This is a genomic window from Cryobacterium adonitolivorans, assembly GCF_004402695.1.
Classification (GTDB): domain Bacteria; phylum Actinomycetota; class Actinomycetes; order Actinomycetales; family Microbacteriaceae; genus Cryobacterium; species Cryobacterium adonitolivorans.
Map to the genome: position 1 here is coordinate 57,038 of NZ_SOFL01000040.1, position 41,730 is coordinate 98,767.

Consider the following 41,730-nt stretch of genomic DNA (forward strand, 5'->3'; position numbering starts at 1 on the left):
TCCCGCCGAGCGCCGCGGGGTCCCGCACCATCTGTTGGACGTGCTCGACGTGGCCGACGAGGCCACCGTCGCCCGCTACCAGGTGGAGGCCCGCGCCGCCATCGCCGGCATCATCGAGCGCGGCGCCGTACCCATCCTCGTCGGCGGGTCCGGCCTCTACGTGTCCTCCGTCGTCTACGACTTCCAGTTTCCCGGCACCGACCCGGTGCTCCGCGCCCGTCTCGAGGCCGAGCTCGTGGAGCAGGGCCCCGGCCTGATGTATGACCGGCTGAAGGCCCTCGACCCCGGCGCAGCGGCCCGCATCGGCGCCAGCAACGGCCGTCGGCTCGTGCGAGCCCTCGAGGTCGTCGAGCTCACCGGGGCTCCGCACGCCGCGGTGCTGCCCGGCGACCCGGTCTACTGGATGCCCGCCGTCACGCTCGGGCTGCGCCTGCCACGCGAGGTCCTCACCCCGCGTCTGGATGCCCGGGTAGACCGCATGTGGACGGCCGGACTCGTCGAGGAGGTGCGCGGCCTCATCCCCGCGGGACTGGAAGGCGGCGTCACGGCCAGCCGGGCCATCGGCTACGCCCAGGCCCTCGGCCAGGTGCGCGGCACCGTGTCGCAGGCGGATGCCGTCGAGGCGACCCAGCAACTCACCCGGCGGTATGCCCGTCGTCAGGTGAGCTGGTTCAAACGTGACCCGCACACCCACTGGATCGACGCCGACGACGCGGACCGCGTCGACCAGGCCGCCAGCCACCTGCCCTGACGCAAGAGCCTGTAGGCCCGAGTCCCTAAACTGGGACCATGGGCATCGATCTCACGTTCACCAAGGGCCACGGCACCGGCAACGACTTCGTGCTGTTCGCCGACCCCGACGGCTTGCTGACGCTCACCCCGGAGCAGATCCAGGGCATCTGCGACCGCCAGTTCGGCGTCGGCGCCGACGGCATCATCCGCGCCGTACGCTCGGCCAACCTCAACGCGGGCGCCGCTGCCCTCGCCGAAGACGACGGCGCCGAATGGTTCATGGACTACTGGAACGCCGACGGCACGGTCTCGGAGATGTGCGGCAACGGCATCCGCGTGTACACCCGGTTCCTGCTCGAACAGGGACTCGTCGACCTCGGCCCCGGCGACACCCTTCCGATCGGCACCCGCAGCGGCGTGCGCGACGTGCAGCGCAACGCCACCGGCTACCAGGTGGACCTCGGCCGCTGGCGGCTGGAGCCGGGGGAGACCCTGGTGCGTGCCAAGAACCTCGCCGTGGCCCGCCCCGGCCTCGGCATCAACGTGGGCAACCCGCACGTTGTGGTGGCCCTCGCCGACGAAGACGAGCTCGAGAGCGCCGACCTGACCTTCATCCCGCAGCTGGACCCCGAGCCCGCCGACGGCGCCAACGTGGAGTTCGTGCTGCCGCACGACCCGCTGGTCGTCGACGGCGTCGGCCGCATCCGGATGCGCGTGCACGAACGCGGCAGCGGCGAGACCCTCTCCTGCGGCACCGGCGCCGTCGCCGCGGCCCTGGCCACCCGGCACTGGGCCGGCCAGGGAGCGCCGAACCAGTGGCGCGTCGAGGTTCCCGGCGGTGTGCTGGGCGTGCGGATGTTCCCCACCGAAGACGGCGAGCACGTCTCGCTCTCCGGCCCCGCGACCTTAGTCTTCGACGGCACCCTCAAGCTCGCGTAACACTCTCGCGAACCGTGAGTTAAGCACCGAAAACCCTCGGGTTTAGGGGCTTAGCTCACAGTTCGCGGGGGGTCAGGCGGGTTTGTGGGCCTGGAGGATGCGGAAGCCCTTGTCCGTGGCGTAACGGGAGACCTCGAGTGCGCCGGGGAGCTGGGCGCCGGGGAACTCCTCGGCGAGCCAGCGCTGCAGCGAATCGGAGCCGAGGTTGCGCTGCACGACGAGCCAGGCATCCGTGCCGGACTTCAGGCGCGGCAGCCAGTGCTCGAGCATCGTGTGCAACTCTGCCTTGCCCACCCGGATCGGCGGATTCGACCAGATGCCGGCGAACACCACGGAATCGGGAACATCCGCCGGCAGGACGGCGTTGATGTTCGTGAGCCCCAGGTCGGCGGCGTTCATCCGCACCAGTTCGAGAGCTCGCTCGTTGACGTCGACGGCCCAGACCGTGGCTGTCGGATCGGCCAGTGCCAGGTGCAGGCTGATCGGGCCCCAGCCACAACCTAGGTCCAGCACATCTCCGCCGCCGGAGGGCAGCGGAGCCTCGCGCATCAGCACCTTGGTGCCGGTATCGATGTGCTCGGGGGAGAAAATCGCGTTCGCGGTGGTGACCTCGCGGATTGCTCCGGCGATCTTCACGGTGATCTTCCGCAATTTCAGGTCGCTGCCCGGAGTCGACGAGAAATAGTGTTCGGAAGCCATACAGCGAACTTATCGAAAAAAGAGGAACTAGAGTTAAAGCAATGACTGATATAAACGCTCCACACGATGGCGATGACGATGTAGTTGCGCGCGTGTTGGCCAGCGCCGAGAGCCGGTCCTCCGGCTACTCGCTATTCGCGAGCGGATCGGCGCAGGCCCTCTCGGCACGCCCGGCCAGCGGCGGTTTCGACGGCGGCGACCACGACGGCGAACAGACCGAGCGTGAAGACCGCAATGCCCTGCGCCGCGTCGGCGGGCTCTCCACCGAACTGCAGGACGTCACCGAGGTTGAATACCGCCAGCTGCGCCTGGAAAACGTCGTTCTGATCGGCGTCTACTCCGCCCGCAGCCTGCTCGACGCCGAGAACTCCATGCGCGAGCTCGCCGCCCTGGCCGAAACCGCCGGGGCCACGGTGCTCGACGGCCTGCTGCAGCGCCGCGCCACCCCCGACCCCAGCACCTACCTCGGCAAGGGCAAGGCCCTCGAACTCGCCTCCATCGTGGCGGCGCTCGGCGCCGACACCGTGATCGCCGACACCGAGCTCGCGCCCAGCCAGCGGCGCGCGCTGGAGGATGTGGTCAAGGTGAAGGTCATCGACCGCACAGCCGTGATCCTGGACATCTTCAGCCAGCACGCCAAGAGCCGGGAGGGCAAGGCCCAGGTCGAACTCGCCCAGCTCGCCTACCTGCTTCCCCGCCTCCGCGGCTGGGGCGACTCGATGTCGCGCCAGGCCGGTGGCCAGGTCGGTGGCGCCGGCGCCGGCATGGGCTCGCGTGGACCCGGTGAGACGAAGATCGAACTCGACCGTCGTCGCATCCACACCCGGATGTCACGGCTGCGTAAGCAGATGGTGGAGATGAAGCCCGCCCGCGAGGCCAAGCGCGCCAACCGCAAGCGCAACGCGGTGCCCTCTGTCGCGATCGTCGGGTACACCAACGCCGGCAAGTCCAGCCTGCTCAACCGCATCACCAAGGCCGGCGTGCTCGTGGAGAACTCCCTCTTCGCCACCCTCGACGCCACAGTGCGGAAGTCCACCACGGCCGACGGCCGGTTGTACACCTTCACCGACACCGTCGGTTTTGTGCGCAACCTGCCGCACCAGTTGGTGGAGGCGTTCCGCTCCACCCTCGAGGAGGTCGCAGACTCCGACGTCATCATCCACGTCGTCGACGCGTCACATCCCGACCCGGCCAGCCAGCTGGCAACGGTCCGCGAGGTCGTCGGCGAGGTTGGCGCCAGCGACATCCCCGAACTGGTCGTGTTCAACAAGAGCGACCTGGTCAGCGAGGATGACCGCCTCGTGTTGCGTGGCCTCGCGCCCAAGGCGATCTTCGTGTCCGCCCGCACCGGCGAGGGCATCGAAGCCGTGCTCGAGGCCATCGAAACCTTGCTCCCGCGCCCGGAGATCCGCCTGGACCTGCTGATCCCCTACGACCGCGGCGACCTCATCCCGATCCTGCACGAGCAGGGCAAGGTGCTGGCGCTCGACTACGCCGAGACCGGCACCCTCGTCACCGCCCTGGTATCACCCGGTATCGAGGCCCAGTTCACCCCGTTCGTGGTGACACCGGCCATCGCCGGCTGACCCGTTCACGCCCGCTGGGCGGCACCCGCATCCGTCACCGGAGCGAGTGCCGCCCGCTGTCGTTAACGGGCGGTTTGTGCCGCCGAACGTAACATTCGGCCATGCGACTGTGCCGCACGAATGCCCGTTGTTAGAGTCATCTCAATCGTTGCCGGGCCTCTCACCCGCCCGGCATGGAGCGACAGCCGAGCCCGGCACCCGCCCGCGAGGAGCTGCCTGGTTTGCCTGGCGGTCCGCGGCCGCCAGGCCCTTCCTGTTGCACCGACCATGCCGAATGAGGAACCATGACAGCGACCCCAACGTCCCCACCCGCGGACCCCGCCTGTCGGTCGAGCATCCCGTTCTCGTTCGAGCTGTACCCGCCCAAGACGGCTGCCGCGACGACGGCCCTTCACGCCACCATCGACGCCCTGGCGTCCGCCCGCCCGAAGTTCATCTCGGTGACCTACGGTGCCAGCGGCTCCTCCCGTACCTCGTCCCTGGACGTGCTGCGCTACATCCGCCGGGCCACAACGGTGGAGCCGATGGCGCACCTCACCTGCGTGGGTTCCTCGCACGCCGAGGCGAGCAGCCTGATCCGTGAATTCCTCGATGCCGGCGTGCGCAGCTTCCTCGCGCTCCGCGGCGACCCGCCGGAGGGCCTGACCGAGAACGACGCCTTCCTCGGCGACCTGCACAGCGCCGGCGAGCTGGTGCAGCTGATCCACCGGGTGCAGGCCGAACGGGTGCCGTACCAGGAGACCCCGATCCCCGGCCTGCCGCGGGCCCGCGCGGTGAAGACCGAACGTGATCACGTACGCATCGCCGTGGCCGCCTTCCCCAACGGCCATCCGCGCTCGCGCTCCACTGCACAGGACATCGACACCCTGCTGGCCAAACAGGCGGCGGGCGCCAACCTGGCCATCACCCAACTCTTCTTCCACGCCGACCACTACCTCAGCTTCATCCAGCGAGCCCGGGAGGCCGGGGTCCAGTTCCCGATCCTGCCCGGCATCATGCCCGTCACCAGCCCCGGCCGGCTGCGGCGCATTCTCGAGCTCTCCGGCGAGGAACTGCCCGCCGAGCTCTCGATCCAGCTCGAGGTGGAGCCCACCCTCGAGGGCCAGCGCGAGATCGGCATCAGTCACGCCGCCGCCCTGGCCGAGAAGCTCATCGCCGGCGGGGCTCCCGGCCTGCACCTCTACGCCTTCAATCAGCACGAGACCGTGCTCGCCGTGCTCGACCGCGCCGGCGCGCTCGCACCGGCACAACCGGTCGTCTCCGCGCACATCCCGTCCCCGACCCATCCCTCGACCAGCCCCGTCGGCACCCGTGCCGGAATCCACTCCACGAAGGACTACCACTGATGACCACCACCGTCCCCGCTTTCCCCACCGGAACGATCCTCGGCTACCCGCGGATCGGCCGCCGCCGCGAACTGAAGAAGGCCGTTGAAGCCTTCTGGGCCGGCCGGATCGGCGCCGCCGAGCTCGAAGCCACCGCCGCAGCGCTTCGTAACACCACCCGTGAGCGCCTCGTGGGCCTGGGCCTCGGCCGCACCGACTCGTCCATTCCGGAGAGCTTCTCCTTCTACGACCAGGTGCTGGATGCCGCCGTCACCGTCGGCGCCATCCCCACCCGTTTCGCCGGTCTCGTCGATGCCGACGGCCACCTCGACCTCGCCGGCTACTTCACCCTGGCCCGCGGCGCCGGTGAGAACCTGCCGCTTGAAATGACCAAGTGGTTCGACTCCAACTACCACTACCTGGTGCCGGAAATCGGCCCGGAGACCGACTTCCACCTCGCCAGCGACCGCATCGTGCGGGAATTCGAAGAGGCCGTCGCCGCCGGCTTCCTCACCCGACCCGTCATTGTCGGCCCGGTCACCTTCTTGCTCTTGGCCAAGCCGAGCGAAGCGGCCCCGGCCGGCTTCCACCCGCTCGATCGCCTGGACGACCTGCTGCCGGTCTACGCCACCCTGATCGAGCGCCTGGCCGCCGCGGGCGCGCAGTGGGTACAGCTGGACGAACCTGGGCTCGTCAGCGAGAGCATCGACATCCCGCGGGCCCGTGCCCTCGCCGCCCTCGCCCAGGCCTACGACACCCTCGGAGGGCTCGACAACCGGCCGGGACTGTTCGTGGCCGCGCCGTACGGGAGCCTCGACGACGCCCTGCCCGTGTTAGCCAACGCCCCGGTCGAGGCCATCGGACTGGACCTCGTGCGCGGCACCGTGCCGGTCGACGTGCCCGGCCTGGCCGGCACCACCCTCGTGGCCGGTGTGATCGACGGTCACAACATCTGGCGGGGCGACCTGGCGGCGGCGTTCGACAAGGTCACCCAGCTGGGCGCCCTGAGCGACCGGATTGCGGTCTCCAGCTCCACCTCGCTGCTGCACCTGCCGCACGACGTCACCGACGAGAGCAAGCTCGGCGCCGAACTCACCAGCTGGCTGGCCTTCGCCGACCAGAAGATCGGTCAGGTCGCCACCCTCGCCCGCGGCCTTTCCCAGGGCCAGGTCGCCGTTCAGGCCGACCTCGACGCGGCCACCGCGTCGCTGGACGCGCGCCGGGTATCGCCCGGTGTGCGTGACGGCGCCGTGCGCGCGCGCCTCGCCACCCTCACCCCGGCCGACTTCAGCCGGGGCGACTACGAGACCCGCCTCGCCGCCCAGGAAGCCGTGCTGGACCTGCCCCCGCTGCCGACCACGACAATCGGCTCGTTCCCGCAAACCGGTGACATCCGGCGCGCCCGCGCCCGCCTGGTCTCGGGCGAACTCGCGCCCGCCGACTACCAGGAGCTCATGCGCGCCGAGATCGGCCGGGTCGTGCAGCTGCAGGAAGACCTCGGCCTCGACGTGCTCGTGCACGGCGAACCCGAGCGCAACGACATGGTGCAGTACTTCGCCGAGAACCTCGACGGCTTCACCGTCACCGAGAACGGCTGGGTGCAGTCCTACGGCAGCCGCTGCACCCGCCCGTCGATCCTCTGGGGCGACGTCTCCCGGCCGGCGCCCATCACAGTGGAGTGGTCCAGCTACACGCAGACCCTCACCGAGAAGCCTGTGAAGGGCATGCTCACCGGACCGGTCACCATCCTGGCCTGGTCGTTCGTGCGCGACGACCAGCCGCTGGGGGAGACCGCCCGCCAGGTCGCGCTTGCGCTGCGCGACGAGATCGGCGACCTCGAGGCGGCGGGCATCCAGGTGGTGCAGGTCGACGAGCCGGCGCTGCGCGAGCTGCTGCCGCTGAAGAAGAAGGACCACGCCGACTACCTCGATTGGTCGGTCGGGTCGTTCAGGCTCGCCACCGCAGGGGTCGCCGACCAGACCCAGATCCACACCCACCTCTGCTACTCCGAGTTCGGTGTGGTGATCGACGCGATCCGCAACCTCGACGCCGACGTCACCAGCATCGAGGCCGCCAGGTCGAAGATGGAGGTCGTCGCGGACCTGCAGACCAGCGGCTTCGACCACGGGATCGGCCCGGGCGTCTACGACATCCACTCGCCGCGCGTGCCCGGAGTGACCGAGATCACCGAGCTGCTCGAACGGGCGCTGGAATCGATCCCGGCCCGCCAGGTCTGGGTGAACCCGGACTGCGGACTGAAGACCCGCGGCTACGCGGAGACCGTGGAGTCACTGCGCAACATCGTCGACGCCACCCGTGCGGTGCGGGCGACGCTGGTCTGACCCGCATTTCAACTACGACAGGCCCGACCCCTCAGCGGGGTCGGGCCTGTCTGTTGGTGCGCTGCGAAATCTAGACCGAACGCAGCACAGCGACGACCTTGCCGAGGACCTCGGCGAAGTCACCGAGGATCGGCTCGAAGTTGGTGTTGCGGGGGAGCAGCCACGTGTGGCCGTCGCGCTGCCGCAGCACCTTCACGGTGGCTTCGCCGTCGAGCATGGCGGCGACGATCTCACCGTTCTCCGCGGTCTTCTGCTGACGGATGACCACCCAGTCGCCATCGCAGATGGCGGCGTCGATCATCGATTCACCGACGACCTTGAGCATGAACAGCTCGCCCTTGCCGACCAGCTGGCGGGGGAGCGGGAAGATCTCGTCGATCTGCTGGTCGGCCATGATCGGGATACCGGCGGCGATACGGCCGACGAGCGGCACCATCGCCGCATCACCCACCTGGATGCCGGACTGGTAGTCGTCGGCGGCGCCGGGCGTGACCTCGTCGGAGGACTGGGGCAGCTCGATGAGCACCTCGAGCGCGCGAGGACGGTGCGGGTCGCGACGCAGGTAACCGCTCAGCTCGAGCTGGTGTAGCTGGTGGGTCACGCTCGACAACGAGGACAGGCCGACGGCATCGCCGATCTCGCGCATGCTCGGCGGGTAACCGCGGTCGCGTACCGAACGCTGGATGACGTCCATCACGGCGCGCTGTTTGTCGCTCAGGCTCTTGCGGCGTCGCGTGCCGCCCTTGTCCCGAGGTGTGCTCTGTTGTGCCACGTTGTCGCTCCTCTGGTTAGACGGTTCGGGGCTGGTGCTGGTCGGGCTGGTGCTGGTCGGGCTGGTGGTGCTGGTGCTGATCCGGCTGCAACCGCGCTGGAAGGTGGTGCAACGGGAAGGCTCCGGATAGCGGTCGGGAAGCGATGTCGGTGGTGTCTGTTTGAGTACAGCTACCCGATCGAAACTGTAGCCAATTAGCAGCGGTTCTTAGACATGCATTCGAGTGTGTTGCGGAAACTCTCACCATAATATCCGGAAACAGGGTTGATTGTTCGAACACTCGAAGATATATTCGGAACATAGATTCGCATCTGGCCCTCCCGGCCGAGGGCCAGATGCGTTACCAGGAGGTTTGACATGAGCGCAGCATATGCAGCACCGGACAACCACAGCCCGGCCACCCCGCCCACCAGCCACCTGCGGCTGACTCGCCGCGGACGGGCCGTCTTCACGACCCTCGCGGCAGTGCCTCTGGTGCTGGGCGCCATCGTCATCACCGTCAACGGCGGCATGGCCGCCGCCGAGGGCACCGCCGGGATCGGCGCGGCCGCGTTCGACTACGTCACCATCGAGGCGGGCCAGTCGCTGTGGCAACTGGCCGAGTCGGTCGCCCCCTCGCAAGACCCGCGAGACGTGATCGCCGACATCGTCAACCTCAACCAGCTGTCCTCCGAGGCCGTACAGCCCGGCCAGCGCCTCGCCCTTCCCGCCGACTACTGATCCGGTCGCCCGGCACCGCCTCGCTTAAGACCGCCTCGGTTAAGAGGGGCCAGCCGCGGCGCAACTAAGCTTGTTCGGGTGACCAGCCTCGACGACCTGCCCCTGCGTGCCAACCTCCGCGGACAAATCCCCTACGGAGCCCCCCAACTGCACGTACCGGTGGCGTTGAACGTCAACGAGAACACCCACTCGATTCCGCCCGCGGTCGCCACCGACATCGCTGCGGCGCTGGCCGAGGCCATCCTCACCGTCAACCGGTACCCCGACCGGGAGTTCACCCAGCTGCGGGAGGACCTCGCCGGCTACCTCGGCCACGGTCTCACCCGAGACAACATCTGGGCCGCCAACGGTTCCAACGAGGTGCTGCAGCAAGTTCTGCAGGCCTTCGGCGGCCCGGGCCGGTCGCTGCTGGGCTACGCCCCGACCTACTCGATGTACTCGATCCTCGCTTCCGGTACCGATACCCGCTGGATCGCCGGCGGCCGGGACGCCGACTACGAACTCTCGCCGGAGACCGCCGCCCGCTGGGTGCGCGAGACCTCGCCCGACATCGTCTTCCTGTGCTCGCCGAACAACCCGACCGGCACGCCCCTGTCGTTGGCGACCATCGCGGCTGTCTACGACGCCACACCGGGCATCGTCGTCGTGGACGAGGCCTACGCCGAGTTCGCACCGGATGGCACCGACAGCGCCATCACCCTGCTGCCCGGCCGGGAGCGTCTGCTCGTGTCGCGCACCATGAGCAAGGCCTTCGCGTTCGCCGGCGTGCGGCTCGGCTACCTCGCCGCCGACCCGGCGGTGACGGATGCGCTGCGCCTGGTCCGGCTGCCGTACCACCTGTCCGCGCTCACCCAGGCGGCCGCTGTCGCCGCGCTGGCCCACACCGGCGAGATGCTCGCCATGGTCGACGACATCCGGGTGCAACGCGACCGCCTGGTGACAGAGCTCACCGCGCAAGGTTTCAGCCCGCTGCGCAGCGGGAGCAACTTCGTGCTCTTTGGTGGGGTCCCCGACCCGGCCGCGACGTTCGAGGCGCTCCTGGCCGAGGGAATCCTGATCCGCGACGTCGGAATTCCGGGCCACCTGCGGGTCTCGGCCGGCACCGAGGCCGAGACAAGCGCCTTCCTGAGCGCCCTCGCACGGCTGCGGCCGTTAGCCGAATAAACTATCGCCATGAGCAATGTCACGCCCTCGCCTCGCCGTGCCCACCTGCAGCGCGAAACGAGCGAATCGAGCATCGACCTGTCGATCAACCTCGACGGCACCGGGGTGAGCGACATCCACACCAGCGTGCCGTTCTACGACCACCTGCTCACGGCGTTCGCGAAGCACTCGCTGACCGACCTCACCGTGCACGCCAAGGGCGACACCGAGATCGATGTGCACCACACGGTCGAGGACATCGGCATCGTTCTGGGCCAGGCCATCAAGCAGGCCCTCGGCGACAAGGCGGGCATCTCCCGCTACGGCGACGCCCTGGTGCCGCTGGACGAAGCGCTCGTGCAGGCCGTGGTGGACATCTCCGGCCGACCGTACCTCGTGCACACCGGTGAGCCTGCCGGATTCGAATTCCACCTCATCGGCGGCCACTTCACCGGGTCGATGGTGCGACACGTCTTCGAGGCCATCGCTTTCAACGCCTCGTTGACCGTTCACGTCACCGTCGTCGGCGGCCGCGATCCCCACCACATCGCCGAGGCCGAGTTCAAGGCCTTCGCGCGCGCCTTCCGTCAGGCCAAGGCCTATGACCCGCTGGTTTCCGGCATCCCGTCCACCAAGGGCGCACTGTGACCTCGGTCGTCGTCCTGGACTACGGCACGGGCAATGTGCACTCGGCCGTCAAGGCGCTCGAGCTTGCCGGCGCCGACGTCACCCTCACCGGCGACCGCAAGCTCGCGCTGGAAGCCGACGGGCTCCTGGTACCGGGCGTCGGCGCGTTCAGCGCCGTGATGGCGGCGCTGAACGACGCCCACGGTGGAGACATCATCGACAAACGCCTCTCCGGCGGGCGACCGGTGATGGGCATCTGCGTGGGCATGCAGGTCATGTTCGAACACGGCGTCGAACGCGGTATCGACACCGACGGCCTCGGCGAGTGGCCGGGCACCGTCACCGCCCTGCCGGCGCAGGTGCTGCCGCACATGGGCTGGAACACCGTCACCCCCGACCCCGACACGGTGCTGTTTCGCGGGCTGGAGGAGGAACGGTTCTACTTCGTGCACTCCTACGCCGCCCAGAAATGGACCCTCGACGTCATGCCGCCCTTCCCGGTTCCCCGCCTCACCTGGGCCGAGCACGGCGCTCCGTTCCTCGCCGCCGTCGAGAACGGGCCGTTGTCGGCCACCCAGTTTCACCCCGAGAAGAGCGGCGACGCGGGCATCCGGCTGCTGAAGAATTGGCTCGGCACGCTCCGCGACTAGACATTCCCCCGTCGGTCGCTCAGGCGCGGCCGCACCAACACGAAAAGGTCACCACAGCACATCATGAGCGAGTTCAACAAGACCCCGAAGCTGGTCCTCCTGCCCGCCGTCGACGTCGCCGACGGCAAGGCCGTCCGCCTCACCCAGGGTGAGGCCGGTACCGAGACCAACTACGGCGACCCGATGGATGCCGCCCTCGACTGGGCGAACCAGGGCGCGGAGTGGATCCACCTCGTCGACCTCGATGCGGCATTCGGGCGCGGCAACAACACCAGCATGCTCAAGAAGGTCATCAAGCAGCTCCGCGGCGTGAACGTGGAGCTCTCCGGCGGCATCCGCGACGACGCGTCGCTCGAGGCGGCGCTGAACACCGGTGTCAAGCGCATCAACCTGGGCACCGCCGCGCTGGAAAACCCCGAATGGGCGGCCAGCGTCATCGCGCAGTACGGCGATGCCATCGCGGTGGGACTGGATGTGCGCGGCACCACCCTCGCCGCCCGCGGCTGGACCAAGGACGGCGGCGACCTGTGGCAGGTGCTCGAGCGCCTCGAAGAGGCCGGCTGCACCCGCTACGTCGTCACCGACGTCACCAAGGACGGCACCCTCAAGGGACCGAACATCGAGCTGCTGCGTGAGGTGATGGAGCGCACCCACCGCCCCGTGATCGCCTCCGGCGGCGTCTCCAGCCTCGACGACATCGCCGCGCTGCGCGAACTCGTACCCCTCGGCCTGGAAGGCGCGATCGTGGGCAAGGCCCTTTACGCCGGCGCCTTCACCCTCGCCGAGGCGCTGGATGTCTCCGGCGCGTAACCTCGGCTCCACCGGCCGGCCTGAGCCCACCGGCGACTCGGCCGGTGGGTCCATCGGCGGGTCTGCCGGCGACCCGGCCGCCGACTCCGCAGGCCAGCCCTGGGCGAACCGGTCGCTGGACGACACCGCGTTCGCCGACGACGACGGCCTCGCTCCGCCCGCCTTGCTGCAGACGCTCCGGCGCTTCCAGGCCCGCGAGACCGGGGAAGAGGACGTCGTCGACGCGTTCCGGTCGGCGCGCCTGCTGATACCCCTGGTCATCGCGCTCGGCGCGGATGAGACCGGCGCGGCTGCGGACGGCGCCACTGCGGACGGCGCTGCAGCCGCCGGCCCGCACGGGCTGCGGGTGGACAAGACCCAGGAGCTCTCGATCATCACCGTCGCCGGGCCGGACGGCCGCGCAGTGCTCCCGGTGTTCTCCTCGGTCGCGGCCATGCGCCAGTGGAACGCCCAGGCCCGCCCGGTGCCGGCCGACGCCGTGCGGGTGGCGCTGGCGGCGGCGCAGGAGGACACCGACCTCGTGGTGCTCGACCCCACCGCCGACACCGAGTTCGCGGTGCGCCGGCCGGCGCTCTGGGCCATCGCCCAATCGGCGCCCTGGACCCCGAGCTATGCCAGCCGCTCCGTCGCCCTGGCGTTCGAGGAGTCCATCGCGACCGAGCTGTCCGTGCTGTCTGTGAGCCTCACCGCGGGGGACCCGCACGCCAGGCTGGCCGGTCCCGAGCTGATCGTGCGTCTCGAACTCGTCGACGGCCTCAATCGTGCCACCCTGGACGCCACCCTGGCCCGCCTCGCGACGCGCTGGTCGGCCAACGACGTGATCGCCACCGGGGTGGACTCCTTGCGGGTGCAACTCGTCGGCTCGGCCTGACCGGCCCTCGGGCGTGACCGGGCCCTGCGCCCGCCCGCCGCATCCGCCCCCGTGGGCGGCAACTGTTGCCGAAGCGGACTTGTGCGCCCGGCGCACCGGCCGCAGATGTCCGCATCGGCACCAGATAGGAGTGGCATCCGGGCCGATGTCGGGGGTATCGGCAAGGATGGGGAGATGACGGAGATCCTCCAGCGCCTCTCGCCGGCCACGCGCACGTGGTTCTCCGGCGCGTTCGATGCGCCCACCGCGGCGCAGCTCGGCGCCTGGGACGCCATCTCCCGGGGATCGCACACCCTCGTCGTCGCCCCCACCGGGTCGGGCAAGACCCTCGCCGCGTTCCTCTGGTCCCTCGACAGGCTGTACTCCGCGTCCACGACCGACCTGGCCCCCAACGATGCCGAGGCCACGGATGCCGCCGCGCCCGCCGCGGTGCCCTCAGCCGCGCCCAGCGGCACCCGGGTGTTGTACATCTCGCCGCTGAAGGCGCTCGGCGTGGACGTGGAACGCAACCTGCGCGCCCCGCTGGTGGGCATCGGCCAGGCCGCCGAACGGCTGGGCCTGCCGCCGGTGCGCGTGACCGTCGGCGTGCGCAGCGGCGACACCCCCGCCGCTGACCGGCGGGCGCTGGTGAAGACGCCGCCCGAGATCCTCATCACCACCCCCGAATCGCTCTTCCTGATGCTCACCTCCGCCGCCCGCGAGTCGCTGCGCGGCGTCGACACCGTGATCATCGACGAGATCCACGCCGTCGCGGCCAGCAAACGCGGCGCCCACCTGGCAGTGTCCCTCGAACGCCTCGACGCCCTGCTGGCCACGCCCGCGCAGCGCATCGGCCTGTCCGCCACGGTGCGACCGGCGTCTGAGGTGGCTCGGTTCCTCGGTGGCCAGGCGCCCGTGGAGATCGTGGCGCCCAAGAACGAGAAACGGTTCGACCTGCGCGTCGTGGTGCCCGTCGACGACATGACCCAGCTCGGTGCCGTTCCCGTGCCGGAGGGTGCCACCTCCGCCGCCGCCCCGCAGACCGGGTCGATCTGGCCGCACGTCGAAGAGGCCATCGTGGACGCCGTGCTCGCGCACTCCTCCTCGATCGTCTTCGCCAACTCCCGCCGCCTCGCCGAACGGCTCACCGCCCGGTTCAACGAGATCTACGGCGAGCGGCTCGCCGCGGCCGAGGAGGCCCAGCTGGTGCTCGCGGGCGGCCCGGCCGTCGGCAGTCCGGCTGTCGGTGGCCCAGAAGGCGGCGCCGGATCCGCTGCCCGACCGGCCGCGCCGCCACCGCCGCGGCCGCCCGCCGAGCTGATGGGCGGCAGCGGCCAGAGCGAAGGCGCCGAGCCGCTGCTCGCCCGCGCCCACCACGGCTCGGTGAGCAAGGAACAGCGGGCCATGATCGAGGACGACCTCAAGTCCGGCAGGCTGCGTTGTGTGGTGGCCACCTCGAGCCTGGAACTCGGCATCGACATGGGCGAGGTGGACCTGGTGGTGCAGGTTGAATCACCGCCGTCGGTGGCCAGCGGGCTGCAGCGAGTCGGCCGGGCCGGCCACCAGGTCGGCGAGGTGTCCAGGGGCATCATCTTCCCCAAGCACCGGGCCGACCTCATCCACGCCACCGTCGCCGCCGAGCGTATGGTGTCCGGCATGATCGAGTCGCTGCAGGTGCCCGCGAACCCCCTCGACATCCTCGCCCAGCAGACCATTGCCGCCGTGGCCCTCGAACCCATCGACGCCGAGGAGTGGTTCGACGCCGTGCGGCGGAGCGCCCCGTTCGCCACCCTGCCGCGCTCGGCCTATGAGGCCACCCTCGACCTGCTCGCCGGCCGCTACCCGTCCGACCAGTTCGCCGAGTTGCGCCCGCGGATCATCTGGGACCGCGACACCGGCCTGCTCACCGGCCGGCCCGGCGCCCAGCGCCTGGCCGTCACCAGCGGCGGCACCATCCCCGACCGCGGCCTGTTCGGCGTCTTCATGGTCGGCGGCGACCAGCCCACCGGACGCCGGGTGGGCGAGCTCGACGAGGAGATGGTCTACGAGTCCCGCGTCGGTGACGTTTTCGCGCTCGGCGCCACCAGCTGGCGCATCCAGGAGATCACCCACGACAGGGTCCTCGTGCTGCCCGCGTTCGGCGAGCCGGGTCGGCTGCCGTTCTGGAAGGGCGACGGCCTGGGTCGGCCGGCCGAGCTCGGCGCTGCCATCGGCGCGTTCCTCCGCGAGGTGTCCGCGCTCACGCCCGCGAAGGCCAGGGCGCGCTGCCTGGCCGTCGGCCTCGACGAGCGGGCGGTGACCAACCTGTTGGTCTTCCTCGACGAGCAGCGCGCCGCCACCCGCTACCTGCCCACCGACCAGACCCTGGTCGTCGAGAGGTTCCGCGACGAGCTCGGCGACTGGCGGGTCATCCTGCACTCTCCGTTCGGCCTGACCGTGCATGCCCCCTGGGCCCTGGCCGTGGGAGCCCGGGTGCGCGAGCGCTTCGGCATCGACGGCGCCTGCGTCGCCAGCGACGACGGCATCGTCGTGCGCATCCCCGACACCGAGGCCGAACCGCCCGGCGCCGACCTTTTCGTCTTCGACCCCGACGAACTCGAGCAGCTGGTGACCGACGAGGTCGGCGGCTCCGCCCTGTTCGCCTCCCGGTTCCGGGAATGCGCCGCCCGCGCGCTGCTGCTGCCCCGGTACCGGCCGGGCAGCCGCTCGCCGCTCTGGCAGCAACGCCAGAAGGCCGCCCAGCTGCTCGACGTGGCGCGCGAGTACCCGTCGTTCCCTATCATCCTCGAGACCATCCGCGAGTGTCTGCAGGACGTCTACGACCTGCCCGCCCTCGTTACCCTGGCCAAGCAGGTGGCCAGCCGCGCGATCCGGCTGGTGGAGACCAGCACCGACTCGGCCAGCCCGTTCGCGAACGCCCTGCTCTTCGGCTACGTCGCCGCGTTCATGTACGAGGGTGACTCGCCGCTGGCCGAACGCCGGGCCACCGCCCTTTCGATCGACTCCGGCCTGCTGGCCGAGCTGCTCGGCCGGGTGGAACTGCGGGAGCTCCTCGACCCCGTCGTGATCGACCGGACCGACGCCGAACTGCAGCGCCTGGCCTCCGACCGCCGGGCCAAGGGCCTGGAGGGCGTCGCCGACCTGCTCCGCGGCCTCGGCCCGCTCACCGTGGCAGAGGTGGCAGCCCGGCTGCACCCTGCCGCAGGCAACCCCGAAAACGCCGAAGCGACCGAGACGGAGACCGACGGCGACGAGATTGCCGCTCTGCCCGCCGCTGACGAGGCCGAGGCGCGCGCTCACCTCGACGCGCTCACTTCCGCGCGCCGTGCCCTCAGGGTGGGCATCGCCGGCGAGGAGCGCTGGGCGGTGATCGAGGATGCCGGCCGGCTGCGCGACGCTCTCGGCGTGCCGCTGGCACCGGGCATCCCCGAGGCCTTCACCGAAAGCGTGAAAGACCCGCTCGGCGACCTCGTCAGCCGGTACGCACGCACCCACGGCCCGTTCACCACGGCCGATGTCGCGGCCAGGTTCGGTTTCGGCACCGCGATCGCCCTGGGCGCCCTGCGCCGGTTGGCGGATGCCCGCCGAATCGTCGAGGGCGAATTCCGCCCGCATGGCAGCGGCAGTGAATGGTGCGACGCCGAGGTGCTGCGGCGCCTGCGGCGGCGGTCACTGGCGGCGTTGCGGCACGAGGTGGAGCCCGTCGACCAGGCGACCCTCGGTCGCTTCCTGCCGGCCTGGCAACACGTGGGCGGCAAGCTGCGCGGCGTGGACGGTGTCGTGTCCGTGATCGAGCAGCTCGAGGGCGCCCGCATCCCGGCCTCCGCCTGGGAGACCCTGATCCTGCCCGCCCGGGTGGCCGACTACAACCCGGGCATGCTCGACGAACTCACCAACGCCGGCGAGGTGCTCTGGGCCGGCGCCGGCACGCTGGCCGGCAACGACGGTTGGGTGAGCCTGCACCTGGCCGACACCGCGCCGCTGACCCTGCCCGTGCCCATCGAACTGGACTCCACGCCGCTGCAGCGGGAGATCCTCGCGACGCTGGGCAGCGGCGGCGGATACTTCTTCAGGCAGCTGGCCGATTCGGTCGGCAGCCAGGACGACGGCGCCCTCGTCGAGGCCCTGTGGGACCTGGTCTGGTCCGGCCTGGTGAGCAACGACACCTTCGCCCCGGTGCGGTCGCTGGTGTCCGGCGGCAGCTCGGCGCACTCCACCCGCCGCGCCACGCCCCGGGCCCGGTTGCACCGCGGTCGCGCCCTGCCCCGCCCCAGCCTGCCCAGCCGGCAGGGTCCGCCGACGGTCTCCGGCCGTTGGTCGATCGTGCCCGTCGCCGACACCTCGGCCACCCGCCGCGCACACGCCCTGGGCGAGACCATGCTCGAACGCTACGGCGTTGTCACCCGGGGCGCCGTGATGGGTGAGAACGTGCTCGGCGGCTTCGCCCTGGTCTACAAGACCCTCAGCGGCTTCGAGGAGATGGGCCGTTGCCGCCGGGGCTACTTCGTGGAGGGCCTCGGGGCCTCCCAGTTCGCCACCGCCGGCACCATCGACCGGATGCGCGGCTACGTCGACCAGCGCGAGCGCACCGAGCGCGGCGACAGGTCGGTGTCCACCGCGGTGACCCTGGCCGCCACCGACCCGGCCAACCCCTATGGCGCGGTGCTGCCCTGGCCGGCCCTGCCGGAGGGCACCGGCCACCGGCCCGGCCGCAAGGCCGGCGGCCTCGTGGTGCTCGTCGACGGGCACCTGGTGCTCTACGTGGAACGCGGCGGCAAGTCGATGCTGGTGTTCGACCCGGCCGCCGGCGGTTCCGCCGGCGGCGAGAGTGACGGGAACTCCACAGAAGAGGCGCCCGTGGCCGCCGCATCGTCCCGCCCGGCGCCGGTGAAAGCGGGCACGCCGCGGGCCGCGCCGTCCGAGACCGTGCTGGCGGCCACCCGGTCGCTGGCCGCGACGGTCACCGCCGGACGGGTGCCCAAGCTTGCCGTGGAAACCGTGAACGCCGAATTCGTGCTCGGCACCACGGTGGGCGATGCCCTGCGCACCGCCGGTTTCACCGAAACCCCGCGGGGGCTGAGGCTCAGTGCCTGAGGGCGACACCGTCTACCGCAGCGCCCGCAGCCTCGACGAGGCCCTGCACGGGGCCGCGCTCATCCGCTGCGACATCCGGGTGCCCGCCTTCGCCACCGTCGACCTGACCGGCCAGAGAGTGCACGAGGTGGTCAGCCGCGGCAAACACCTGGTGGCGCACGTGGGGGAGACCACCATCCACTCGCACCTGAAGATGGAGGGCAGCTGGCACCTCTACCGGCACGGCACCAGGTGGCGTCGGCCGGCGTTCCAGGCCCGCATCGTGCTGGAGACCGCGGACTGGGTGGGGGTGGGATTCGAGCTGGGCACGCTCGAGTTGTTCCCCACCGCGGAGGACGAACAGCGTCTCGGCTACCTGGGCCCGGATCTGCTCGGCCCGGACTGGGACCCCGAGGAGGCCGTGACCCGTTTGACCGCCGCGGGGGAGCGGCCGGTGGCGGTCGCCCTGGGCGACCAGCGCAACCTCGCCGGGCTCGGCAACGTCTACGTGAACGAGCTCTGCTTCCTGCGCGGCCTGCTGCCCACCCGGCCGATGAGCGAGGTCACCGATCCGGCCGGACTCGTGGCGCTCGGCCACCGGCTGATGCTGGCTAACCGAGACCGCGCAGAGCGCACCACCACCGGCAATCTGCGCCGGGGGATGGGCACCTTCGTCTACGGGCGCGAACGCCAGCCGTGCCGGCGTTGCGGCACGCGCATCCGAAGCGGCCAACTCGGCCGCAACGAGCTCGAGCAGCGGGTCACCTACTGGTGCCCGGTCTGTCAGACCTGAGGTACCGCTGATCGAGCTCGTCGAGATCGACTCGCGGGGTCTCGACAGGCTCGACCAATGAGTCGGTGCGTCGGGAGGAGAGAGCCGTCTAGTTGACCGGGCCGGTGAACTTCTCGCCGGGGCCCTGGCCGATCGGGTCGGGGATGCTCGACGCCTCGCGGAAGGCCAGCTGCAACGACCGCAGGCCGTCGCGGAGGCTGCGCGCGTGCATGTCCGAGATATCGGGGGCGGATGCCGTGATCAGGCCGGCGAGGGCCGTGATCAGCTTGCGCGCCTCATCCAGGTCGATTTGGGTGTCGGGGTCGTCGGCGAGCCCCACCTTGACCGCCGAGGCGCTCATCAGGTGTACCGCTGCGGTGGTGATGATCTCCACCGCAGCCACATCCGCGATGTCCCTCGTGGCCTGGCCGGACTGGTCCTGATCGTAATTGTCGCTCACTGGTTTCCTCTGCTATGCTTACCCGGGCTCCGAGATGAAAGTCTCGGTACGAAAGTGGATAATCTCCCACCCGCGCTTGACCGCTTCATAAAGGTTACCGGGTAGTTTGCACTCCGCCGTCGCTCGCTGGTTTCCAGCTTGCACGGTAGATAGGGTGCCGTACGTGGTTGATGAGTAACGGAACAAGGAAACGTTCCAGAACTCAGGAATTGCGCGCGCGATTGTCTCCTCCTCGTCTCCGGACGACATCCGTTGTCAGGCTGTAGCCACGATGCTTGAGTAGAGGAGAGACGCATCAGCGATCCCCGTACAAATGACCGTATCCGCGTCCCCGAAGTCCGTCTCGTTGGTCCCAACGGCGAACAGGTTGGGGTCGTGGCGATTGATGTCGCCCTGCGCCTGGCACAGGAGGCTGACCTCGATCTGGTCGAAGTAGCCCCCACGTCCAAGCCGCCGGTCGCGAAGATCATGGATTACGGCAAGTTCAAGTACGAAGCTGCGCAGAAGGCGAAAGAAGCCAGGCGCAACCAGGCGAACACGATCCTCAAAGAGGTTCGTTTCCGTCTCAAGATTGATAAGCACGACTACGAGACCAAGCGCAAGCGCGCCGAAGGCTTCCTGAAGGCCGGCGACAAGGTCAAGGCCATGATTCTGTTCCGTGGCCGTGAACAGTCCCGTCCCGACCAGGGTGTACGTCTGCTACAGAGATTTGCCGAGGATGTCGCGGAGTTCGGTTCTGTGGAATCGAGCCCGACCATCGACGGTCGAAACATGGTCATGGTGATTGGCCCGCTGAAGAACAAATCAGAGGCCAAGGCAGAGGCCAATGCACATAGAGCTGCAGATAAAGCAGCCAAACAGGAGGAAAAGAATGCCTAAGCAGAAGACCCACTCTGGGACAAAGAAGCGTTTCAAGGTCACTGGCTCCGGCAAGATCATGAAGCAGCAGGCCGGACTTCGCCACAACCTCGAGGTCAAGAGCACGCAGCGCAAGTCCCGCCTGAACCAGGACCAGGTTCTCGCCAAGGCCGACGTCAAGGCCATCAAGAAGCTTCTCGGCCACTAGGCCCCGTACCCCTAAAGGAATTAGAAAATGGCAAGAGTAAAGAGGGCCGTCAACGCCCACAAGAAGCGTCGCGTAATCCTTGAGCGCGCCCAGGGTTACCGCGGTCAGCGTTCACGCCTGTACCGCAAGGCCAAGGAGCAGGTCACTCACTCCCTCGTCTACAGCTACCGTGACCGTCGTGCACGCAAGGGTGACTTCCGTCGCCTGTGGATCCAGCGCATCAACGCTGCGTCCCGCGCGAACGGCCTGACCTACAACCGCCTCATCCAGGGCCTCGCCCTGGCCGGCATCCAGGTTGACCGTCGCATCCTCGCCGACCTCGCCGTCACCGAGCCCGCCACCTTCGCGGCCATCGTCGAGAGCGCCAAGGCAGCACTGCCCGCTGACACCTCCGCAGCCAAGGTTGCCAAGTAGTCACACCTGCTTGTTCACGGGAGCGATCATCACTGATGATCGCTCCCGTTTTGCATGCCCGGCGGGGCATTAGATGGCCGGGGTGCGCGGCACCTAAACTGGGTGCATGCTAGATAACCCCCGATCTCCTCGCGTGCGTGCCGTCGCGAAACTTGCGAACCGAGCCGCCCGCTCCGAGACGGGACTGTTCCTCCTCGAGGGTCCGCAGGCCGTCTCCGAAGCCCTGACCTTCCGCCCCGAACTCGTCGTCGAGCTGTATGCCACCCCCACGGCCCTCGAGCGCTACACCGAAATCGGCGATGCCGCCGTCGCCGCCGGCGTCGACGTGGAGTTCGTCACCGAGCAGGTGCTCGAGACGATGGCCGACACCGTCACCCCGCAGGGCTTCATCGCGGTGTGCCACCAGTTCCCCACCTCGATCAAGAAGATCTTTGCCAACGAGCCCAAGCTCATCGCGATCCTCGAAGAGGTGCGCGACCCCGGTAACGCCGGCACCATCATCCGGGCAGCGGATGCGGCGGGCGCCGACGCCGTGATCTTCACCGGCCGCAGCGTGGACCTGTACAACCCCAAGGTGGTGCGCTCGTCGACCGGGTCGATCTTCCACCTGCCGGTCGCCGTTGGTGTCACCCTCGCCGATGTGCGTGAGCGCGCGAAGTTCGCCGACATGCAGATCCTCGCCGCCGACATCAAGGGCGACGACCTGCTCGAGGTCCGTAACAGCGGCCTGCTCGCCGCTCCCACCGCCTGGCTGTTCGGCAACGAGGCCCGCGGTCTCACCGAGGAAGACCTCGCCATGGCGGACCGATCGGTCAGCGTTCCCATCTACGGCCACGCCGAATCGATGAACCTGGCGACGGCCGCCTCCGTGTGCCTGTACGAGAGCGCGTTCTCACAACGGGCATAGCATCTTTCCCGGTCGGGCGTCTATTACGTTTGGGTTACCGACCGGGTTAAAGCCGGGCCAAAGGTGGTCTGTATGACACCCCCGGGCCTAAGTTGGGGGGTATGGAGCCAACAGACGCATCACCGGCGACGTCCAACATCACCGTCCGCCGGGGGGAACCCTTGGTCGTGATCACAGACGTCAACAAGAACTTCGGGGAACTGCACGTTCTGAAGAACATCAACGCCACAGTCAACCGCGGCGAGGTGGTCGTGGTCATCGGCCCGAGCGGGTCGGGCAAGTCCACCCTCTGCCGGGCGATCAACCGCCTCGAGACCATCGACAACGGCACGATCACCATCGACGGCAAGGAACTGCCGAACGAAGGCAAGGCGCTTGCGCAGCTGCGCGCCGACGTGGGCATGGTGTTCCAGGCGTTCAACCTGTTCGCGCACAAGACCGTGCTTCAGAACGTCACGCTCGGCCCGATCAAGGTGCGCGGCATGAGCAAGGCCGATGCTGAGAAGAAGGCCATGGCGCTTCTGGAACGTGTCGGTGTGGCCAACCAGGCCAAGAAGATGCCGTCCCAGCTGTCCGGCGGCCAGCAGCAGCGTGTGGCCATCGCCCGCGCATTGGCGATGGACCCCAAGCTGATCCTGCTCGATGAGCCCACCAGCGCGCTCGACCCCGAGATGATCAACGAGGTTCTCGAGGTGATGGTCGACCTCGCCAACGAGGGTATGACCATGATCGTGGTCACGCACGAGATGGGTTTCGCCCGCAAGGCGGCCGACCGGGTCATCTTCATGGCCGAGGGCGACATCGTCGAGGAGACCACCCCCGAGAAGTTCTTCACGAACCCCCAGAGCTCGAGAGCGAAAGACTTCCTCTCCAAAATACTTGCCCACTAACCGGTCGGCGAGACACACAGCACACAGGAGGAAACCATGAGACGCAACAAGGGTCTAATGATCTCTGCCATCGCCTTGGTCGGAGCGTTCGCGCTGAGCGGCTGCACCGACTCCGGAGCGAGCACGCCGTCGGCGGCACCAGTTGAGGAAGACGTCACGTTCGAGGAGGGCACCACCATGGCCGCCCTGAACGAGGCCGGTGAAATCACCATCGGCACCAAGTTCGACCAGCCGCTGTTCGGCCTCAAGGGCCCGGATGGCAATCCGGTCGGCTTCGACGTCGAAATCGGCAAGCTCATTGCGTCCAAGCTCGGCATTGAGGCGTCGGGCATCACCTGGACTGAGACTGTCTCCGCCAACCGCGAGCCGTTCATCCAGAACGGCCAGGTCGACCTGGTCGTGGCCACGTACACGATCAACGATGCGCGCAAGGAAGTCGTCTCCTTCGCCGGCCCGTACTACGAAGCCGGCCAGGACCTGCTCGTGCTGGAGGGCAACAAGGCGAAGATCACCGGACCCGAGGACCTGGCCGACAAGAAGGTCTGCACCGTGAGCGGCTCCACGTCGGAGAAGAACATCGCCGCGTACACGACCAACATCATCGCCACGGATACCTACTCGAACTGCCTCGGCCCGCTGCGCAGCGGCGAAGTCGACGCTGTGACCACCGACAACGTGATCCTGGCCGGCCTCGCCGACCAGAACGCCGGTGAGTTCGAGGTCATCGGTAACCCGTTCACCGCAGAGCCCTACGGCATCGGCCTGGCCAAGGACGACACCGAGTTCCGCAACTTCATCAACGACGTCCTCGAAGAGGCCTACGAGGACGGCTCCTGGGCAGCAGCCTGGGACGCCACCGCGGGCTCCGTTCTCGAGACGCCGGAACCGCCGGCGGTCGACCGCTACTAGCAGTACTGCTCGATCCGATCGGGGTGGCCGCACCGGCCGCCCCGATCGGCAGTTTTCCCACACACGCTCGATAAACACACAAGAGGAGGTGAGTCTTGGACGCAGTCATCGAAAACCTGCCGGTCTTTTTGGAAGGCTTCAAGAACACGCTCGGGTTACTGATTCTCTCCGGCACCGGCGCGCTCGTGCTTGGAGTATTCGTAGCCGCCCTGCGGATTTCGCCCATCGCATCCTTTCGCGCCTTCGCGACGGTGTACACCGAGCTGGTTCGCAACACCCCACTCACCCTCGTGCTGTTCTTCTGCGCGTACATCCTGCCGTACCTGCAGTTCTCACCCGGGTACTTCGTGCTGGCCCTGATCGGCCTCACCGTCTACACCTCGCCGTTCGTCGCCGAGGCACTGCGCTCGGGCATCAACGGCGTTCCCGTCGGCCAGGCCGAGGCCGCCCGCAGCGTGGGCCTCACCTTCGGCCAGTCGCTGAGCTACGTGATAATGCCCCAGGCCGTGCGGATGGTGATTCCCCCGCTGATCAACGTCTTCATCGCGCTCACCAAGAACACCTCTGTCGCCGGCGCGTTCTTCGTCTTCGAACTCTTCGGCGCCGGCCGCCAGGTCGTCAACGATCGCGGTGACGCCGTGATCGCGATTCTGCTGGCCGTCGCGACCTTCTACCTGATCGTCACGATCACTCTCGGGCAGGTCGCCGGCCGGGTGGAAAAGAAAGTGGCGGTACTCCGATGAGCTCAGTTCTTTACGATGCGCCGGGCCCCAAGGCGCGCGCCCGATCCCGGGTCATCTCCGTCGTCGGTGTGATCATTATCATCGCAGGCCTCACCGCGCTGATCCTGGCGCTCGGTGCCCCGAAGCCCAGCGCCAACGGCGCCATCCAGCCCGGCATGTGGGACCCGACCCGCTGGGATGCCCTGCTCGACGTCGAGGTCTGGCGCACACTCGGGCGTGGCGCACTGGCGACCCTCACCATGGCCGGAGTCGCCGCGTTCTTCGCGTTGATCCTGGGTGTGCTGTTCTCCTTCCTGCGCTCGGCTGACCATGCCGCCATCCGGGTGCCCACGACGATCGTCCTGGAATTCGTGCGCGGCATGCCCGTGCTGCTCATGATGCTCTTCATCCTGCTGGTGTTCTCCACCGGGTCGTTCTGGGCCGGTGTCGCGGCGCTCTCCGTCTACAACGGTGCGATCATCGGTGAGGCTCTGCGGGCCGGCATTAATTCGCTGCCACGAGGCCAACGGGAGGCCGGTCTCGCGATCGGCCTGACGCCCATCTCCACCCGGTTCCGCATCGAATTCCCGCAGGCGTTCCGGCAGATGCTGCCGATCATCATCGCCCAGCTCGTGGTGCTGCTCAAGGACACCTCGCTGGCGTTCATCGTCGGCTACGAGGAGCTACTGCGCAGCGGCCTGTACACGATGACCAACTTCTTCGGTCAGCGGTACCAGTTCTCCTTCTTCCTCATCGTGTTGGCCATCTACCTGGCGATGAACTTGTCGCTGTCCTGGCTGGCGCGGGTTATCGCCCGACGCTCCGGCCCGAAGGCCGGCAAGCTCGTCGAAGCCGTCCCAGAACCCATGCCGAACGCCGCTGGTGCCGGCGGCGGCTTCTAAAGACAAACGCGTACCGGTGCCGCAGCCGGTGCCGGGGGCGGGCACTAAACTTGGGTCTCGTGTCTGCCCCCACTGAAATAACCGAACCCGTCGTCACCGCGGCCGTCGACGCCGCCCTCGCGGCCATCGCCGGCGCGGATGACTCCGCCGCCCTCAAGGCCGTGCGCTCCGCGCACGTCGGCGAGGCCTCGCCGCTGGCCGCGCTGAACGCCCTCATGCGCAGTGTGCCCGGCGACCAGAAGGCCGCCGCCGGCAAGCTCGTCGGCCAGGCCCGCGCCCGGGTGAACCAGGCGCTGGGCGCCCGCGAAGCCGCCATCGTCGACGCCGAGGCCACCGCCCAGCTCGCCGCCGAGACCGTAGACGTCACTGCCGCCGCCTCCACCTGGCGGGCCGGGGCGCGGCATCCGCTCACCCTGCTGCAGGAGCGCGTCTCTGACGTGTTCGTGGGCATGGGCTGGGAGGTCGCCGAGGGTCCCGAGCTGGAGAGCGAGTGGTTCAACTTCGACGCGCTGAACTTCGACGAGGACCACCCGGCCCGCGCCATGCAGGACACCTTCTTCATCGACCCGCCAGAGGCGCACCTGGTTCTGCGCACCCACACCTCGCCGGTGCAGCTGCGTGCGCTGCTCGCCGCGGAGCCGCCCGTGTACCGCATCGCGCCCGGCCGGGTGTACCGCACCGACGAGCTCGACGCGACCCACACCCCGGTGTTCCACCAGATCGAGGGCATCGCCGTGGACAAGGGCCTCACCATGGCTCACCTGCGCGGAACCCTCGACCACTTCGTCAAGGCCCTGTTCGGCGACGAGGCCAAGGTGCGCCTGCGCCCCAATTATTTCCCGTTCACCGAGCCGAGCGCCGAGCTCGACCTCTGGCACCCCACCTTCAAGGACGGCGCCCGCTGGATCGAGTGGGGCGGCTGCGGCATGGTCAACGCCAATGTGCTGCGCTCCGCCGGGATCGACCCCGAGGTGTACTCCGGATTCGCGTTCGGCGTCGGCGTCGAACGAGCACTGATGTTCCGCAACGATGTGAAGGATATGCACGACATGGTCGAAGGCGACATTCGGTTCAGCCAGCAGTACGGGATGACCGTCTGATGCGCGTTCCCCTGAGCTGGCTCGGCGAATTCGTCGACCTCGAACCCGGCACCACCCCCGAAGCCGTGCACGCCGCCCTGGTGAGCGTGGGCCTGGAGGAAGAAGAGATCCACCGCTTCGAGCTGACCGGACCCATCGTCGTGGGCCAGGTTCTCGAGTTCGTCGGTGAAGTACAGACCAACGGCAAGACCATCAACTGGTGCCAGGTGCGCGTTGCCGCGGACGGCGAACTCGCCGCCGACGGTGGCCCCGCCATCCACGGCATCGTCTGCGGCGCGCACAACTTCGTCGTCGGCGACAAGGTCGTCGTGACTCTGCCCGGCGCCGTGTTGCCAGGCCCCTTCCCGATCGCGCCGCGCAAGACCTACGGTCACGTCTCCGACGGCATGATCGCGTCGGCCCGCGAACTCGGCCTCGGTGACGAGCACGCCGGCATCCTGGTGCTCGGCGACCTCGGGCTCGACCCACAAATCGGCGCGGATGCGATCAGCCTGCTCGGCCTGGACGACTCCGCCGTGGAGATCAACGTCACCCCCGACCGCGGCTACGCGTTCTCGATCCGCGGCGTGGCCCGCGAGTACTCGCACGCCACCGGCGCGACCTTCCGCGACCCGGCCCTGGCCGTCACGGCGACCGCGTCCACCGAGGTCTTCCCGGTCTCGATCGAGGATGCCGCACCGATCCGCGACCGCATCGGCGCGGGCGTCTTCGTCACCCGTGTCGTGCGCGGCGTCGACCCCTCCAGGCCGTCGCCGGCCTGGCTGATCGCCCGGCTCAAGCTGGCCGGCATCCGCTCGATCTCGCTGATCGTCGACATCACTAATTACGTGATGATCGAACTCGGCCAGCCCATCCACGGCTACGACCTCGACCTTCTTACCGGCGGCCTCGTCGTGCGTCGTGCGCAGCCCGGCGAGAAGCTCGTCACCCTCGACGACGTCACCCGCACCCTCAACCGCGAAGACCTGCTGATCGCTGATGGTTCGGGCCCCATAGGCCTGGCCGGCGTGATGGGCGGAGCGACCACCGAGATCGGCAACGGAACCACCAATGTGCTGATCGAAGCCGCGAACTTCGACCCGGTGTCGATCGCACGTACCGCCCGCCGGCACAAGCTGCCCAGCGAAGCCTCCCGCCGGTTCGAACGCGGCGTGGACCCCGAGGTCGCCGCCGTGGCTGCCGCCCGGGTGGTGCAGCTGCTCGTCGAGCTCGCCGGGGGAGTGGCCGACGGTCTGGGCTCCCTGCACGACGCCACCCCGGAGCGCGCCCCGATCGACCTGCCCACCGGCTTCGTCTCCGGCCTGATCGGCCTGGAGTACACCCGCGACGAGGTGCGCACCTCGCTCGCCGAGATCGGCGCCTCGATGACCGAGACCGCCACCGGCCTCGCGGTGATCGCGCCGAGCTGGCGCCCGGACCTCACCGACAAGTGGACCCTCGCCGAGGAGGTCGCCCGCATCGTCGGGTACGACCGCATCCCGTCGGTGCTGCCCGTCGCCCCGCCCGGCCGCGGCCTCACCCGCACCCAGCAGCTCAAGCGCTCGGTCGCCACGGTGCTCGCCGCCACCGGCCACACCGAGGTGCTGGCCTACCCATTCGTCGCCGAAAAAGCCAACACCCTGTTCGGCCACCCCACGAGCAGCACGGTTCCGCAGATCAAGGTCGCCAACCCGCTCGACGGCGAGGCACCGTTCATGCGCACCTCAATGCTGCCCGGCCTGCTGCAGATCGCACACCGCAACCTGTCCCGCGGCTCGACCGACCTGGCGATCTTCGAGCTCGGTTCGGTCTTCCGCCCGGTTGCCGGCGTCAGCTACGGCAGCACTGTGGTGCCGCAGGCCGCCGTGCGGCCCAGCGCCGAACTCGAGGCGAAACTGAACGCCGGCATCCCGCCGCAGCCGTTTACCGCCGGCGTCGTGCTGCTAGGCAACACGCTGCGCCACCAGCCCGGCCAGGCGCCCATCGCGGCATCCTGGCAGGACGCCGTCACCGCCGTCCGGCAGATCGGCCTCGCGGTCGGCCTGCCGATCCTCGTGCGTCAGGGCGCGCACCAGGCCATGCACCCCGGCCGCACCGCCGAGCTGTTCGTGGCGACGGATGCCGGCGAGCTGTCGGTGGGCTTCGCGGGCGAACTGCTGCCCGCCGTGGCTCGCGGCGCCGACCTGCCCGCCGTGGTCGCTGTCGTCGAGCTGAACCTGTCCGCCGTCTTCGCCCAGGTCACCGGGGAGCTGCAGGCCACCGTGATCGGCACCAAGCCCGCCGCCACGCAGGACCTCTCGCTCGTCGTTGACGTGACGGTGCCGGCCAGCGGCGTGCTTCAGGCCGTCCGCGAGGGTAGCGGTGCGCTGCTGGAGAGCATCGAGCTGGTCGACGACTACCGCGGAACGGGCATCGAGACCGGCCGCAAGTCGCTCACCTTCGCCCTGCGGTTCCGGGCGCCGGACCGTACCCTCACCGCCGCCGAGGCCAGCGACGCGAAGCTGGCCGGCGTGCAACTCGCCGCAGCCCGATTCGGAGCCGCGCTGCGCGAGTAACCCGCCCCGCCCGCCAGCACCGAGTTGCCCCGTTCCGGTCGAATTGCCCCCGCACAGCGGGGCAACTCGACCGCAGCGGGGCAATTCGCGATTCTTGGCTCGCGGGAGGTCCGGGTAAGTTTGAACCATGGTCTTTTCGGTAGCGGTTGCGGGCGCCAGCGGGTACGCGGGCGGTGAGTTGCTGCGACTGCTGGCCGCTCACCCCGATTTCGAGGTGCGCACGGTCACCGCGCACAGCAACTCCGGCCAGCGCCTGGTCGACGTGCAACCGCACCTGCGCTCGCTCTCCCACCTCGTGCTGGCCGACACGGATGCGACCACCCTGGCCGGCCATGACGTCGTCTTCCTGGCCCTCCCGCACGGCGCCTCCGGAGCACTGACCGCCCAGCTGAGTGCCGACACCCTCGTGGTGGACTGCGGTGCGGACCACCGCCTCGATAGCGAGGCCGACTGGGCCGCGTTCTACGGCGGCGACTACTTCGGCGCCTGGGCCTACGGCGTGCCCGAACTCCCGGTCGCCGGCGGCCGCCAGCGCGACCGCCTGGTCGGCGCCCGCCGCATCGCCGCTCCAGGCTGCAACGCCAGCACCGTCGCGCTCGCCCTGGCCCCCGGTATCCTGGCCGGCGTGATCGAACCGGCCGACATCGTCGCCGTGCTCGCCGTCGGACCATCCGGCGCCGGCAAGAGCCTCAAAGTGCCCAACCTCGCCGCCGAGATCCTCGGCTCCGCCAACCCCTACGCGGTCGGCGGCAGCCACCGGCACATCCCCGAGATTCAGCAGAGCCTGCGCTGGGCCGGAGCGACCGGACCCACGGTGTCGTTCACCCCGGTGATCGTCCCCATGTCGCGCGGCATCCTCGCCACCGCGTCGGCACGGCTTGTGCCGGGCACCAGCGCCGCCGCCGTGCGCCACGCCTGGGAATCGCTCTACGCCGACGAACCGTTCGTGCACGTGCTGCCGACCGGCCAGTTCCCGCGCACCGCCGACGTGCTCGGCGCCAACACCGCCCTCATCGGCCTGGCGGTCGACCAAGCCGCCGGCCGGGTGGTCACGGTCACCGCCGTCGACAACCTGGTCAAGGGCACCGCCGGCGCCGCCATCCAGTCCGCCAACATTGCCCTGGGGCTGCCCGAGACACGGGGCCTCAGCACGAATGGAGTTGCCCCGTGAGCGTCACCGCCCCCGCCGGATTCGCCGCCGCCGGTGTCACTGCCGGCCTCAAGAAGTCCGGTGGTCTCGACCTGGCCATCGTCGCCAACCTCGGCCCGCTCGCCAACGCCGCGACGGTGTTCACCAGCAACCGGTGCAAGGCCAACCCGATCCTCTGGAGCCAGCAGGTGATGAGCGACGGCCGGGTGAGCGCCATCGTGCTCAACTCCGGCGGCGCCAACTGCTACACCGGCAGCATCGGATTCCAGACTACCCACGCCACCGCTGAGGCCGTCGCCGAGCAGCTCCAGGTCTCCTCCGGCGACGTCCTGGTCTGTTCCACCGGCCTGATCGGCGAGCAGCTGGACCTCGGCAAGCTCACCGCCGGCGTCGTCGACGCGGGTGTGGCCCTCAAGGACACCGCCGCGTCATCCGCCGCCGCCGGCCTCACCGCCGCGCAGGCCATCATGACCACCGACACCCGGCCCAAGCAGGCCACCCAGGTGTCCCCGGCCGGCTGGACCATCGGCGGGATGGCCAAGGGCGCCGGGATGCTCGCCCCCGGCCTGGCCACCATGCTCGTTGTGATCACCACCGACGCCGTCCTCTCCTCCGCGCAGCTGGATGCCGCGTTGCGGGAAGCCACCCGGGTCACCTTCGACAGGCTCGACTCCGACGGTTGCATGTCAACCAACGACACCGTCAGCCTGCTGGCCTCCGGCGCCAGCGGCGTCGACGCCGACCCGGCCGAATTCACCACAGCCCTCACCAAACTGTGCCGCGATCTCACCCTGCAGCTGCAGGGTGACGCCGAGGGCGCCTCGCACGACGTGGCCATCTCGGTGCGCAACGCCGCCTCCGAAACCGAGGCCGTCACGGTGGCCCGCGCGGTGTCGCGCAGCAACCTGTTCAAGGCCGCGATCTATGGCAACGACCCCAACTGGGGCCGGGTGCTCGCCGCGGTGGGCACCATCCCCGAGGCCGACGCGGCCTTCGACCCGTACGGCATCGACGTGGCCATCAACGGCATCCAGGTGTGCACGGCGGGGGAGCCGGACCAGCCGCGCGAACTCGTCGACCTCACCCCGCGCGCCGTCTCGGTGGTCATCGACCTGCACGCCGGCACCGCGGGCGCCACGATCTGGACCAACGACCTCACCCACGACTACGTCGAAGAGAACAGCGCGTACTCCAGCTGATGAGCACCGACATCCCCGCCGCACCGCCACTGGTTCCCACCCTCGACGACGTCGACAACACCCCAGCGGAAGCGAAGGTCAAGGCCGCAACGCTGATCGAGGCGTTGCCCTGGCTGAAGAAGTTCCACGACCAGATCATCGTCGTCAAGTTCGGCGGCAATGCCATGGTCAGCGAGGAACTGCAGCGCGCGTTCGCCGAGGATATTGTGTACCTGCGCTACGCGGGCATCCGCCCCGTCGTCGTGCACGGCGGCGGCCCGCAGATCTCGGCCATGCTCGCCCGCCTCGGCATTGAAAGCGAATTCCGCGGCGGCTACCGGGTCACCACCCCCGAGGCCATGGACGTGGTGCGGATGGTGCTCACCGGGCAGATCAATCGTGACCTGGTCAGCCACATCAACGCCCACGGGCCCCTGGCCGCCGGCCTCAGCGGCGAAGATGCCGGCCTGTTCCGCGGGCGCCGCCGCGGTGTCGTCATCGACGGCGAAGAGGTGGACCTCGGCCTGGTCGGTGACGTCATCGGCGTCGATCCCGAGGCCGTGCACGCACAGCTGAACGCCGGTCGGATCCCGGTGGTCTCGTCGATCGCCCCCGACATCGAGGTGCCGGGCCAGTCGCTCAACGTCAACGCGGATGCCGCAGCCGCGGCCCTCGCCGTGGCTCTGAAAGCTGCCAAGCTCGTGATCCTCACCGACGTGGCCGGCCTGTACAGCGACTGGCCGAACCGGGACTCGCTGGTCTCGGTCATCGACGTCGGGGCGCTCCGCACCCTGCTTCCCGAGCTCGAATCGGGCATGATTCCCAAGATGACGGCCTGCCTGGACGCCGTCGAGGGCGGCGTCGCGAAAGCGGCGATCATCGATGGTCGAGTGCCGCACTCGATCCTGGTCGAAATCTTCACCGGAAGCGGCATCGGTACTGAGGTGGTTCCCACATGACCCTGCACGAACGCTACGCCGACGCAATGATGAAGACCCTCTCGCCCCCGCTGGCCGTGCTGGTGCGCGGCGAGGGCTGCTATGTCTGGGACGAGAACGGCACCAAATACCTCGACTTCCTGGCCGGCATCGCCGTCAACTCGCTCGGCCACGCCCACCCCGACATGGTCGCCGCCGCCCAGCAGCAGATCGGCACTCTCGCGCACATCTCCAACTACTTCGCCTCGCCGTCCCAGATCGAGCTGGCCGAGCGGCTCAAACGCCTCACCGGCGCGGGCGATGCGGGCCGGGTCTACTTCTGCAATTCCGGAGCCGAGGCCAACGAGGCCGCGTTCAAGCTCGCCAGGCTGAACACCGCCGGCGGTCGCCGCAACCGGATCCTCGCCCTGAACGACTCGTTCCACGGCCGCACCATGGGGGCGCTCGCCCTCACCGGCAAGCCGCTCATGCGCGCCCCGTTCGAACCGGTGCCCGGCGGTGTGCAGCACATCGAGACCAGCATCGCCGTCCTGGAACGCGAAATCGACGACACCGTCGCAGCACTCTTCCTCGAGCCGGTCAAGGGTGAGGCCGGTGTCATCGACCTGCCGGAAGGCTACCTGCGCCGCGCCCGCGAGCTGTGCACCAAGCACGGGGTGCTGCTGATCATCGACGAGGTGCAGACCGGCGCCGGCCGTACCGGCAAGTGGTTCGCCTACGAGCATTCCAACGTGCTGCCGGATGCCGTCACCCTCGCCAAGGGCATCGGCGGGGGAGTGCCGATCGGAGCGCTCGTGACCTTCGGGGCCACCAGCGACCTGTTCCTCCGCGGCCAGCACGGCTCCACCTTCGGTGGCAACCCGTTCGTGACCGCCACTTCCAACGCCGTGCTGGGCGTCATCGAACGGGACGACCTCGTCGGCAACGCCGCCCGTCGCGGCGAACAGCTCCGCGAGCTCATCACCCGCATCGATTCGCCCCTGATCAGCGAGGTCCGTGGCCGCGGGCTACTGCTCGGCATCGGCCTGAGCGAACCCGTGGCCCTGAAGCTGGCCGCCGCCGCGCTGGCCGAAGGCCTGATCGTGAACGCCGCGAACGAATCCAGCATCCGGATTGCCCCGCCGTTGATCGTGGGGGACGCCGAGCTGGCCGATTTCGACGAGCGTTTTCGTGCGGCCCTGGCCAGTGTGACCAGTTCGGGGCTCGTCTCCGCCAATAGATAGCCTGCAAACCGGTAACGTGCCACCAGATAAGGTGGAGGAATCCCGCATAACACCGAAGAATTCAGCGAAAGTGACCCCGTGACCCGCCATTTCCTGCGCGACGACGACATCTCACCGGCCGAACAGGCCGAGATCCTCGATCTGGCCCTGGAACTGAAGCGAGACCGATTCACGGTCCAGCCCCTGGCCGGACCGAAAACCGTCGCCGTGATCTTCGACAAGTCCTCCACCCGTACCCGGGTCTCGTTCGCAGTCGGCATCGCCGACCTCGGCGGCAGCCCGTTGATCATCAGCACCGCGAGCAGTCAGCTCGGCGGCAAGGAAACCGCCGCCGACACGGCCCGGGTCCTCGAACGCCAGGTCGCCGCGATCGTGTGGCGCACCTACGGCCAGGCCGGCCTCGAAGAGATGGCTCTGAACACCACGGTGCCCGTGGTCAATGCGCTCTCCGACGACTTCCACCCCTGCCAGCTGCTCGCCGACCTGCTCACCATCCGTGAGCACCGCGGCAACCTCGCCGGCCAGACCCTCACCTTCCTCGGCGACGGTGCCTGCAACATGGCGCAGTCCTACCTGCTCGCCGGTGCGACCGCCGGCATGCACGTGCGCATCGCCTCGCCGGCCGGCTACACACCTCACCCGCAGGTCGTCGCCGACGCCGAAGCCATCGCCCTGCAGACCGGCGGTTCCGTGGCCCTGTTCACCGACCCGGCCGTGGCCGTGGCCGGCGTCGACGTGGTCATCACCGACACCTGGGTGTCGATGGGCAAGGAAGAGGAAAAGGCCATCCGGCTCGGCTCGCTCGGCAGCTACCGCGTCGACGCCGCCCTGATGGCCCTGGCCAAGGACGACGCACACTTCATGCACTGCCTGCCGGCCGACCGTGGCTATGAAGTCACGGCCGACGTCATCGACGGCCCACAGAGCATCATCTGGGATGAGGCGGAAAACCGCCTGCACGCCCAGAAGGCGCTGCTCGTCTGGCTGCTCGCGCACAACGCGCGATAGCAGTCGGCTCGCACGCACCACCAATAAACTTGAATCACGCAGAACTTATGAAGGAGAACCATGGCTGAGCGGGTTGTACTGGCATATTCCGGGGGCCTTGACACCTCGGTGGGCATCGGCTGGCTGAAGGACGCCACCGGCAAAGAGGTCGTCGCACTGGCCGTCGACGTTGGACAAGAGGGCGAGGACATGGATGTCATCCGACAGCGCGCCCTCGACTGTGGCGCCGTGGAGTCGATCGTCGTCGACGCCAAGGACGAGTTCGCCAACGACTACATCATCCCGGCGCTCAAGGCCAACGCGCTCTACCAGAAGCGCTACCCGCTGGTCTCCGCGATCAGCCGTCCGCTGATCGCCAAGCACCTCGCCGCCACCGCCCGCGCCCTCGGCGCGGACAGTGTCGCGCACGGCTGCACCGGCAAGGGCAACGACCAGGTGCGCTTCGAAGCCGCCGTCACCGCATTGGCCCCCGAGCTTACCTCGCTCGCCCCGGTGCGGGACTTCGCGCTGACCCGCGACAAGGCCATCGAGTACGCCGCGCTGCACAACCTGCCGATCGCGCAGTCGAAGAAGAGCCCGTACTCCATCGACCAGAACGTCTGGGGTCGCGCCGTCGAGACCGGCTTCCTCGAAGACCCGTGGAACGCGCCGATCGAGGACCTGTACACCTACACGCAGGACCCGTCGATCCCGCGTGAGGCCACCGAGATCATCATCACCTTCGACCAGGGTGTGCCCGTTGCCGTTGACGGCAAGCCGGTCACCCCGCTCGAAGCCGTGGTGCTGCTGAACAAGCTCGCCGGCGACCAGGGCGTCGGCCGCATCGACATCGTCGAGGACCGTCTCGTGGGCATCAAGAGCCGCGAAGTGTACGAGTCCCCTGCCGGTATCGCCCTGATCGTTGCGCACGAAGAGCTCGAGAACGTCACCGTCGAGCGCGACGTCGCCCGTTACAAGCGCGGTGTCGAGGCCAAGTGGAGCGAGCTCGTCTACGACGGCCTGTGGTTCTCCGGCCTGAAGAAGTCGCTGGACGCGTTCATCGACGACACTCAGAAGTACGTCTCCGGCGACATCCGCCTCAAGCTGCACGCCGGCTCTGCCGTCGTCACGGGACGACAGAGCAAGCAGAGCCTGTACGACTTCGATCTGGCCACCTATGACACCGGCGACTCGTTCGACCAGTCGATGGCCAAGGGTTTCATCGAGCTGTGGAGCCTGCCGAGCAAGATCGCAGCCCGCCGCGACCAGGCCGCGAAGTAGGTCCCGGCATGACCGGCGACACAAGCATCAACCGTGCGGGTGAGGCGGGCGCCCTCTGGGGTGGCCGCTTCGCCGGCGGACCGTCGCCGGAGTTGGCGCGCCTGAGCAAGTCCACCCATTTCGACTGGCAGCTGGCCGGGTACGACATCCGCGGGTCGCGCGCCCACGCGCGTGCCCTGGCCGCTGCCGGCTACCTCACCGAGGACGAACTGGCCGGCATGCTCGCCGGCCTCGACACCCTCGATGAGGCCGTCGACGACGGCCGGTTCCAGCCGTCCGCGGCCGACGAAGACGTGCACTCGGCGCTGGAGCGCGGGCTGATCGACATCGTCGGCACCGAGCTCGGCGGCAAGCTGCGCGCCGGCCGCAGCCGCAACGACCAGGTGGCGACCCTGGTGCGGATGCTGCTGCGCGATCACGCCGCCGTCATCGCCCGGCTCGTCGTGGACCTCATCGACGCCCTCGCCGCCCAGGCCGAGGCGAACGAGACCGCCATCATGCCCGGCCGCACCCACCTGCAGCACGCCCAGCCGGTTCTGCTGGCCCACCACCTCTTCGCCCACTGCTGGCCCCTGGTACGCGACCTCGAACGCTTCACCGACTGGAACAAGCGGGCGAATTTCTCCCCGTACGGCTCTGGCGCCCTGGCCGGCAATACCCTCGGTCTCGATGCGACCCTCATCGCCACCGAGCTCGGTTTCGGCGCCGTCGTCGAGAACTCCATCGACGGCACCGCCAGCCGTGACCTCGTCGCCGAATTCGCCTACATCACGGCGCAGATCGGCATCGACCTGTCCCGCCTGGCCGAGGAGATCATCCTCTGGAACACCCGCGAGTTCGGTTTCGTCACCCTGCACGACTCGTACTCCACGGGGTCGTCGATCATGCCGCAGAAGAAGAACCCCGACATCGCCGAACTGGCCCGCGGCAAGTCCGGCCGGCTGATCGGCAACCTCACCGGGCTGCTCACCACCCTCAAGGGCCTGCCGCTGGCGTACAACCGTGACCTGCAGGAGGACAAGGAGCCGGTTTTCGACTCCATCGAAACCCTCGAGGTGCTGCTGCCCGCGTTCACGGGCATGATCGCCACGATCACCTTTCACACCGACCGCATGGCCGAGCTGGCGCCGCAGGGCTTCTCGCTCGCCACGGATGTTGCGGAGTGGCTCGTCAAACGGCACGTCAGCTTCCGGGACGCCCACGAGATCACCGGCACCCTGGTCAAGGTCGCCGAGGCCAAGGGCCTCGACCTGCACGAGATCGACGACGCGCAGCTCGCGGAGATCTCCCCGCACCTCGTCCCCGAGGTGCGCGAGGTGCTCACCATTCAGGGCTCGGTCAATCGACGTGACGGCCAGGCCGGCACCGCGCCGGTGCGGGTCGCCGAGCAGCGCGCCGCCCTGGTGGCCCGGGTGCACACTCTGGCCACGGCGCTGGCCCGCTGAGCCGTCCCGCTGAGAACCGCACCCCGACGAAAACGCTTCGGATGACCGTCGACCGTGACCTGTTCGCCCAGGGCGCGGTCGGCGTGGCCCCGCTCCTACTGGGCGGCCTGCTCCGGCACGGCGACACCGTGCTTCGCATCACCGAGGTCGAGGCGTACCTGGCCGGAACCGACCCCGGTTCGCACGCCTTCCGCCGGCGCACCGACCGCAACTCCACCATGTTCGGGCCGCCAGGTCACCTGTACGCGTACTTCAGCTACGGCATGCACGTGTGCGCCAACATCGTCTGCTCTCCCGAGGGCGAGGCGTCGGCGGTGTTGCTGCGCGCCGGCGAGATCGTGGCGGGCCACGAGGCCGCCCGAGCCCGTCGCGGCCCGGCGGTTGCGGTGCGGGACCTGGCGCGCGGTCCGGCCAGGCTCACCCAGGCCCTGGGCATCGGGTTGCACCAGGACGGTGCCGATCTGACCGTTGAACCGTTCGAGGTGACCCTGGCCGAGGCGGCTCCGGCGGCGCAGGCCGGCCCTCGCACCGGAGTGAGCGGGCCCGGCGGCGGCACCGACTACGCCTGGCGGTTCTGGATTCCGGGGGACCGGACGGTGTCCGCGTACCGACGGCATCCCGGCGCCCTCAATTGACTTTCACTTGTACCGGCCAGTAACTCTGGCCATCCCCAGAAAAGCGACACAGAAGGAAGCATCAATGCCCACTCGCACCGCCCGCACAGCCTGGACTGGAACCCTCGACGACGGCGCAGGCCAGGTCGAACTGACCAGCTCGCAGCTCGGCACCCACGACGTCTCATTCCCCCGGCGCGCCGCAGACGACGCCAACGGGACCACGAGCCCCGAGGAACTGCTCGGCGCTGCCCACTCCGCCTGCTACTCCATGCAGCTCTCCGCCGAACTGGCCGCAAGCGGCGGAACCATCGAGGCCCTGGACGTGTCGGCTGACGTCACCCTCGGCGCCGACCCCGCCGGCGGCTTCCGCCTCACCGGCATCCACCTCACCGTGACCGGCGAGGTTTCCGGCATCGACAGTGAGACCTTCCTCGCCGCTGCGCAGGCCGCGAAGGAGAACTGCCCGGTCAGCAAGGCGCTCACCGGCGTGGAAATCACCCTCGACGCGGTGCTCGAAGACTAAACACCCCGCAAGAAACAAGCCCGGCCCGCAGGATGATCCTGCGGGCCGGGCTTTCTTGGTGTGAGGGCGGCCACCGGCCACCGGGGTCAGGACTGCGCGAGGCTCACCAGAATGGCGCAGGCGCATGCCCAGATGAGGCTGGCGAAGGTGCCGATGATGAACCGTTCGCGTGCCTCAGAGGATGCCAGCTCGGTGAAACGGCCGACGCCCTTGATCGCCACGACGACGGCGAGGGCCTCGGGGAAGCCGGCCAGGATCGCGCCGGCGACGGCCAGGCGCTCCAGGATGCCGATGGTGAGACCGCCGCGCAACACCTCGTGCACCGCAGCCGCCGGGGCCGTGGTACCCACGGTCGCGGCGTCGTCGGCGGATTCGGTGCCGACCAGGATTCCGCCGTGGCTGCCGGGCGCCACCGAGTTCTTCGTGGCCAGCTGCAGGGCGAGCACGGCCACCGGGCCGCCGCCGATCACGGCCAGCGCCAGTGCGGCCAGGCCGATGACCACGCCGAAGACCACCGGCGCCTCTCCGAGGGGGAGGGCGGCGAGCAGCAGGGCCACGCCCAACGCCCCGGCCGACGCGACCGCGATCGGCTGCTTTCCCAGTCGGAAAGCGAGGATGGCCAGAATCAACGAGGCCATCGTGACCAGGAGCAGGAGCGCCCAGTACAGGTACAGCACGACATCGAGGGAAGTCAGGGCATTCATCGGCGGAGGCCATCCATTTCGCTGGTATCGCTGTCGAGGGTGTCACTGTCGAGGTTGTCTAGCAGCCTAACCAGTGCCGGGTGTGCGGCGCGCTCCACCTTCCACTGCGCACTCTTCACCCGCTGGCTCACCGCGGCCGTCGAGATTCCGAGCGTGCGAGCGATGGCGGTCTGCGCCAGACCGCTCTCGAGCAGGTCCACCGCCTCCCACCCCTCATTGCTGCGACGCTGGCGCAGCAGGAGCAGCATCGTCACGAGTGCCTCCACCTCCGCGCCTGTCGAGGCTCCGCGCCGGTCGGGTGCGGGCGGGGTGTCCAGCGCGAAGCGCGCCTCGGATCGTTTGGCCCGGGTCACCGCTGCCCTGGCGGCGATGAACGCGTCTCCCGTGGCCTGCCGGGTGGTGGCCGGCAGAGGGGTGCGCACCGGGCCGATTCCCACGCCGACACTCCAGAATCCGGTGCGGTGCAGATCGAGCACGACGGCGAATGCGTCGGCGGCCGTGCCGACGAGGAGCTGGATCTCGTCGCCGGAGGTTTGGTCGGGGGGCAGCATGAAGGCCTCGGCGTGGCGAAGCATCAACTCGTTGATCATGTCGCTGGCGCGATCGCGATCATGGCGGCTGTCGATTTGATCGGCGGTAATCACAAACATGGGTTAAGCCTCCGTCCTAATCACAGCCTAATCAAGGTTCACGGATTAATCCATCACTATTTAGCCTCAAGGCTTGATCGACGGCTTGTGTCGGATGCCGAATCTCGAGAACGCGGCGGTCAGCGCTGGTAATCTGGCGTGGTGTCAGACCCCAGTATCCTTGCCCAGCAAGCCAACGACCCCACCTTCGCCGACGTCTGGGAGGAAATCTCCTGGCGCGGCCTGGTCCACGTCTCCACCGATGAGTCCGCGCTGCGCGCGCTGCTTGCCGGGGAGCCGATCACGTACTACTGCGGCTTCGACCCCACCGCCGCGAGCCTGCACCTGGGCAACCTGGTTCAACTCCTGCTGATGCGCCGGCTGCAGCTGGCCGGACACCGGCCGCTCGGCCTCGTCGGCGGGTCCACCGGGCTCATCGGTGACCCACGCCCCACGGCGGAGCGCACGCTGAACACCCCGGAGGTTGTCAACGAGTGGGTCGGCTACCTGCAGGCGCAGGTCACCCGCTTCCTCAGCGCCGAGGGGGACAACGCCGTGACCCTGGTGAACAACCTCGACTGGACGGCGCCGCTGTCGGCGATCGACTTCCTACGCGACATCGGCAAGTACTACCGGGTGGGCACCATGCTCAAGAAGGATGCGGTGAGCGCCCGGCTCAATTCCGACGCGGGCATCAGCTACACCGAGTTCAGCTACCAGGTGCTGCAGGGGATGGACTTCCTCGAGCTGTACCGCAGCCACGGGTGTGTGCTGCAGACCGGGGGCAGCGACCAGTGGGGCAACCTCACCAGCGGCACCGACCTCATCCACCGCGCGGAGGGCACCAGCGTGCACGCGATCGGCACCCCGCTGATCACCAACACCGACGGCACCAAGTTCGGCAAGAGCGAGGGGAACGCGGTGTGGCTGGACCCCACTCTCACGAGCCCGTACGCGATGTACCAGTTCTGGCTGAACACCGACGACGCCGATGTCATCGCCCGGCTCAAGATCTTCACCTTCCTCACTCGCGTTCAGATCGACGCGCTCGAGGACCTGGTGGCCAGCGAACCGTTCAAGCGTGAGGCCCAGCGCACCCTCGCGTACGAGGTGACCAGCCTGGTGCACGGTGTCTCGGCAACGGATGCCGCAATTCGGGCCACGCAGGCCCTCTTCGGCCAGGGCGACCTGGCCGATCTCGACCCCGAGACCCTCGAAGCGGCCCTCCGGGCGTTGCCGAACACCACGACGTTCCCGCAGGCACAGGTGATGCAGCTGCTCGTGGACACCGGACTCACCAAGAGCCTGGGCGAAGCGCGCCGGGCGATCGGTCAGGGCGGCGTCTACCTGAACAACGTGAAAGTCACCGATGAGGCGGCCACCGTCGAGGGATCCGTCCTGCCCGGGGGAGTGGCCGTACTCCGTCGTGGCAAGAAGACCCTCGCCGGCGTTTTCGTCGAATAGCCCTCGGCTGCCCGCAGTGTGGCCGGCAGGTTACGGCCGCATTGCAGGAAGGTGTCCATCTGCGACACGCCCGGGATGCTGCCGGGATTGCGGGGCATTCGGAACCCGCGTAATGTCATCTCTTGTCACCCCACAGGTGCGGAAAGCCGAAGAGCTTACCGGCCTCAAGCGGGACCACTTCCAAGTCGTGCAGCGAATTCATTCGAATTGCAGGGCTTGATGGCGTTTGATTCACTCCAAATCTGGAGCGAATCGTAACGACACGAAAAACAGAATTACATCGAAGTGCCTCAGTGCAAAGGTCAATTGGCCGGCGGCTGGGTGCGTCCGATCCTTGAGAACTCAACAGCGTGCACAATGTCAAATGCCAAAAACCTCGTGGTTTGGATCCGTTTCTAGCGGTGAAGGGCCAGGAGATTCCTTTGGAAAACATTTAAACAACAAAGCAAGTCAGTAATGATTTGTTCTGTCAGTTTCAAACTTGCATCGTTGTCGCCTATTCCGGCGGCTCGGTGCACTAGATGTGACGCCAGCTTGCTGGTTAGTCAGCTAAACATTTACGGAGAGTTTGATCCTGGCTCAGGACGAACGCTGGCGGCGTGCTTAACACATGCAAGTCGAACGGTGACGGAGGAGCTTGCTTCTTC

The 41,730-nt window shown here is 68.6% G+C and carries 39 protein-coding genes and 1 rRNA gene (1 of these 40 running past the window's edge); 35 read left to right on the top strand and 5 right to left on the bottom strand.

The features are described from left to right. Together miaA and dapF are read left to right on the top strand one after the other, a co-directional pair. Window positions 1-751 carry the 3' portion of a tRNA (adenosine(37)-N6)-dimethylallyltransferase MiaA gene (gene miaA / locus E3O42_RS12475; protein ID WP_134454250.1) on the top strand. 158 nt of this gene lie to the left of the window's left edge, so 751 of the gene's 909 nt are visible here — the last part of the coding sequence; the start codon falls outside the window, past its left edge; the stop codon is at window positions 749-751. 38 nt (window positions 752-789) lie between these two features. Continuing rightward, window positions 790-1,671, top strand: a complete 882-nt coding sequence (gene dapF, locus E3O42_RS12480) for a diaminopimelate epimerase (RefSeq protein ID WP_134454251.1) — start codon at window positions 790-792, stop codon at window positions 1,669-1,671. A 72-nt stretch (window positions 1,672-1,743) separates the two neighbouring features. Here dapF and E3O42_RS12485 read toward each other — a convergent pair whose 3' ends face one another. Continuing rightward, a complete protein-coding gene (locus E3O42_RS12485) occupies window positions 1,744-2,370 on the bottom strand; it encodes a class I SAM-dependent methyltransferase (RefSeq protein ID WP_134454252.1) in 627 nt (208 codons plus the stop codon). A 41-nt stretch (window positions 2,371-2,411) separates the two neighbouring features. Here E3O42_RS12485 and hflX point away from each other — a divergent pair, with 41 nt between their 5' ends. From hflX to metE, 3 genes are all read left to right on the top strand, one after another. Continuing rightward, window positions 2,412-3,956 (top strand): GTPase HflX, encoded by a 1,545-nt coding sequence (hflX, locus tag E3O42_RS12490; RefSeq protein WP_134454253.1) that lies wholly within the window; start codon window positions 2,412-2,414, stop codon window positions 3,954-3,956. A gap of 284 nt (window positions 3,957-4,240) precedes the next feature. Further along, a complete protein-coding gene (locus tag E3O42_RS12495; protein ID WP_134454254.1) occupies window positions 4,241-5,302 on the top strand; it encodes a methylenetetrahydrofolate reductase in 1,062 nt (353 codons plus the stop codon). Then, on the top strand, window positions 5,302-7,623 hold the full coding sequence (gene metE, locus E3O42_RS12500; protein WP_134454255.1) for a 5-methyltetrahydropteroyltriglutamate--homocysteine S-methyltransferase: 2,322 nt from the start codon (window positions 5,302-5,304) through the stop codon (window positions 7,621-7,623). The genes E3O42_RS12495 and metE overlap by 1 nt, the downstream gene beginning before the upstream one ends. A 70-nt stretch (window positions 7,624-7,693) precedes the next feature. On the opposite strand, the gene lexA is transcribed toward metE, so the two are convergent. Further along, complete coding sequence (lexA, locus tag E3O42_RS12505; protein ID WP_255455076.1) at window positions 7,694-8,395, bottom strand: transcriptional repressor LexA; 702 nt, start codon at window positions 8,393-8,395, stop codon at window positions 7,694-7,696. A 1-nt stretch (window position 8,396) separates the two neighbouring features. On the opposite strand from lexA, the gene E3O42_RS18765 reads away from it, so the two are divergent. From E3O42_RS18765 to E3O42_RS12545, 9 genes are all read left to right on the top strand, one after another. Beyond that, complete coding sequence (locus E3O42_RS18765; protein WP_255455077.1) at window positions 8,397-8,525, top strand: hypothetical protein; 129 nt, start codon at window positions 8,397-8,399, stop codon at window positions 8,523-8,525. 227 nt (window positions 8,526-8,752) lie between these two features. Continuing rightward, complete coding sequence (locus E3O42_RS12510; RefSeq protein WP_134454257.1) at window positions 8,753-9,115, top strand: LysM peptidoglycan-binding domain-containing protein; 363 nt, start codon at window positions 8,753-8,755, stop codon at window positions 9,113-9,115. A gap of 78 nt (window positions 9,116-9,193) precedes the next feature. Beyond that, on the top strand, window positions 9,194-10,279 hold the full coding sequence (locus E3O42_RS12515) for a histidinol-phosphate transaminase (protein WP_134454258.1): 1,086 nt from the start codon (window positions 9,194-9,196) through the stop codon (window positions 10,277-10,279). A 9-nt stretch (window positions 10,280-10,288) separates the two neighbouring features. After that, window positions 10,289-10,906, top strand: coding sequence for an imidazoleglycerol-phosphate dehydratase HisB (gene hisB / locus E3O42_RS12520; protein WP_134454259.1), 618 nt, complete (start codon window positions 10,289-10,291; stop codon window positions 10,904-10,906). Beyond that, the gene (hisH, locus tag E3O42_RS12525; protein WP_134454260.1) at window positions 10,903-11,535 is read left to right on the top strand and encodes an imidazole glycerol phosphate synthase subunit HisH; all 633 of its coding nucleotides are present in this window, start codon (window positions 10,903-10,905) and stop codon (window positions 11,533-11,535) included. The genes hisB and hisH overlap by 4 nt, the downstream gene beginning before the upstream one ends. A gap of 63 nt (window positions 11,536-11,598) precedes the next feature. Continuing rightward, window positions 11,599-12,345 carry a bifunctional 1-(5-phosphoribosyl)-5-((5-phosphoribosylamino)methylideneamino)imidazole-4-carboxamide isomerase/phosphoribosylanthranilate isomerase PriA gene (priA, locus tag E3O42_RS12530; protein WP_134454261.1) on the top strand — a complete coding sequence of 249 codons (747 nt, stop codon included), beginning with the start codon at window positions 11,599-11,601 and terminating at the stop codon, window positions 12,343-12,345. After that, complete coding sequence (locus E3O42_RS12535; RefSeq protein ID WP_134454262.1) at window positions 12,329-13,216, top strand: SseB family protein; 888 nt, start codon at window positions 12,329-12,331, stop codon at window positions 13,214-13,216. The genes priA and E3O42_RS12535 overlap by 17 nt, the downstream gene beginning before the upstream one ends. A gap of 174 nt (window positions 13,217-13,390) precedes the next feature. Next, window positions 13,391-18,289, top strand: coding sequence for an ATP-dependent helicase (locus E3O42_RS12540; protein ID WP_134454263.1), 4,899 nt, complete (start codon window positions 13,391-13,393; stop codon window positions 18,287-18,289). After that, window positions 18,282-19,061, top strand: coding sequence for a DNA-formamidopyrimidine glycosylase family protein (locus E3O42_RS12545; protein WP_134454264.1), 780 nt, complete (start codon window positions 18,282-18,284; stop codon window positions 19,059-19,061). The genes E3O42_RS12540 and E3O42_RS12545 overlap by 8 nt, the downstream gene beginning before the upstream one ends. Window positions 19,062-19,149: 88 nt before the next feature. On the opposite strand, the gene E3O42_RS12550 is transcribed toward E3O42_RS12545, so the two are convergent. Then, a complete protein-coding gene (locus E3O42_RS12550) occupies window positions 19,150-19,500 on the bottom strand; it encodes a DUF1844 domain-containing protein (RefSeq protein ID WP_103429550.1) in 351 nt (116 codons plus the stop codon). A gap of 294 nt (window positions 19,501-19,794) precedes the next feature. Between E3O42_RS12550 and infC the strand changes: the two genes are divergently transcribed. The 19 genes from infC to E3O42_RS12645 all read left to right on the top strand — a co-directional run bounded on the left by infC (window position 19,795) and on the right by E3O42_RS12645 (window position 38,286). Next, a complete protein-coding gene (infC, locus tag E3O42_RS12555) occupies window positions 19,795-20,379 on the top strand; it encodes a translation initiation factor IF-3 (protein ID WP_084020755.1) in 585 nt (194 codons plus the stop codon). Then, entirely contained in the window at window positions 20,372-20,566 is a 195-nt protein-coding gene (gene rpmI / locus E3O42_RS12560) for a 50S ribosomal protein L35 (protein WP_066594389.1), read from the top strand. Before infC ends, rpmI begins: the two co-directional genes overlap by 8 nt. Before the next feature lie 27 nt (window positions 20,567-20,593). Further along, window positions 20,594-20,980: a 50S ribosomal protein L20 gene (gene rplT, locus E3O42_RS12565; RefSeq protein WP_088455742.1), complete on the top strand. Its 387-nt coding sequence runs from the start codon at window positions 20,594-20,596 to the stop codon at window positions 20,978-20,980. Window positions 20,981-21,086: 106 nt separating this feature from the next. After that, window positions 21,087-21,887, top strand: coding sequence for a TrmH family RNA methyltransferase (locus tag E3O42_RS12570; RefSeq protein WP_134454265.1), 801 nt, complete (start codon window positions 21,087-21,089; stop codon window positions 21,885-21,887). 101 nt (window positions 21,888-21,988) lie between these two features. Next, window positions 21,989-22,777: an amino acid ABC transporter ATP-binding protein gene (locus tag E3O42_RS12575; protein WP_134454266.1), complete on the top strand. Its 789-nt coding sequence runs from the start codon at window positions 21,989-21,991 to the stop codon at window positions 22,775-22,777. A 36-nt stretch (window positions 22,778-22,813) separates the two neighbouring features. Beyond that, window positions 22,814-23,686, top strand: a complete 873-nt coding sequence (locus tag E3O42_RS12580) for a glutamate ABC transporter substrate-binding protein (protein ID WP_134454267.1) — start codon at window positions 22,814-22,816, stop codon at window positions 23,684-23,686. A gap of 95 nt (window positions 23,687-23,781) precedes the next feature. Beyond that, the gene (locus tag E3O42_RS12585) at window positions 23,782-24,429 is read left to right on the top strand and encodes an amino acid ABC transporter permease (protein WP_134454268.1); all 648 of its coding nucleotides are present in this window, start codon (window positions 23,782-23,784) and stop codon (window positions 24,427-24,429) included. Then, window positions 24,426-25,310 carry an amino acid ABC transporter permease gene (locus E3O42_RS12590; protein ID WP_134454269.1) on the top strand — a complete coding sequence of 295 codons (885 nt, stop codon included), beginning with the start codon at window positions 24,426-24,428 and terminating at the stop codon, window positions 25,308-25,310. The genes E3O42_RS12585 and E3O42_RS12590 overlap by 4 nt, the downstream gene beginning before the upstream one ends. Window positions 25,311-25,369: 59 nt before the next feature. Further along, a complete protein-coding gene (gene pheS / locus E3O42_RS12595) occupies window positions 25,370-26,410 on the top strand; it encodes a phenylalanine--tRNA ligase subunit alpha (RefSeq protein ID WP_134454270.1) in 1,041 nt (346 codons plus the stop codon). Continuing rightward, on the top strand, window positions 26,410-28,944 hold the full coding sequence (gene pheT / locus E3O42_RS12600) for a phenylalanine--tRNA ligase subunit beta (protein WP_134454271.1): 2,535 nt from the start codon (window positions 26,410-26,412) through the stop codon (window positions 28,942-28,944). Before pheS ends, pheT begins: the two co-directional genes overlap by 1 nt. 127 nt (window positions 28,945-29,071) lie before the next feature. Beyond that, window positions 29,072-30,115 (top strand): N-acetyl-gamma-glutamyl-phosphate reductase, encoded by a 1,044-nt coding sequence (gene argC, locus E3O42_RS12605; protein WP_134454272.1) that lies wholly within the window; start codon window positions 29,072-29,074, stop codon window positions 30,113-30,115. Beyond that, window positions 30,112-31,293, top strand: coding sequence for a bifunctional glutamate N-acetyltransferase/amino-acid acetyltransferase ArgJ (argJ, locus tag E3O42_RS12610; protein ID WP_134454273.1), 1,182 nt, complete (start codon window positions 30,112-30,114; stop codon window positions 31,291-31,293). Before argC ends, argJ begins: the two co-directional genes overlap by 4 nt. Further along, window positions 31,293-32,231: an acetylglutamate kinase gene (argB, locus tag E3O42_RS12615; protein ID WP_134454274.1), complete on the top strand. Its 939-nt coding sequence runs from the start codon at window positions 31,293-31,295 to the stop codon at window positions 32,229-32,231. The genes argJ and argB overlap by 1 nt, the downstream gene beginning before the upstream one ends. Next, the gene (locus E3O42_RS12620; RefSeq protein WP_134454275.1) at window positions 32,228-33,433 is read left to right on the top strand and encodes an acetylornithine transaminase; all 1,206 of its coding nucleotides are present in this window, start codon (window positions 32,228-32,230) and stop codon (window positions 33,431-33,433) included. The genes argB and E3O42_RS12620 overlap by 4 nt, the downstream gene beginning before the upstream one ends. 78 nt (window positions 33,434-33,511) lie before the next feature. After that, a complete protein-coding gene (argF, locus tag E3O42_RS12625) occupies window positions 33,512-34,441 on the top strand; it encodes an ornithine carbamoyltransferase (protein ID WP_134454276.1) in 930 nt (309 codons plus the stop codon). A gap of 60 nt (window positions 34,442-34,501) precedes the next feature. After that, complete coding sequence (locus tag E3O42_RS12630; protein WP_134454277.1) at window positions 34,502-35,701, top strand: argininosuccinate synthase; 1,200 nt, start codon at window positions 34,502-34,504, stop codon at window positions 35,699-35,701. 8 nt (window positions 35,702-35,709) lie between these two features. After that, window positions 35,710-37,146, top strand: coding sequence for an argininosuccinate lyase (argH, locus tag E3O42_RS12635; protein ID WP_134454278.1), 1,437 nt, complete (start codon window positions 35,710-35,712; stop codon window positions 37,144-37,146). 41 nt (window positions 37,147-37,187) lie between these two features. After that, complete coding sequence (locus tag E3O42_RS12640) at window positions 37,188-37,781, top strand: DNA-3-methyladenine glycosylase (protein WP_134454279.1); 594 nt, start codon at window positions 37,188-37,190, stop codon at window positions 37,779-37,781. Window positions 37,782-37,845: 64 nt separating this feature from the next. Beyond that, a complete protein-coding gene (locus E3O42_RS12645) occupies window positions 37,846-38,286 on the top strand; it encodes an OsmC family peroxiredoxin (protein WP_134454280.1) in 441 nt (146 codons plus the stop codon). 86 nt (window positions 38,287-38,372) lie between these two features. Here E3O42_RS12645 and E3O42_RS12650 read toward each other — a convergent pair whose 3' ends face one another. Then, window positions 38,373-38,990 (bottom strand): hypothetical protein, encoded by a 618-nt coding sequence (locus E3O42_RS12650; protein ID WP_134454281.1) that lies wholly within the window; start codon window positions 38,988-38,990, stop codon window positions 38,373-38,375. Further along, window positions 38,987-39,640 (bottom strand): DNA-binding protein, encoded by a 654-nt coding sequence (locus tag E3O42_RS12655; RefSeq protein ID WP_134454282.1) that lies wholly within the window; start codon window positions 39,638-39,640, stop codon window positions 38,987-38,989. Before E3O42_RS12655 ends, E3O42_RS12650 begins: the two co-directional genes overlap by 4 nt. Before the next feature lie 141 nt (window positions 39,641-39,781). Between E3O42_RS12655 and tyrS the strand changes: the two genes are divergently transcribed. Both tyrS and E3O42_RS12665 read left to right on the top strand, forming a co-directional pair. Beyond that, entirely contained in the window at window positions 39,782-41,083 is a 1,302-nt protein-coding gene (gene tyrS, locus E3O42_RS12660; protein WP_241984813.1) for a tyrosine--tRNA ligase, read from the top strand. 556 nt (window positions 41,084-41,639) lie between these two features. Further along, window positions 41,640-41,730, top strand: a 16S ribosomal RNA gene (locus tag E3O42_RS12665); the annotation flags it as partial.

Excerpts from the sequence above, each read along its gene's own strand:
- dapF (WP_134454251.1), top strand. The coding sequence starts at position 790 with ATGGGCATCGATCTCACGTTCACCAAGGGCCACGGCACCGGCAACGAC.
- E3O42_RS12485 (WP_134454252.1), bottom strand. The coding sequence starts at position 2,370 with ATGGCTTCCGAACACTATTTCTCGTCGACTCCGGGCAGCGACCTGAAA.
- hflX (WP_134454253.1), top strand. The coding sequence starts at position 2,412 with ATGACTGATATAAACGCTCCACACGATGGCGATGACGATGTAGTTGCG.
- E3O42_RS12495 (WP_134454254.1), top strand. The coding sequence starts at position 4,241 with ATGACAGCGACCCCAACGTCCCCACCCGCGGACCCCGCCTGTCGGTCG.
- metE (WP_134454255.1), top strand. The coding sequence starts at position 5,302 with ATGACCACCACCGTCCCCGCTTTCCCCACCGGAACGATCCTCGGCTAC.
- E3O42_RS12510 (WP_134454257.1), top strand. The coding sequence starts at position 8,753 with ATGAGCGCAGCATATGCAGCACCGGACAACCACAGCCCGGCCACCCCG.
- hisB (WP_134454259.1), top strand. The coding sequence starts at position 10,289 with ATGAGCAATGTCACGCCCTCGCCTCGCCGTGCCCACCTGCAGCGCGAA.
- priA (WP_134454261.1), top strand. The coding sequence starts at position 11,599 with ATGAGCGAGTTCAACAAGACCCCGAAGCTGGTCCTCCTGCCCGCCGTC.
- E3O42_RS12535 (WP_134454262.1), top strand. The coding sequence starts at position 12,329 with ATGTCTCCGGCGCGTAACCTCGGCTCCACCGGCCGGCCTGAGCCCACC.
- E3O42_RS12540 (WP_134454263.1), top strand. The coding sequence starts at position 13,391 with ATGACGGAGATCCTCCAGCGCCTCTCGCCGGCCACGCGCACGTGGTTC.
- rpmI (WP_066594389.1), top strand. The coding sequence starts at position 20,372 with ATGCCTAAGCAGAAGACCCACTCTGGGACAAAGAAGCGTTTCAAGGTC.
- rplT (WP_088455742.1), top strand. The coding sequence starts at position 20,594 with ATGGCAAGAGTAAAGAGGGCCGTCAACGCCCACAAGAAGCGTCGCGTA.
- E3O42_RS12570 (WP_134454265.1), top strand. The coding sequence starts at position 21,087 with ATGCTAGATAACCCCCGATCTCCTCGCGTGCGTGCCGTCGCGAAACTT.
- E3O42_RS12575 (WP_134454266.1), top strand. The coding sequence starts at position 21,989 with ATGGAGCCAACAGACGCATCACCGGCGACGTCCAACATCACCGTCCGC.
- E3O42_RS12580 (WP_134454267.1), top strand. The coding sequence starts at position 22,814 with ATGAGACGCAACAAGGGTCTAATGATCTCTGCCATCGCCTTGGTCGGA.
- E3O42_RS12590 (WP_134454269.1), top strand. The coding sequence starts at position 24,426 with ATGAGCTCAGTTCTTTACGATGCGCCGGGCCCCAAGGCGCGCGCCCGA.
- pheT (WP_134454271.1), top strand. The coding sequence starts at position 26,410 with ATGCGCGTTCCCCTGAGCTGGCTCGGCGAATTCGTCGACCTCGAACCC.
- argC (WP_134454272.1), top strand. The coding sequence starts at position 29,072 with ATGGTCTTTTCGGTAGCGGTTGCGGGCGCCAGCGGGTACGCGGGCGGT.
- argB (WP_134454274.1), top strand. The coding sequence starts at position 31,293 with ATGAGCACCGACATCCCCGCCGCACCGCCACTGGTTCCCACCCTCGAC.
- E3O42_RS12620 (WP_134454275.1), top strand. The coding sequence starts at position 32,228 with ATGACCCTGCACGAACGCTACGCCGACGCAATGATGAAGACCCTCTCG.
- E3O42_RS12630 (WP_134454277.1), top strand. The coding sequence starts at position 34,502 with ATGGCTGAGCGGGTTGTACTGGCATATTCCGGGGGCCTTGACACCTCG.
- argH (WP_134454278.1), top strand. The coding sequence starts at position 35,710 with ATGACCGGCGACACAAGCATCAACCGTGCGGGTGAGGCGGGCGCCCTC.
- E3O42_RS12640 (WP_134454279.1), top strand. The coding sequence starts at position 37,188 with ATGACCGTCGACCGTGACCTGTTCGCCCAGGGCGCGGTCGGCGTGGCC.
- E3O42_RS12645 (WP_134454280.1), top strand. The coding sequence starts at position 37,846 with ATGCCCACTCGCACCGCCCGCACAGCCTGGACTGGAACCCTCGACGAC.
- E3O42_RS12650 (WP_134454281.1), bottom strand. The coding sequence starts at position 38,990 with ATGAATGCCCTGACTTCCCTCGATGTCGTGCTGTACCTGTACTGGGCG.
- E3O42_RS12655 (WP_134454282.1), bottom strand. The coding sequence starts at position 39,640 with ATGTTTGTGATTACCGCCGATCAAATCGACAGCCGCCATGATCGCGAT.